The organism is Flavobacterium kayseriense, assembly GCF_014305095.1.
GTDB lineage: Bacteria > Bacteroidota > Bacteroidia > Flavobacteriales > Flavobacteriaceae > Flavobacterium > Flavobacterium kayseriense.
This window is the reverse complement of the sequence record NZ_JACRUI010000006.1, coordinates 1-57671: the sequence shown is the minus strand read 5'-3', so window position 1 is coordinate 57671 and position 57671 is coordinate 1. Positions and strand designations below refer to the sequence as shown.

Here is a 57671-nt window from a genome sequence, read left to right as displayed (position 1 = left end):
AAAATAGTAATAGCTCTTTTGTAAGTGCTAGCGGGAAAATTGAAGCTGCAAACAGCGCCGATTTGAGTACCAGAATGATGGGATATGTAACAAAATTGCATGTTACAGTTGGTCAAAAAGTAGCTGCTGGACAAACACTGGTAAGCATCAATAATACGGACTTACTGGCTAAGAAAGCGCAAGTTGATGCTGGTATTCTTCAGGCTACGGCTGGCTATAACAATGCTAAAAAAGATTACGATCGTTTTGTAAATTTATTCAAGCAACAAAGTGCTTCGCAAAAAGAATTAGATGATATGACTGCACGCTATGAAATGGCAAAAGCAAGTCTTGAAGGAGCTAAACAAATGAAAAATGAAGTAATGGCTCAGTTTAATTATTCGAATATTACAGCTCCAATATCGGGAGTAGTAACCAATACTTTTGTGAAGGCTGGCGATATGGCCAATCCAGGGATGCCATTACTAAGTATTGAAGGAGCTTCAAAATTACAGGTCTCGGCCATGGTATCAGAAAGTGATATTACAGCAATTAAAAAAGGAATGCCGGTAACAGTTTTAGTAAAATCATCAAACGAGAAATTAGCAGGTACGGTTAGTGAGGTAAGTATTTCAGCTAAAAATACAGGAGGACAGTACTTGGTTAAAATTGATTTAAACAAAACTAATAGCGCTGTTTTATCTGGCATGTTTGTCAATGTACAGTTTCCTATTGAACACAAAACTACCACTACCACTAGTACAAATGCAGTTTTGATTCCGGAGAGTGCTTTAGTGCATCAAGGACAACTAACAGGAATTTACACTATTGGTACTAATAATGTAGCTATTCTTAGATGGTTGAGAACAGGAAAAACATTTGGAGATCAAATAGAAGTACTTTCTGGACTATCAGCTAATGAAAGCTATATCGTATCAGCAGATGGAAAATTATTTAATGGGGCAAAAGTAAGCGTGCAACAATAGCAATTAGAGTGTTTAGTAAAAAATAATTCTTAATACTGCGTGAGGGATAGTAGTGAAAATCCTTTATGTTTTTTCTTTAAAAACATAAAGATTGAAACGGATAGCCCGACCCTAAATACTGAGTTTTCCGAAGTATTTGAGGGTCACGCCCAAACAAAAAATATTATGCAAGAAGGAATTTCAGGTAAAATAGCCAACTTTTTCATTAATTCGAAACTAACGATCTTATTGATGGTAGGTTTAATGATTATAGGTGTCTACAGTTCGTTTCTTATTCCGAGGGAAGAAGAACCACAAATTAATGTACCAATGGCCGACATTCTTGTGGGTTATCCTGGTGCAAGTCCTAAAGAAGTAGAAAGTCGGGTGGCAAAACCACTGGAAAAAATCATTTCGAATATAAAAGGTGTTGAGCATGTACATACGATGGCGATGAACGGTCAGGCGATGTTAATTGTTCAGTTTTACGTGGGTCAGGATGTTGAGCGATCGTATGTTAAATTATACGATGAGCTTGCCAAACATGAAGATATGTTTCCTAAAGGGGTTTATAAACCTATGGTAAAAACACGCTCGATTGATGATGTACCTATGTTGGGTATTACGCTTTGGAGTGATAAAGTAGATGCATATCAATTACGCCAACTTGCTGAAGAAGTAACTTCGGAGATCGAAAAAGTAAAAGATGTAGCTATTACTAAAGAGATTGGTGGAAGCAATCGCGAACTAAAAGTAATTCTGGACAAAGATAAAATGGCCGAGAATGGCGTCGATGCTTTGGGTATTATGCAAATGATTCAAGCCAATAACGGCAGTTCACAATCGGGCGCATTTGTCGAAAATGATCAAGAATATTTGTTGACTACAGGACAATTTTTATCTAGTGCTGAAGATGTAGAAAATCTAGTTGTAGGTGTAAACAAAAACATTCCTGTTTATTTAAGGCAAGTTGCGAGAGTGCAAGATGGTTCAGAAACGGCTAAAAGCTACGTTTCTTTCGGTTTTGGTAAAGCCAATGAAAGCTTTAAAAGTGCACAATCAGAGTATCCAGCTGTAACGATATCAGTAGGGAAAGTGAAAGGTGCCGATGCAATGAAAATCTCAGAGAAAATCTTGGACAAAGTTAACTTACTGAAGAAAGATTTGATACCAGATGATGTTCATGTTGAAGTAACAAGAAATTATGGAGAAACAGCATCTGACAAGGTAGGCGAATTATTGCTTCATTTAGGTATTGCTATTATAGCTGTGACTGTTTTGGTCATGTTAGCGATGGGTTGGCGCGGTGGATTAGTCGTGTTTTTCTCAGTTCCATTGACATTTGCTTTAACACTTTTTAGCTATTATTTATTAGACTATACCCTAAATAGAATCACCCTTTTTGCCTTAGTATTTGTAGTGGGAATTGTAGTAGATGATAGTATTATTATTGCAGAAAACATGCACCGCCATTTTAAAATGAAGCGACTTCCTTTTAAACAAGCAGCAATTTACGCTATTAATGAGGTTGGTAATCCTACAATCTTAGCAACATTTACCGTTATTGCAGCTATCCTACCAATGGCTTTTGTATCTGGGATGATGGGACCTTACATGAGCCCTATGCCTATCGGAGCTTCGATTGCCATGATCTTATCACTTTTTGTAGCATTAACGGTAACACCTTACTTAGGATACCATTTATTACAAGAGAAAGAAGATCAGGAACATAAAGAAGCCGAAGGTTTAGAAACGAGCCGTATCTACAAGATTTACAATAAATTAGAGCGACCGTTTTTAGAAAGTAGTTCGAAGAGAAGAATACTTCTTGCCGTAACAATCGTATTGCTAATTGGTTCTGTATTCATGTTTTTTACCAAATCAGTAGTCGTAAAAATGCTACCATTTGATAATAAAAATGAGTTTCAAGTTGTTATTGATCTTCCAGAAGGAACTACGCTTGAACGTACAGCAGCGGTAACAAAAGAAATCGCGCAATATATTGCCACAAGACCCGAAGTTGTAAACTATCAAAATTATATAGGAACTTCTGCTCCTATTACTTTTAACGGGCTCGTACGTCATTATGATATGCGAGGCGGAAGTAATATGGCTGACATTCAAGTAAACTTACTGCACAAAGAAGAACGAGACATACAAAGTCACGTAATAGCAAAAGAAATGCGCGCCGATGTACAAAAAATTGCTAAAAAATACGGTGCTAACGTAAAACTAATTGAAGTTCCGCCTGGACCTCCCGTTTTATCTACTCTTGTAGCCGAAATATACGGACCTGATTACAATGAACAAATAAAAGTAGCTAAGCAAGTTAAAACAATTTTAGAGCAAACAGCCGATGTTGTAGACATAGATTGGATGGTTGAAGACAATCAAATAGAATACAAACTAGAGGTAGATAAAGAGAAAGCGATGCTTAATGGCATAGCGCTACAACAAATAGTAGGTAATTTAACTTATTTGTTAAAAGAGTATCCAATCTCTAATTTGTATGATGAAAATTCAAATGATAATGTAGCTATTGTTTTATCACTAGATGACAAAGACAAAACGAGTTTGCAAGACATACAAAACTTAAAAATTAAAGGAAGTCAAGGAAACATGATTCCTGTGAGTGATTTAGTTAAAGTAAAAACTGATACCCTACAAAAAACGATTTACAGAAAAGATCAAAAACGTGTAGTTTACGTTACAGCTGATATGGCTGGTGCGTTAGAGAGCCCGGTATACGCTATCTTAGGAATGAGTGATAAACTCGCTGCAATGAATGTTCCAAAAGGGTACAAAGTAGAGGAGTTGTATATGGAACAACCTACTGATGAGAGCAATTTTACTGTAAAATGGGATGGTGAGTGGCAGATTACGCTAGATGTTTTCCGCGATTTAGGGATTGCATTTATGGTTGCTATTGTAATAATATATATGCTGATTGTAGGTTGGTTCCAGAACTTTAAAACTCCTATTGTAATGATGCTTGCTATTCCGTTATCGTTGATCGGGATCGTTTTTGGTCACTGGTTACTTGATGCATATTTTACTGCAACATCATTTATTGGAATGATTGCTTTAGCGGGTGTTATGGTTAGAAATTCTGTATTATTAATTGACTTTATCGAAATTCGATTACAAGACGGTATTCCACTAAAACAGGCAATAATTGAGGCTGGAGCAGTAAGAACCTCTCCCATATTACTAACAACTGGAGCCGTTGTTATTGGGGCATCAATTATTTTGTTTGACCCTTTATTTCAAGGACTTGCCATTTCTTTAGTATTTGGAGCGATAGTTTCTACTATTTTAACGCTTCTTGTGGTGCCTTTAATTTATTATATTACAGAGAGAAAAAAGTGGGAAAAATAGAAAGTACCTTACAGTCTATGGTGGTGAGTGTTGCAACTTTCCACCTTAGTTTACTACCTAAAACAAAAAAGAAATGAAACTACTAATTTTAACAAGCATAGCAGCATTTGACAGTGATGTAAAACAAATGCTAAAACAAGCAGAAGTACGAACCTTTACTTACAAAGCAGTAACTGGTTTTACAGACTTATCAGAAGAAGCGATTGAAAGTAATTGGTTTGGAACTGAGATGAACGAAAACGAATCGATTCTTTACTACGCCTTTGTAAAAAAAGAAAAAGTGGAGTTGTTCTTTGATCTAGTTGAAACTTTTAATAGCAATCAAAAAACGGTCTCTAATGTACATATTGCTGTTTTAAACATAGAAAAATCAAATTAACAAAAATTATAAAATGAAAAATAAAGCGTTTAGAACTATCGTAGGATTATTTATATTAATTAGCGTATCATTAGCGGTGTACGTAGATCAAAATTGGCTTTGGTTTACCGTATTTATCGGACTAAATTTAATCCAATCGGCCTTTACAAAGTGGTGTTTATTAGAAACAATTTTGGCTAAACTAGGACTAAAAGACTAGCAATAAATAGGATTTTATAGATCCAAAAATCCACTTCAGTACAACTGTTTTTTAAACAAAAAACACAATCAAGTCTGAAGTGGATTTTGTTTTATTTGTAAAATTTGCTGGCCATTTTTTAAATATAACTAATCGATTATCTTACACCACATTTTGCATAAGAAACATTTAAATAAAAAGTATTACTTATATTACCTCCCTACTAACTTCTCAGTATATTTGTAAAGCAAAGTACAGTTTTATAGCATCAACCAAAATTATCGATTTAAAACATGAAAAAAATAATTGCTTGTTTCTCCTTACTACTACTTACCGTTTCGTGCGTGAGTACAAAGTCATCAATAAAAAACATTGATAATAACGTTCCTACACCAACAGTAACAAACAACAACACTTTTTTACTTACCGAGTATAGTAAAGATAAAAGGTACGGTTATGATCCTGATTATCCTATTAACGTATTTTACCTAAACACCCGCAACGAAACCCTAAACCAAGAACGTTTTTTGAATGCTTTAGCTGGTCCTAATGGCGAGAAAATCACCTTTAAAAAAGTAGAAAGCTGTTGTCCCTTTCCCACAAAAACGAGTAATATGGGTGCCGGTTTTCTCGATATTTATGAAGTAATTTGGACAGGACAGAAAAAGCCAATACGTCTGTATATGAATATTTACGAAAGAGGCGCTTTACTAGTACCGATAGGTTTCACTATAAAAAAATAGTTTCTAGAACTACTATTACCCTAGCCCTGATAGTAACGGTATCCTTCTTGTTTTTTTAAACAGGAAGATACAAGTGAATAGCAGGAATTAGCTCCAAAAACCTAGAACACGATCTATAAAAAAAGTTAAATTGTAAAGCCTAAATGGCAAATCATGATTACCTTTGCCTTTCCAAAATAAAACATTATGAACATACAACATATTCCACAAATTAAACATACTGATAGCGGAAATTTCTTCTTACTCGCTGGGCCTTGCGCTATTGAGGGTGAAGAAATGGCAATGAGAATCGCTGAGAAATTGGTTGGTATTACTGATACTTTAAAAATACCATTTGTCTTTAAAGGTTCCTTTAAAAAAGCAAATCGCTCTAGAATTGACAGCTTCTCAGGTATAGGAGACGAAAAAGCACTTAAAATTTTAAGAAAAATATCAGAGACTTTTAAAGTGCCTACGGTCACAGATATTCATACTAATGAGGATGCTGCAATGGCTGCTCAATACGTTGATGTATTGCAAATTCCAGCTTTTTTAGTTCGTCAGACAGATTTAGTGGTAGCTGCTGCCAACACAGGAAAAGTAGTGAACCTCAAAAAAGGTCAATTTATGAGCCCTGAAAGTATGAAACATGCTGTGCAGAAAGTATTAGATTGTAACAATGAGAAAGTAATGATCACTGATCGCGGAACCATGTTTGGATACCAAGACATGATTGTTGATTACAGAGGAATCCCAACTATGCAACAATATGCTACGACAGTTCTAGATGTGACGCACTCGCTACAGCAACCTAATCAAACGGCTGGAGTAACTGGAGGACGACCTGATATGATTGAAACAGTTGCAAAGGCAGGAATTGCCGTTGGTGTAGATGGCATTTTTATCGAAACTCATTTTGATCCAGCAAACGCAAAAAGTGATGGTGCTAATATGCTTCATTTAGACTACTTTGAAGGATTGATGACAAAATTAGTAGCAATTAGACAAACAATAAATAAATTTTAATTAATTAGTACACATTTAGTGAAAAATATAATTTTATACGCAGCAATCTTAGGTCTATTTTGTACCAATGTAACACAGGCACAAGAAGAGGTTACTAAACAAGAAAAATACACTGCACACAATAAAGGGAAATTTTTTGTTTCGTGGGGAGGAAATCGTGAAAGCTACAGCAAATCTGACATTACTTTTAAAGGGAAAGATTATAATTTCACAATAGCCAATTCTAACGCTCAAGACAAACCAAAGGGATGGCATGTTGATTATGTGAATCCTGCTAGAATGACGATTCCACAGACTAACTTTAGAATGGGATACTTTATCAATGATCATTACAGCATTGCAGTTGGTGTAGATCACATGAAATATGTTTTGCAACAAAATCAAGTGGCAAATGTTACGGGAACAATCAATTTACCTTTAACTGAAGATGGATCAATATATAATGGAACCTATAACAATACTCCAGTAGATTTTTCGCAAGGAGCTAATGGTGGTATAGCCTTTTTGAAATACGAACATACTGATGGATTGAACTATGTCAACACAGAAATTTCTAGACATGATGATATATCCTCCCTATTTAAAATTACTAATACTGATAAAATTCAAGTTAACTTAACGGAAGGTGTTGGTCTTGGTTTACTTTATCCAAAAACGAATACCACTTTACTTGGCAAGGATAGGCATGATGATTTTCACGTTTCTGGTTTTGGTACTTCTATAAAAGCGGGACTGAATGTTACCTTTTTTAAACATTTTTACGTACAAGGTGAAATAAAAGGTGGTTACATAAATATGCAAGACATACGTACTACACAAAGTTCAGATGATACTGCAGCACAAGATTTTTTCTTTTTGCAAAGAATTATAGCTTTTGGAGGAATATTTAAAATATAAAACACCTTTTCTTCTATAATATTAAGCTGTTGTTTTACAACAGCTTTTTTTATACCATTTTAAAAGCTAAAATATTATTACTTATTGACTTCTAATCATTAATTAATGGCTAAATTTGGATTTGTGATTCATCGTTAATTAAATCGTAATTAACAAAGTAAGATAGTAAGCCTTATTTTTAACTCTAATTAGTTCGTGATGCACATGACTCATAAAAAAACTGAAACCGACACAGAAAACATTTATAACTTTGAAAACTTTTTTGAAATTTCGGCTGACTTTATATGTATTGCAGGATTTGATGGATACTTCAAAAGAATAAATCCCGCTGTTTCTGAAGTTCTAGGCTTTAGTGAAGAGGAATTATATTCACGGCCTATAAGCAGTTTTGTTTACGAACCTGATTTAAAGAATACACTCGAAACAAGAGAGCAAATTTACAAAAACAAACCTTTGCTGAACTTTGAAAATCGGTATCTAACAAAATCAGGAGAAATTATTTGGTTGTCTTGGACCTCCATGCCTTTTGAGTCTGAAAAGCTAGTTTACGCGATAGCTAAAAACATTACTTTTAATAAAAGAATAGAAATAGAAAGAAACGCATTACTATCTAATTTAACTCAAATTAACAAAGAACTTGTTGTTTTGTCGCATAAGACATCACACGATTTAAAATCTCCTATAAATAATATGTTATCTGTTTTTGATCTCATTGATATTTCTAAAATCATAGATCCAGAGACATTAGAACTCGTTCATTTATTAAAACTGACCAGCGAAAATTTAAAAAACACCTTAAATAGCTCTATTGATCAATTAGTTAATAATGAAAATATAAATACCCAAATTGAGACCATTAGTTTACAGCAATCACTTAATGAAGTGATGGCCTCAATTAATTCTTTAATACAAGATTCAAAAGCCATAATAAATGTCGACTTTTCTGCATATGATACGATAGCTTTTAATAAGTCTTATATGAAAAGTATCTTTTTGAATTTATTATCTAATGCTATTAAATATGCAAAACCATATCAAAATCCAATGATTACAATCTCATCTAAGATTGAAAACGGGATTAATCAACTTATTTTTGCCGATCAAGGCTCAGGTTTTGATATGGATAGGGTTAAAGATAAAATTTTTGGCCTTTATGAGAAGTTTCATGACAACCAAGATAGTAATGGAATAGGTTTATATTTAGTTTATAATCATGTCACTAACTTAGGTGGGCGAATCGCAGTAGAAAGTAAATTAAATGAAGGTGCTACCTTTACAATTTCTTTCAAGTACTGAAAAAAAATGAAAAGATAGCACCTTTGTAAATGACACTAAATTTAGTTTACAATTCCGTTTTTATCAATTAGATAAATCAAAGAAGCCATTGTTGCTGCGCCCAACTCTAATTCTCTTTTATTTACAAATTCAAAAGTATCATTTGCAGCATGATGGTAATCAAAGTAGCGCTGAGAATCCGGTTGCAAACCTGCTTTAACTAAAGGATTTGATTTTATAGGGCCTATATCTGTACCACTATGTCCTTTTACAAAACTATGCACATAATAAGGTTCGAATAGATATTTCCAGCTTGAAATTCTATCAAAATTTGCATCATTACACTCTAACGAAAATCCACGTGGACTGAATCCTCCAGAGTCACTCTCCAAAGCAAAAACATGTTTCTCCTTGTTCGCTTCTGCTAATTCGGCATATTTAAGACCACCTCTATTTCCATTTTCCTCATTCATGAACAAAACTACTCTTAAGGTATTTTTAGGTTTATATCCTATGTTTTTAAATATATTAACCACCTCCATACTTTGCACTACTCCTGCTCCATCGTCCTGCGATCCATCTGCTAAATCCCAAGAATCTAAATGACCTCCTACGACCATAATGTTTTCTGGATTTTCCGTTCCTGTCATTTCTCCGATAACATTATAGGATAACACATCTTCAAATTGCTGGCATGATTGCTTGAAATAAAACTTCAATGTTGGATTTTCTTTCAACGATTTAGAAAGTAATTCGGCTCCATTAGTACTAATAGCAGCAGTCGGAATATATTCTGATTTAGGTAAATCTCCATATCCCATTGCTCCGGTATGCGGAAAATCATCTAATCTCATATTCATAGAACGCACGATTGTTCCCACTGCACCAAATTTAGCTGCTTCCTTTGCTCCAGCTGAACGCTGATCAACACAACCACTATACGACTTAAATGTTGCTATATTCTCCGGATCCATTGGTCTGTTATAAAACACGATCTTCCCCTTTATTTTGTCTCCCAAAGCGGCTAATTCATCTAATCCATGCACTTCGATAACCTCAGCCGTTAATCCGCTTTTAGCTGTAGCTATAGATCCGCCTAATGCACAAATTGGTACGCTAGTTTTTGTTTTGTTATTAATAATATAAGCTGTTTCCTTTTCACCACGAACCCATTTTGGTACCATTACCTCTTGCAGATATACTTTATCAAAACCTAGAGTTTCTAATTGTCCTTTAGTATAGAGTACTGCTTTGTCTGCATTAGTAGAACCTGATAATCGCGAACCAATTTTGTTAGACAAATGGTCTAACCAATTGTAACATTTACCATTTGTTAATGCCGATTTGTATATGCCCTTGATAGTTTGTTCCTCACTTGTTTGTGCAGAAAGTGAAATTCCGCTTAGAAACAGGGCTAATATTGCTGCTTTTTTCATTTTATTGTTGGTTAATTTTGGTTTATGCTGCAATTTCGTAATTATTATAGAATTACAACTAGGAAACCAATTTAAATTATCTATGAATTTACAAGTAAAAGTATTTCTTCAATTAAAATTCTATAGGAGAGTTTTAAATTTTTATTTGTATAAAATTAGCAGTAGTTGATATACTTGCTACACGGAATTAGGTACAAAAAAAAGAGACTACCTATTACTAGGTAATCTCTCCTTATGTCATTGCTATATAAGCATCTACTTATAATAAGTTTTACTTCGCTAAAACATCTAATTTTATTGAAAGTTCAGTCCTACTGTTAGACCAAATGCCACTGGTTTTACTTCAGCATTTTTTTGGGTGCTATACAAACCATTTGCTTCTCTATTCGTCACAGAAGTTTGATTGTAGCCTATGTACGATTCCTTTGAATTTTGATCAAGAATAGAACCGTAACCTGTATCCAAAAACATAGCAGTATATAAAGCATTTTTAGGACTAATTTGAAAGGTAAATCCAAGTTCAAAAGTGCTCATTAAAATACCTTTTGTTTGATACTCTCCCGAGGCAGTATAGTTAGTTTGACTTCCAAACCCGTACTGCGGTAAATTAGTAATTGTCAAGTTAACATCCGGATAATAACCCACTCCGTTTATGGAATTTGCAGAAGATTCGATCTTATAATTGATTGGTAAAAAATATTTAACACCTGCTCTAAAATTAAAATCTACTCCTTTATTAATATTCGTTTTGTACTGCAAAAAAAGTGGGATTTGTACCGCTGAAACGGTTTGTTCCTCTTTATAATTTACTGAAGTCACATTGTAAACGAATGCAGAACCCGTTTGATCAACTTCAAAATTAGTTAGTGTTGATGAAGGCGAGCTTAAAAAAACACTTTGCTTATACAATGCAAATTCTGCCCCTGCACCAATCCCTATATGTTTAGTAAGGGGATAAATATAGCCTACTTTTAAAGCTCCACCCAAATCATGACTTGCTCTTACACCTGACACATCAGATTGAAGATTAGCAATTCCTGACTGTGCACCTACATAAAACTGCGCATTCATTCCCGTAGATAAAAGAACGACTGCTATACCTAAGATATATTTAACATCAAATTTCATATGTATTATTGTTTTTACTATTAGAATAATCGATCCTCACTCCTGTTGAATGAGGATCTCCTACTCTTAATAATTTTATTAATTTTTAACTAAAAGGTTTTTCGTATAATATTTACCATTGCTTAAAGTCATTTTTACAATATAAATTCCTTCCACGCTAGGTGAAACAAGATCTACTGTATTTGTGCTAGTAACCTTATCAGTTAAAACAGTTCCAAGCATACTTATCACAGTAATGCGTGCGTTTTGAAGCGCAGCTGTAGCTATATTAGTTGTAAGCTGATATGTAGAATTTGTTCTCACTGGGTTTGGAGCAATTTTAATGAATTCTTGTTCAATTGAAGAAGAAAATATTAAAGGACATGATACTACCAATGAACCATCTGTTTTAGTTCCAACTGCATAATAAGTACCATTTAATGTACCGTTTTCAGTAAAGTATTGGTTAGTTTGGCTTGGTACCAAAACTCCATTTTTATACCAGCTGTACGCTTTGAAACTATTCGAACTATTGTCAAAGAAAATTACATTATCAAAATGCTTTCTAATTAAATTAGGTCGGCTATTCTCAACAGTTACAGTTGCAGTTGCAGTACCTACATTTCCACTTGCATCAGTCACTTTTAAAGTAACTGTGTTTACTCCAACATTACTACAGTTGAAAGTAGTTTTGTCAAGCTCTATAAGTGCAATACTACAGTTATCAGTAGAACCATTGTTCACAGCTGCTGGAAGTATTATAGCATTTGCAGATGCATCAAGCTGAATAGTTATATTCTTAGTAATCACTATTGGAGCTGTCTTGTCTTGAACAGTAACTGTTTGCAAAACTTCTATTGCAGCACTGCCAGAATTGTCAACTACATTCCACTTTATAGTTGTAACTCCAAGAGGATAAGTAGCATTTAAGGCTAAACCATCACTTCTTAGACCTACCGGAGAACCTACAGCGCAATCATCGGTTGCAGTTGCAGCCACAATTGCTACTGTTGCACCACAAGAATTTGTAGCACTGTTAACAATGATGTTAGCTGAAGCAATGATTACAGGTTTTTGATTTGCAACCACATTAACTGTTCTAGTAACAAACGATTCATTGTTCAGAGCATCTTTTACAGTATACGTTAACGTGTACTGACCAATCACATTTGTGTTAACAGTTCCTGATTTCACCACTGCTAAAGTAATGGTGTTATTTAAATTATCAGTTGCTGTGAAACCTGCCTCTGTGAACGTACAACCTTGTGCAACTGATGTTACAGCGCTACCTAGTAAAGTAATTACCGGTTTTACTCTTTCAACAACTACTGTGTAGTTTTTGAATAAGCCACTTTCTGACATAACATTGTATGAAACTGGTCCAGAATAATTTAGGGTTGTTACCCCACTATTTTGAAGATATGTCCCTATACGAGTTACAGCATTTTGAGAAACTTGAAATACAGGAACTAATGCACTTAAATTAGCATTATTGTTTACCATTACTTTAACCGCACCTTGCGCCTCATCAATAGATGCTGCTCCGATTTGGTTTGAAACAGTATAGCTTAAAAGTTTAGCCTCTGTATTTCTTGCATTAACAGAAACTATGTAATTAGTTTTAGATAGTTTATTTTCTGAAACTACCGTCACTAAAACATTGTTAGTGTAATCAAATTCATTTGCACCTGATGTTTGTTTTACATCATCTATAAAAAGCTCTGCTCCCGGAGAAACAGTAAATGAAGCTTTTAGTTTAGAAGTATTTACACCAAAAGGAGCAGTAGCAGAAGCATTTGCACCTACTATTACAGTGTTTACTTCTTGAGTTAATCCAGGGTTAGATGCTACTTTAAAATCATAAGCTAGTAAACTAGACTTATCACTCAAACCAGTAATGACTTTTATTGTATAAGTTTCTACTAGACCAAGATTAAATCCAACACCTGATACTGTAAACGTTACTGGATTTGTAAAATTATTAGCCGTTAGTCCACTTACTTGAACGTTTCCATTAACAGTAGCAACAGCATTCATACCAGCAGTAAACACAGGTACAGCTGTAGCTACATTGATACCATCTTTTAACAAAACAGTATATGTTTTTGTAGCATCGTCATAAGAAGATGAAAGTTGATCTTTCAATTCAAAACTTTGTAAAAGTACTGCAGTATTCCAAAACTTACCTGCACCTAATCCGTTTGTATCAGCATTGATGACCACCGCTGTATTATCATTCGCTGTAGTGTCAAAAACAAATTGTTTATCTCCTTCTGCAAATGAATAATAAGCAAGTAAACCTGCTTCAGTTCCTACATATTTAGTTGTTGCATTAGCAACAAGCTCCGCCTGAGTTTTAACTCCAGACCAAATACGAACCTCATCAATACTACCGTCTAATCCACGTGTAGCTGTTGGATTCCCTCCTATATATGCAGGGCTAGTAGCGTTAGTATTTGCCATTCCCGCCGTTCCTGTAAAAGTATAAGGGGCAACAATACCATCTATATATATCGTATAAATGTTAGCCGCACTTACAGTAAATGCAATATGATGCCACTTATTTAATAGAACTGAATTTAAACCTGTATTTAGAATATAAGAACCGGTAGCCGTAGTAATTGACAATACCAAGCTATTTTCTTTGTAGGTCGAATTATTGTTAGTATGAACGAATAAATTCACAATTGATTTATCGATAATTCTACCAAAAACGGTTGGGTTATTTCTATTTACCCAAGCTTCAAAAGTATAGTTATTTCTAAGATCTAAAGCTGTACTAGCATCAATCCTAACATAATCATCTAATCCATCAAAAGTACCTACTACATTAGTTGTTGCATTTGGTACATGTGTAAATGAAATCGCTTTAGAATCGTTAGTAGTGTCTAAATCACCAGCTAATTTAGTATATACTTCAAGAGTATAATTTCCAACTGCGCTCAAATCTGCTTTTGTAGCAAATGTTATTGCAGCAGAAGCACCTGCAGCTAATGAAGCCGTATAGGTTTGAACTACTTCAGCACCACCATTTACTTTATAAGCAACTGGGAAATTGGAGATAGCAACGTTAGAGAAGTTACGAATAACAGCACTTACTGTCACAGGCTTCATACCTAATTTCGTTGGAGCTGTAATACTTTCAATACTTGCATCAGCAGCAGTAAAAGGAAGTACGTTAATAGTATATTCTTCAACCTCAAAATCTTCTCTTGATGTTGTAATACCATCAAATGTAGGTCCTAAAATCACATTGAAAAATTCACTTGGTGAACGGAACATGTGATATACACGCATTAATTTTTCACCAGCAACTGTTCCTGCAGGAATCGTTAATGGACCAGTTAAAGTGTTTCTCTGTCTAAAATAGTGCGTACTTGGCGTTGGAACAATTGCAGGACTCACCGAAGTAGAAATTGTATTTACCCAATATGTACCCGCTGCAAACTCGTCTGTCAAGTCACCATCACCATTTAGATCAATAAGAATCATTGTAAAAACACCAGGAGTAGTTGTTACATCTCTACCAATTGCTCTCTCTGGTTTATTAATTGTTACTTGTGGTTGATAAGAGTATCCTGCATAAACAGGGATCTTAATATTTTTGAAATCAGAGTATCCACTGATACCTGAATTATTTACCATAGTATCCCATTTAAATGAAGTTATTGCATAACCACTTGTATTGGTATTATTTGGTAATTCAAATTTATTGTAAACCACTTTTTCTAAATCATTATTAGTGATAATGTCGTCTACTTCATCAATTCCTGCTTTGATGGTAAATACTCCATTTACCGCAGACATATCTGTAGTTGTTGGAAATGTATATGTAACAGCAGTACTTGGTGCCATAGAAGGTACAATACCAGTTATTTTGGTTCCACCATTTACTTGATAATAAACAGGCACGTTTGTACGTGTAACTGGACCAGCATTATTTACACGGATCGAAATAGCAGTAGTTGCTGTTTTTTTTCCAATAAAGTCTGGGGATAAGATTGAAGTAATTTCTGTATCTGCTGATACAACCGGCTTAGCAACACATGTGATGTTTGCAACCCATCCCTTGTCAGTAACTTCAGTATCTGAAGTAAACCTGAAGAAAAGCTCTCCACCAGTTGCAGTAGAAGTGAATGAAGGAGGGAGTGTATTACCATCAAAAACACCTAGCAAAGGAGCTGATGTCGATGTCCCATTATAAATGTACAAGAAATCATAACCCGCCTCAACAGCAAATTCTGTAAAATCTACTTTAATACTGTTTCCAGTTACAACAGGTCTAAAAGTCATAGTTTGAACAAGGTTATTTGCATAATTACCGTATCTACTTCCACTATCTGTGAATACGTCTGAACAGGTAACTTTTGTAGAACCACTTACCATTAAAACATCGGTACCGTTATTTGCAACAGTTCTCGTCAATGAATTATTAGAAAGATTTGAATCATCTGCTAAAGACACTTTTCCGACAACAGTGTAAAGCCCTCCTACAGAATAATTTGCACGCTGAGTAAAATTATACGTAAGTTCACTTAATGGAGCGATTGGTCCAGGAACAATCTCAGTAACTTCCGTTTGATTATTAATCTGATATGAAATTGGAATATTACTAACAGCAACAGGTGAAAAATTATAAATTTTAGCTGAAACTTGTTCAGTAGCAGTTACACCAACGTTGGCTGTAAATGCAGTTAAAGCAAGGTCATTTGTTTTAACTTCAAATAATTCGACGTTATCAACAAAAATTGTATTGTAAACAGGAGTTGAAGTAGCGTCATTATCCATTACTCCCTCAAATGATAAATTAAATTTAGTACCTGCAAAAGCAGCTAAATTATAGGTCAAAGTTCTAGCGGTAGAAGTCGTAGTACCAGAATAGACTGATAGTCCCTCTGTACTAGTTTGAACAACTCCATTAACTAAAACTCTGAAAAAGTTTTTATTAGTTGTAACACTATTTTGCATAATGACATCAAACTTCATGCGCATAGCACTACCAGCTAAACTACTAGCATCTATTTCACAAAAAGTCAGCCTTTTGATAAATTGTGAGTTAGTAGTAAATGCAGTTGTAGCGGTACTAGTTGCCCAAAGAGGAGAACCTGCAACACTAGAACCAGACATTTTTACAGCGTCTAATCTCGCTAAACTTTGAGATTCAAATCCGATTGAACCTGCTGCACTCGCTTTTGACAACGTGTAGTTTACAGGCTTTCTATCATTAAAGTCTTCTTTAAATGGAAGATTAAGTGCCGTTAAAACTGGTTTGCTAATTGGTTCTACATTAATTGCTCTCGCTCTTTCAGAGACAATACCTGATGCTATATCTACAGCACGAACTGTAAACCAATTGTTATTTCCTACCGTTAGATCAGTAAAAGTATAAGTAGGATCAGTTACAGTAGCAACTATATCAAACTCGAATCCGTTTAATCTCAAAACTTCGTACTTTGCTCCTGTTATCGGAGTCCAGTCCATTTTATAAGCAGCAACACCGCAAGAGGCTGGTGTGATTACTAGATTTTTAGGCTCAGACATGATTGCAAAAGTTTCTTTAGAAGTTTCTACTCTACTACCTGCACTAATTCTAATTTTAGCATTGGGTACAATTTCGTTAGGAACTTTCCAAGCAAAATTTCTTGCTGCTGCAGGAACATTAGCTGCTATAACAGTGTACGAGTTACCACCATCATTAGAAAATTCTATATTAAAAGTTTTTTCAACTCCTTCATAGTCCCAACGAATGTATTCCGTTGCATCAGGACTAAATTTCTCACCACCAATTGGGTATGTTAAAACTAGTTCTGGAGCTACATAATCGTAAACTACTGCAAACTCTTGCGAATTTAACGGTACAGATGTACCCGTCACGATGATTTTATAGGTTCCAGCAGCAGGACTGTCTAGTGTTATTTGTTCAATATTATTCAAATTATCTACACCTCTAGTTGCATTTGCACTAGGAACCGAAGGATTAAGAATCCAAGGTAATGTAGTAGTACCATTTCGAATAATTTTCACATCCAAATCATTAACTTGAATATTAGATGAACCTGGAGTAGCTCCAATATCAGAATAAGCAAGCATTACTTTTAATGAAACAAGACCCGCTGGAACTACAATTTCTTTTTCAAAAGAAACACCATTTGCAACAGAGGCAGTGTAAAACATTTTATTATCTAAGACTTTTACCGCTCTTAGACCATTTAAGTTTCCGAATCCATATTTATAATCTGGTCCAGGATTTCCAACATCTTTTGCTGTATTAGAAACTAAAGCTTTCATTAGCGAAGCCAATGGCTTTTCTCCATAAATGTTTTTATATCTTTCATACAACAACGCAACTGTACCAGAAGTACCTGGAGTAGCCATTGAAGTACCACTCATGACTTGATAGGAGTTATTATAATCAAGTGAATAAACACTCGAACCAACTGCAGAAATTTGAGGAACAAGACGTCCGTCTAATGTTGGTCCAAAACTACTGTAAGAACTAATTAAATCGTCCGGGTTGTTAGCAGCTACGTGCAATGCATTTTTAGAAGCTTTAGTAGAGGTATAAAAACCTCCTGCAGCAGCAGCTTGTGCATTACCATTAGAGTAAATATTTAAAAGTGAAGGATATTTAGCTGTTACATCATCATCACCTCTGTCACTAGTACTATATCTCACTATGTTGTATCCCGCAGAAAGCAAAACACCATATGAATTTGATGTTAAATCAACATCATCATTAAGAAAAGCAAGTTCTCTTTCGACATATACTGGTAATCCGTTAGATTGTGTATTAAAATTCCAACCATACATTTGAACGTTTGGTGCCATTCCTTTTGCACGAGGATCTAAAATTCCAGCACCACCCACTGTACCAGAAACGTGTTCCCCGTGAGATGATGGTGATTCATATTCTCTGTTTATAACTCTTCCTGTATGGTCGATGTGCTTTTCAAGGTTTCCATCCCAAATACCAACTTTAACGCCTTTTCCCGTTAAGTTATATCCTAATCCTGGAATCAATGAATTTAAAACATTGGCTTTATGAGAAGATACACCTGGTTGGTTATCACTCTCAACTGGTGGCCCTATAAGTTCAATATTTTGAACCCAGTTTAATTTTGCTATTTTAATCACATTTTCAGGAGCGACTTGCAAATAAACTTGATTAAAAGATTCTAAAATTTTAAATGTTTTAACTCCTAAAGAAGTAAGATCCTTAGAAACTAAATCTTTATCTACTCCCTTAAAATAACTAACCGTCACTTTAACGGAATGAAAATCCATTGCATACTCAGGAATAGTTCCACTTGTAATATTTGGATCGATTTTAAATTTAGCATCAATTGGTACTATTGCTCTAATATTTTTAGAAGCTGTACTTTGATTATAATACTTAGAATCAATGGCAACGTAATATGCGTTGTTTGACAAATAACTAATCAAGGTAATTCCTTGATTTTTAAGTTCGTTTTGCTCCTCTAAAGAGGGCATTTTCGTAAATTGTAACAAAGTGTACTCCTTAGATTTACTTTGTTTACTAGCCTCTTTTTTAAGAACATCAAACTGTTGCTTAAAATTTGCCGTTGTGGTAATTCTATTTCCATTTAGTGAAATAGAAAAATCTTTTTCATTATTGCTCTGAGACCAAGCTATACAAGCAAAGAGGGCAAAAATGAATGAAAGTAATTTTTTCTTCATTGGTTAAAAATTAGGTTTTATTTAGTTAATTCTGCGAAATTATAACAACAATTCTACATATTTATTAAAAATAATTACAAAATAGTCTTTTTTATTAAATAAATTTTATTTATTAAAAAGTGTGAATTTTACTAATTGAATAGTGTTAAAAAAGAAAAACCAGTCTGCTCTAGCACAAACTGGTTTCTGATTATTCCTTAATAAAGTTAAAAGTAGACACTAACTACCCCTTGATAATACTGCACCTTACTGTAATTGTAAATAATAAATCCTTGTTATAAACGCAATTAATTTGTACTACTTAAAAGGAGTTTATATATCTGAATCGCTATTTCCATTTCTTCGTTTGTGGGAATAACTAAAATCTTAGTTGATGAACCAGCCGTATTAATTTCCCTTATTTCTTTTGACCGAGTCTCGTTTTTAGATTCGTCTAAATGAATACCAAAATAGTCCATATCGGAACAAACCAATTTTCGGATGTAGGATGAGTTTTCTCCAACTCCAGCAGTAAAAATAATAGCATCAACACCATTCATAACTGCCGTATAGGAACCAATATATTTTTTGATACGGTACGCATTCATAGCTAAGGCTAATTGACAATCTTTATTACCATTTTCAGCTTCTGCCTCAATATCCCTTAGATCACTGTAGCCAGTTAAGCCTAACATACCACTTTTTTTAAGCAAAATAGTTTCTACCTCCTTAACACTATATCCTAATGAATTACAGAGATAAAAAATTAGAGAATGATCAATATCACCACTTCTAGTTCCCATTATCAAGCCATTTGAAGGAGAAAAGCCCATAGAATGGTCTATACTCTTTCCGTTCTTTATTGCAGTGATACTGCATCCATTTCCTAAATGGATACTTATCAATTTAGAACTACTTTCTAAATACTTGATGGCTTGTTGAGAAACGTATTTGTGACTTGTACCATGAAATCCGTAAAGGCGAATTTTATCTTTCTGATAAAAAGAATTGGGAATAGCAAATTTATTAGCGATCTCTGGTATACTTTGATGAAAAGCAGTGTCAAAAACAGCTACTTGCTGCGCTTTATTAAAAATTTCTTCCGCAATTAGAATTCCCTCTAAATTTGCTGGATTATGCAATGGGGCTAGCATAATAAGTTCTTTTATTTTTTCTTTTACTTCTTGAGTAATAATTGTTGAATCCGAAAAAAGAGTACCTCCATGAACAACACGATGTCCAACCGCATGTATTTCATCTGTATTTTGAATGACACCTATATTTTCATTCAATAATAAACTTGCAATTTTAAGCAAGCCTGCCTTATGATTACTTACTAGCAAATCCTCCTCTATTTTTACGGTTGTAGTACTGTAGGTTAATTTTGATATCTCCATACCTATTCGATCAATCATTCCTGTGCAAATTACATCTTGCGAAGGCATATCAATTAATTGGTATTTTATAGAGGAACTTCCTGAGTTGATAATTACTATTTTCATAACGATAGACTACGTTTACTTCTTGATTTTATGGTTTTAGCTAAGACTTATTAGTTCATTAAAAAAATGATTTATAATCCTTGCGCTTGAATTGCTGTAATGACCACCGTATTGATAATATCATCTACCGTACAGCCGCGACTTAAATCGTTTACCGGTTTATTTAACCCTTGAAGCATAGGGCCAATTGCCAGCGCTCCTGTCTCTCTTTGAACTGCTTTATAGGTATTATTACCCGTATTTAAATCCGGAAATATAAGTACACTTGCTTGACCTGCTACCTCTGAATTAGGCATTTTGCTTTGACCGATCGTCATATCAACAGCTGCATCATATTGGATAGGGCCTTCAATTTTTAGATCAGGACGCTTTTCTCTAACAATTTGGGTAGCTTTTCTAACTTTATCCACTTCATCACCTTTTCCTGAAGCTCCAGAGGAATAAGATAGCATGGCAATCTTAGGTTCTATACCAAAAGCCAAGCTCGAATCAGCAGAAGATATAGCAATCTCTGCCAATTGTTCTGCAGTAGGGTTTGGATTAATCGCACAATCCCCAAAAACAGAAACCCTATCTTCTAAACACATAAAAAACACAGACGATACAATACAAGTATCAGGCTTTGTTTTAATAAATTGTAAGGCTGGTAAAATGGTATGTTGTGTAGTATGAGCCGCTCCTGATACCATTCCGTCCGCATCTCCTTTGTAAACCATCATGGTCCCGTAATACGAAACGTCTTCCATTAAATCTCGAGCCATTGTGATACTTACATTCTTATTTTTGCGAAGCTCATAATACGTATTTGCATAATCGTCATACTTTTCAGATTCTATAGGGTTAATGATTTTTACTTTCGAAAAATCAAAAACTAGCCCTAACTCGCCTACTCTATTTTCTATTTGCTTTCTATTTCCAATGATCGAAATATCTACAACATCCATAGCTTGTAATCGAGAAGCAGCAGTTAAGATTCGATCATCATTACCTTCAGGTAAAACAATATGTTTCCTGTGTTTTCTAGCTCTTTTAACTAAATTATATTGAAACATTTTGGGGGTCATACCTTCCGCCTCAAACGCACTTAGTTTAGCGGACAAATCATCAACATCGACAAATTTTTCAAAAGTACTTATGGATGTCTCTATTTTTTGAGTATTATCCGCATAAATCTTGGACTTTATATTTCCAATACTATTAGTAATTCTATACGTTCCTGCTTCAACAGAAATGATTGGAACAATACTCGTCAATCCTTCTATCAATTTTAAAATACTATCCTCAGGAATTATATTTCCCGTTAATACTATCCCAGCAATGGAAGGGTAATTTGCCGATTCGTTTGCTTGTAAAGCTCCTAAAATAATATCAGCACGGTCACCAGGGGTGATCACTAACGCCTTTTCTTTTAGATGTAACAAATAATTCCTTAACTGCATCGCTCCCACGCTAAAATTACCGACTTCGTTGTTTAAGAATGCGCCTCCAAAAAGTACTACACCATTTAATTCATCAACGATTTCTTTTACAGTTGGGTGATTTAAACTTGAGATTATTGGAATCGCATTTACCAAAACTTCTGTAGGTAGACTCGCCTTTAAACCATCTGTTACTAATTTTATATTTTCTAGCTGTACTTTGTTTGCAATAACTGATAAGACTTCGACATCTCTCACCTTAAAGGAGTCGTATGCTAAATACAAGCTATCAATAAGTTCTTCTAGTGTTTTGTCAACACCAGAACCTACAATAATGGTAGGTATTCCAAGATTTTTAGCAATCAGCACATTCATATCGAGTTCAATGACTGTACCTTCCCCACTAAAGCTTGTTCCTTCAACTAACACAAAATCAAATTGCTCTTCTAATTTTTTATATTTTTCAATGATGAGATCGATTACTTCACCAATCTTACCTTTATTCTTTTTTTTGATTAATTTACTTTTGGTAATTGCATATGCATCTTCAATCGCAATATCTAAACCAAAGTGAGAAATAACTGTTTCTATATGATTATCGACCCTATCATCTTCAAAGTCCTCAATAATTGGTCTAAAATAACCCACTTTAGCGGTTTTACCGATCAAAATACTCATTAGCCCCAACGTAATGATTGACTTACCACTATTATGTTCGCTAGTTGCTATGTAAACTGCTTTATTCATTTCTTCTCTAATTTTAACATTTCGCACCAACGCTTTATTCGGCCATGTGCTTCATTTATTGATAAAACTTAATTTTCTTTACAATACTATCCCTTAAAATCTGTACCTCTGATTTTTTTAAAACCACTTTCTCTTTTTAAAGTAAAGTACCATCGCTATAACTATCAAAAACATGATTGCTACAATAATGTAATACCCATTTTGATATTGTAGTTCTGGCATGTGCTCGAAATTCATCCCGTAAATTCCTGCAATAAAAGTTAATGGAATAAAAATAGCCGATACTATAGTTAGTGTTTTCATAATCTCATTCATTTTATGGGATTGAGATGAAAAAAAGAAATTTGAAGCGCTTTCTAGCATACCCATATCACTCTCTATTTGCTCTAATAGTTCTACACATTTTTGATGCAATCTAGAGAAGTAGACATAGGATTCTGTTGCAATTACATTGCACAATTCATCCTCTCTCAACGTTTTAATACTATATAAGGAGTCTCGAAGAGGAATGATAGATCTTTTCAAAAAATTAAAATTATCACGATGCTTCTCGATTCTAATTAAAATGGCAGGATCAGTACTTTCTTTTGATAAAACAATTAATTCCTCGACCTTATCTTCTTCATTTTCTATGGTGACAAAAAAATTTTCGATAATAGCGTCTAATAAAAAATAGAGTAAAAAATCAGCTTTTTTAGTTCTAATTATCCCAGTATGTGTCCGGATTCGTTCTCTAATATGTGTAAAAAAGTCACTTCTTTTTTCTTGAAACGAAATCAAAACGCCATTCTTAATCAGGAAACTTATCTGTTCTACACTAATGTTGTCTGAGTTCTCTGTAGGTAATATAGATTTAATATTAAAAAAAAGACTATCTGCAGATTCCTCGAGCTTTGTTCTTCTTGTGGTATTCAAAATATCTGAAAGAATAAAAGTATCAATTTTAAAAAAAGCTCCAATAGCTTCTATAACTGGGATTTCATTGAGGCCGTGAAGATTTAACCAGTTTGTTTTGCTTTCATCGATACACCTTTTAAAATCAGCTGGTTCTATTTGCTGGTATTCGGTAAAATCTAAATCATCGTATACAAACAATTGCATTTCCGACTCTAATCGTTTATGCGAACCTGTGTATTCTAATAGGTTTGGTTGTGTTTTACGACCTTTTTTATATTTGATTTTTCTCATGTGAATCATATCTAGAGTAATATTACAAAAAAGTTTTTGCAAAAAATCCCTTGATAGCATATAAAAATCAATAAATTCTTATAGGTTTCAAACTAATTATCACAGCTAAAGTCCCAATTTACAATGACCTTCTAATTTACAATAAGATAAAAATCATATTTATTAAAAAAAATACGTAAAAACCGTAACAATTGGAGCTGTTTGAATACGCAGCTTTTATTCAATAATTTTCAAGAAAGTATTGATAATTGTAAATATAATAATTAAATTTACGGCAAAATGAGGCATTATGTCCTAATAATACAATATTAACCCTAACCGTTTAACCAATATGGTAAAATTTAAATTTACTTTAATTGCTGCGATTGTACTCTTAAGTTACAATCAAGAAACACAGGCTCAAAGAAAAAAGAAAAAAGAGCCCGCTACTACAGTAGTAGCACCAAAAAAAGAGGAGAAAAAAGGTCCTAAACCCTACGGAAAAGTAATTGATACGTCTGCAGTAACGCAAAAAGGATTAATTACTGTTCATAAAATGGACAATAAGCACCTTTTTGAGATTCCAGCCGCTCTGCTTGACACAGATATTATGACTATTACTCGTTTTGCCAAAACACCTGCAGGTGGTGGAATATTTGGAGGAGAAGAGGTAAATAGACAAGTAATTAAATTTGAGAAAGGTATTAACAATACCATTTTAATGCGTTCTGTGACTTATGTTATCATGTCTCCTGATGAAGGAAAACCAATGGCACAAGCAGTTAAGAACTCTTCTACTGATCCAATTATTGCTAGTTATGATATCTTAGCTATCAAAAAAGAAGACGGTGGAAAAAAAGAAACAGCTTATGTGATTGATATGACGCCAACTTTTGAAGCTGATGTTCAGACATTCTCTTTAGATCCTAGAAAAAAACAGTCTTTAAGCATCCAAGCTTTCCAAAAAGAACGTTCTTTTATTCAAAAAGTGAGCAGTTATCCAATTAATACTGAAATTAAAACAGTAAAAACGTATGCTACGACTCCTAATGTAGTATCGTTAAGCAATGCTCCTAGAATTGGAGTTAATTTACCAGCTGCTTTAGATTCAGGTGTACTTACAGTTGAATTAAATACGTCGATGATTGCATTACCAAAGGTACCTATGCGTAAGCGTTCTTTTGATCCTCGTGTTGGATTTTTTGCAAACCAATATGATGTATTTGAAGAAGAATCTCAAAAATCAGAGAAAGAAGTTTTTGCTGTAAGATGGAGATTAGAGCCAAAAAATGCTGAAGATGCTGCAAAGCAAAAAAGAGGCGAGTTAATCGAACCTGAAAAACCAATCGTTTACTATATTGATCCTGCTACTCCTGAGAAATGGAGAAAATTTATTAAAGCTGGAATCGATGATTGGCAAGTTGCTTTTGAAGCTGCTGGTTGGAAAAATGCTATTCGTGGTGAATATTGGCCAGAAAATGATCCAACAATGAGCTTAGAAGATGCGCGTTTTTCTGTTTTAAGATATTTCGCTGCCGACATTCAAAACGCTTACGGACCAAACGTGCATGACCCTAGAACAGGAGAAATACTTGAAAGTCATATTGGTTGGTATCATAATATTATGAGCTTGCTAAGAAACTGGTATTTAATTCAAACTGCAGCAGTAGATCCTGCAGCTAGAAAAAAACAATTTGACGATCAACTTATGGGAGAACTAATTCGTTTTGTTTCTTCTCATGAAGTTGGACATACTTTAGGACTTCGTCATAACATGGGAGCTAGTTCAGCTACACCAGTTGAAAAATTAAGAGACAAAGAATACCAAGCAATAAACGGACACACATCATCTATCATGGATTATGCTCGTTTTAATTATGTTGCACAGCCAGAAGATGGTGTAACTACCTTTTTCCCAAGAATCGGTGATTATGACAAATGGGCTATCAAATGGGGTTATTCATATTTTCCAGAAGCTAAAACGGAGAAAGAGGAAAAAGCTATCTTGAACGAAATGACAAAAGAGGCTTACAAGAATCGTCGCCTTTGGTTTGGAACTGAATCTAGTCCTTACGATCCAAGATACCAAACAGAAGATATTGGAGATAATGCAATGAAGGCATCGGCTTACGGAATCAAAAACCTACAAAGAATACTTCCTAATTTGATCGAATGGAGTTCTGAAAAAGGAGAAAGCTATTCTGAACTAGATGATATGTACAGCGCTTTAACTGGACAATTTAGAAGATACATGGGACATGTTACGAAAAACATTGGAGGTATTTATGATACACCTAAAACGTACGACATGGCAGGAGATCAATTCGAAATTGTACCTAAAGCTATACAAAAAGAAGCGGTTACGTTTTTAAACACGCAACTTTTCAATACTCCTAAATGGTTGATGGATCAAAAAATATATGCTAAAATTAATCCAGATAATGGAGTTGAAGCTATAAAAGAAATGCAAAAATCAACATTGAACAGTGTTTTAGCTGGAGACCGAATGGTACGCTTAATGGAGGCATCTTCTCAAGGAAAACAATACTACTCTGTTGACGATTTAATGACAGATTTGCGTAATGGTATTTTTTCTGAGTTAAAAACAAATGCTCCTATTGACATTTACAGACGTAACATGCAAAAATTGTATGTTAGTAAATTATCTGAAATGTTAACACCTGGAAACACTTCAGTACGTTCTAATCCTGTTGGATCGTCGTCTAGACCTAGAACGAGACAATTAGATTTGAATGAAACTGATTTACCTTCTATAACTAGAGGTCAGTTAATCAGTCTAAAAAGCGCTTTAAAAGCTTCAGCTTTAAAGTCAACAGACAAATTGTCTAAATTGCACTTACAAGATTTAGCTTTCCGTATCGAACAAGCTTTAGATCCTAAATAAACTATTTTTTTAGTAGATTATATTGAATCCGTCTCACATCATGTTGAGACGGATTTTTTTTGTTTCTTATCTATGCAAAAGTATCCTACAGCACATGTAAAAGCGCACTACAACTATAAATAGTACTTCAGTATTCGCTTAATTTAAAATATGAAATACATAGCACTCAGCGATATATTTCCACTATTACAAGAGCTCAATAGACAGCTGCCAGCTTACATATTGCATTCATTACCATATTATATAAAGTTTAAATATAATAGAGCCTTGGCTGCAAACTATATGCTGTACTATAATCATAAAAAAAAACCGAACTCAATTGAGTTCGGTTTTTCCATTAAATAAAGAATCTGAAAAAAGTAGTTTAGTCTTTTTGAGATTTAACCGCCAGGGTATAAATTACCAATCCAAAACCAATTTTGTTTATAGCATCGGCAATGTTGTATGCAACATCAATGTTACCAGCTGGCACGATACCATTGTACCATCCTGTTGTTCCCATCATGTAACCTAATGGATAGATAGCCCATCCAACAAGCACGAACCAACATAAGATTTTGTGTGCTTTTAATACTTCTCCTCCAGCTGCTGCAGCTAGTTTAGAAGCTGAACCTAGCCAAATCTCGTACACAATTGCAAAATATGCTGCACCAGAAACAAACCCCCAGAAAGCAGCCATGTCAGTGTACACTACTTCTCCAAAATAACCTGTTACTAACATGATTACGGAATAAATAATCATCTTCCATAATAAGGACTGTTTAGCACCTGCTACCTTTAAAATTAAATAAAACTCAACGCACATCAGCGGCACGGTCAGTACCCAGTCTACATAACGGAAGAATGTTGGCGATTCTCCAAAAGAAGCCCAATAATCTCTCATGTAGAAATAGTGAACTGCTGCAATAAATGTAATTAAACCTGAAACCAGCACCGAAGTACGCCACTTTTTATCAAATTGACTTAATGATAAAAAGAAAAATGCTGATGCGGCCATCATAGCCATACAGCCTACAAAAAAGGTGAAACCTACGTAGTCTGTTGGAGACAACTTAGCAATCGAACCTGCAATTAACATAAAATTTGTCATAATAAATAATTAAGGGTTATATATATTTGTTTAAGTAAATGTAGATATAATTAAACAAAATAAAAAACTTTTGCTTCATTATTTTTTTTGTACTTTTATTAAAAATTAATTGAAACATGCCAAAATATACACATTTCGCAATAGTAGCGAGCTTTTTCTGTTTATGGCTTAATTCATTTTTTACAGAAAAAACTGAAATAATTATTGCATTTATTTTTATCTTAACTATCGGAATATTGCATGGAGCTAATGATCTAATATTAATAGAGACGACAAAAAGCGACAAAAAGGACAGCTCCTATATAAGAAATTTGATTAATTACATCATAATAGTTTTATCTGGACTAGCTCTGTTTTATTTGCTACCCATTCTAGCTTTAGCCCTATTTATAATTGTGAGCGCTTTTCATTTTGGAGACCAACAAGGATTATACTTTAACTTTAAAGCTCCAAAAATAATACTGGCAGCTTATCCCTTCCTATATGGCTTATTGATTTTATTTTTACTTTTCTTCTTCAATTCTGTTGAAGTTGAAAGCATAGTAAGCGCTATCATACGGATACCAACACTTTACTTATATATTACTGAAATACTGTTAACTACACTTATTTTATTTAGCAGTATTAGTATTTATTTCTTTTGGAATTTCACACCCTTCCGTAAAAAAATAGTATCTGAGTTATTCTATCTTATTGTTTTTGCTATCTTATTTAAAACATCTAGTCTAATCTGGGGTTTTGCGATCTATTTTATCATATGGCACAGTGTGCCTTCCATCTTAGATCAGATGAAATTTATTTACGGGACAGTCAACTTCAAACATTTTCAAACTTATTGTAAAAATGGATTTGCGTACTGGTTAGCCTCGCTAATAGGGATTGCAGTACTTTATTTACTGTTTAAAGATAAAGAGATTTTTAACGCCTTATTCTTTTCGTTTTTAGCAGCAATCACTTTCCCTCATGTATTCGTGATACTAAAAATGATGCATAAAAAGCATAAAAAAGCAACACAATGTTAGCGGCACTTAACTTTAACATATTTTGTTTAGTGTGCATCAAATAATTTTAAACAAAAACAATCTGGACGACCCACTTACAATTAGATAATAATGTTACTCAAACATCAAAAGCACCTATATCAAAATGAGCGACTTTTGTTCTTATGATCGATTCAGAAGAAATTTAGAATAAGTAAATAAAGGCTATAATTATATTAATCTTAGACTACTTACTAAATTTTCTAGTAGTGGCATTTGCTTTAGTCAGAATTGGAGAAGAATAATTAAAACAAAGGTTCTTAATCCGTACGTCGTACATGGAGCTTATGCCCCCGACCCTAAAAGTGATTAACACATGCTTTTCATTAAACTTTGTATCCATTTCATATAACACCTTAAAAACTACCTTATAATAGCATAATCAGATTGTAAATCGGTTTCCTAATTCAATAGTGACTTACAAACTAAACTTGCAATAGGTTAACAACGCATCTACCACGTTTTTATAAAAAGATCCCTTTAATACTGAAAACAAATTGGTGCAATCTTCTCATCATAGTAATCCTATTTCACGATGAGATAAGCTAAATAATCCGTAGTAAAAATAGACCCTGGCCTTTTTGGATAGGGAATTAGATCAAGAATCTTTTCAAAACAATTGATTGTATTGACTTAAAACGAATCTATTTAATGTTTAACGGGCACTTGAATAAGAAACACTATTTTTGAATTTATCCAAAACAAAAAAGCCGCTCCTTTGCAGGAGCGGCTTTTTAAAATATATGTAGTAAAAATTATTTTACTTCTTCGTAGTCTACATCTTGAACATCATCTCCTTGCGCAGCAGCTTGTGGCTCTCCAGCAGTTTGACCTTGTTCTCCTTGTGCGTACATTGCTTCAGTAGCAGTTTTCCAAGCAGCGTTGATGTTATCAAGTGCCGTTTGAATAGCAGTAAGATCTTGAGATTGGTGTGCCATTCTCAATTCAGTCAATGCATATTCTACAGCAACTTTATGATCATCAGCTAATTTATCTCCTAGGTCTTTCAATTGCGTTTCAGTTTGGAAAATCATTCCATCTGCTTCGTTCAATTTTTCAGCTCTAGATCTTGCAACTTTGTCAGACTCAGCGTTAGCTTCAGCGTCTTGTTTCATTCTTTCGATTTCTTCAGATGTTAATCCAGAAGAAGCTTCGATACGGATATCGTGCGATTTTCCAGTTCCTTTATCAGTAGCTGAAACTTTGATGATACCATTTGCATCAATATCAAAAGAAACCTCGATTTGAGGAACTCCTCTTGGTGCTGGTGGAATACCGTCTAAGTTAAAACGTCCGATAGTTTTGTTATCAGCAGCCATTGCTCTAGCTCCTTGAAGAACGTGAAGTTCAACAGTAGGTTGAGAATCTGCAGCTGTAGAGAAAACTTGAGATTTTTTAGTTGGGATAGTCGTGTTAGCCTCGATAAGGATAGTCATGATTCCACCCATAGTTTCAATACCTAAAGATAAAGGTGTAACGTCTAATAACAATACATCTTTTACATCTCCAGAAAGAACTCCACCTTGAATAGCTGCTCCAATTGCAACAACCTCATCAGGGTTAACTCCTTTAGACGCTTTTTTACCAAAGAATTTTTCAACTTCTTCAGCAATTCTTGGCATACGTGTAGATCCACCAACTAAGATAACTTCGTCAATATCAGAAACAGATAAACCTGCATCTTTCAACGCTCTAGCAACTGGTGCCATAGAACGTTTTACTAATGAATCAGTTAATTGCTCAAATTTAGCTCTAGATAATTTTTTTACTAAGTGCTTAGGTCCTGAAGCTGTAGCTGTAACGTAAGGCAAGTTGATTTCAGTCTCTGTAGAAGACGATAATTCAATCTTAGCTTTCTCAGCAGCTTCTTTTAAACGTTGTAATGACATTGGGTCAAGACGTAAATCGATATCTTCTTCAGCTTTAAATTCGTCAGCTAACCAGTCAATAATTTCGTGGTCAAAGTCATCTCCACCTAAGTGAGTATCTCCGTTTGTAGACAATACTTCGAAAACTCCGTCTCCTAATTCAAGAACAGAGATATCAAATGTACCTCCACCTAAATCGTAAACAGCAATTTTTTGATCCGTTCCTTTTTTATCTAATCCGTAAGCAAGTGCCGCAGCAGTTGGCTCATTGATGATACGCATTACTTTAAGACCTGCAATTTCACCAGCTTCTTTAGTCGCTTGACGTTGTGCATCATTAAAATAAGCAGGAACAGTAATAACTGCTTCAGTAACTGTTTGACCTAAATAGTCTTCAGCAGTTTTTTTCATTTTTTGAAGTGTCATTGCTGACAATTCTTGAGCAGAATATAAACGACCATCAATATCCACACGTGGTGTATTGTTGTCTCCTTTTACAATCTTGTAAGAAACTCTTTTTGCTTCAGCCGAAACTTCACCAAAACCTTGTCCCATAAAACGTTTGATAGAAGCAATAGTCTTAGTTGGATTAGTTACTGCTTGTCTTTTAGCAGGATCTCCTACTTTAATTTCTCCACCTTCAACAAAAGCGATGATAGATGGTGTAGTTCTTTTTCCTTCTGCATTAGGAATTACAACTGCTTCATTACCTTCCATTACAGAAACACAAGAGTTTGTAGTACCTAAATCAATTCCGATTATTTTACCCATTTTTAATATATTTAATTTATTGTATATTCGTTTTTACTACTTGCTGACTGTAAAGCAATCTTTGTGCCAACACAAAAGCCTTAAGTCAATTGTCAGTTTTAATAACTTTGACGCAAAATAATCTGCCAACATGACATTTTAACCCTGCTGTCATTGCAAAAGTCAACTCATTTTATTGACAGTGGTACATTTCCTTAGGAGCTTATTCCTGCTATTCGCTGTATTCCCAATAAATAAAAACTACGGCTTAAAAAAGCCTTGTTTTTCTAAATTGGGAGATGCCGCTACTATCAGGGCTATGTCACAAATAGTTGTTCAAACGAATAACATTGTAACTATAGCATTACAATTTAAATCCAACACATCGGCTAAAGCAAAAAAAGTTCCTTAAATTTGAAAGTTCAACTTTTACGGTCTCGCTCCTATTTCAAAAAAGACACTTACTATTATGAATACACCTATTATACTTCCTTCTACACTAACTTTTTTAACTGATTTAGCGCAAAACAACGATCGAGAGTGGTTTGCCGAAAACAAAAGTCGCTACACCACCGCACACGAAAACATGATTGCATTTGTGGAGGAGTTACTACATACTATGAATACTCACGACGCCATAAGCACGCCTTCGGGTAAAAAAAGTTTGTATCGCATCTATAATGATGTACGATTTAGTGCTAACAAAGCACCTTATAAACCTAGGTTTGCTTTTGCTATGCAACGCGCAACCGCACAAAGACGTGGTGGTTATTATGTACACATTCAACCTGGAAATAACTTTTTGGCTTGCGGTTTTTTTAGTCCTAATCCAGCTGATTTAAAAAGAATCCGTCAAGACATCGAAAAAAATCCCGAAACTTGGAGAAAACTTTTGGGTAGTAAAAAAATAAAACAAAATTTCGGGACACTAGCTGGTAGCCAAGTACCTACATTTCCGAAAGGATTCTCAAAAGAACACGAAGCCATCGACTTAATCAGACACAAACAATTTATATTGAGACATACTTTTACTGATCAAGAAATACTACAAGAAGATTTTATGCAAACTATCGATTTGCTATTTCAAGAGGTACGCCCCTTTTTCGATTATTTGAGCATTGTTCTAACAACAGATTTAAATGGTGCTGGCCTAGACTAAGACTTTTAATTTAACAGTATCTTTTTTCATTCGACTCTACGCTGTTTTAAGTTTTCCCTCCCGATTTATTAACAAAGCACTAGCCGTTCAAATACATCTATAAATCTTCGCTAAATTACCTTACAATCCAATCAAAAATTAAATGGGCTTCCTCTTTTCCACTTGTTAACTTTGTTTTAACTTTTTAGTTTTCGATTCATAAATCACTATACTACAATAAATTACAATTTAAATATTTCTTTTTAATGGTACTACCAAGACCCTTACCTTTTTATATTTTGTAATGGCACAGTTGTTGGATTTGCCGTAATTGTATATACAAAGACATTACAATTTTTAATAAAAACATTTTAAATACAAACGATATGAAAACTTTAAAACTTATAGCCGCTGGAATAATTTTACTTGGAACAACTAAATCAAATGCACAATTATCAATCAATGTTAATTTAGGAACTCCTATACAACGTGTTGCGCCAGTCGTGGTAACTGATTATTACTATATGCCAGACATTCAAACGTACTTTGATGTACGTAGTAATCAATATATTTACCAAGAACGTGGAAACTGGAGACGCACAGCCTACTTACCAAAACAGTACCGCAATTACAATACGCGTACTGGATATAGAGTAGCAATGAATGATTACCACGGAAACCAACCGTACCGCAACTTTGAACAGGATAGAACGAGATATTATGTGGGATACAAAGGGCAACCTAAAAAAGTAATTGTGCAACAACCGTCTCGAGTGGTTTACAAAAAAGTAGAACACAAAAAATCTAAAGACAAAAGATACGCATCTCATGATCGTTATAACAATGATCGAAACAGAAGATAAAAGTATCTCAATGAACAAAAGGAGCGCAGTAAAAGTGCTCCTTTTTTTTGTTTTTCCTATCTTTATTATAGTGCCATTTTCATTTACTTGATTAACTTTAGCCTTTCAAGAATAATTCAAAAATACACTTAATGTTTACTCTAGAACAAATTAAAATAGCGCACGAGAAAGTGCAAACAGCAGCTGATTTCCCCATTTACATACAAGAACTAATTAACCTAGGAGTCAAAGGATACGATACAATAGTCTCAGATGGTCATGTAAGGTATTATGGTGATGATAATTACGCGACCGCAACGGATAAAACCTATGATCTAATTCCAATTTCTCCCATTGCTAATAAGGAACGTTTCATCGAATATCTATTTATGTATCAAGATGGCCAAACTGATTATTATACCTTTTGTACCGATGCCGCAAAAAGCGGAATAGCCAATTGGCGTATCGATATAATCGCAATGACTTGTACCTACAATGACAGTGCTAATAATCCAATTATTATTGAAAAAATAGCTTTGTAAACTTCCTTGCCTGCCTTTTATCTACATTACATAGTAGCGATATCAATTAACAAATATCCTTTAAAATTAAATTGCAATACAAAAATCGTACTGCTCAATTCCCTAATTTTACCTCAATTAAAAATTAAAATAAAACAACAATGACAGCTTTTAGCAAACAATTATCTTTTCGTTGGTCTGACTTAGATCCAAACTTTCACGTTAGACACAGTGCATATTACGACTTTGGAGCGCAGCATCGTATAGAAATACTAGAAAGTCTTGGTCTTACCATGAAAGCTTTTCAAATTCATCATTTTGGTCCTATTCTTTTCAGAGAAGAGTGCGTTTTTAGAAAAGAACTAAAATTATCAGATGTTATAACAATGCACACTACTATTTCTAAAATGACGGCGGATGCTTCTAGATGGTCTATCGTTCATGAATTCAAAAATACCGATGAGCAAGTTTGCGCTACTATTACCGTAGATGGCGCTTGGATGGACACACAATTAAGAAAATTAATTAATCCAGTACCGCAATTAGCGATCGATGCGATGAACAAGATACCAAGGTCTGATAGTTTTGTTGCTCTATAAACAGCGCTTTTTAATTTATTCAATACCTTACTTATAATTGATGAAAGCTAGCCAACATCATAATTTTCTATTGTCCAATCAAGTTGATAAAAAAACATTCGTCAAGAGTATCCTTTCTGAGAATGCTCCTGCTTCGTTATCGTTTTTAAATAATTTAAAAGGCGTATTGTTTTCTGATTTAGCTATTCACGATTTTATTCAAAAGGAATACAAATATGACGTAGTAGAGAATAAATTAAATAGTGAACGAAAGCTGAACACTTTCTCATCAGGAGAGCAAAAAAAAGTTTTTTTAAAGTATTGCTTACAGCAAAACGCCGATTACATTGTTTTTGACAATCCCTTGGATCACTTAGACAAACATTCTCGCCTGTCTTTTCTGGCAGAATTAAAAAAATTGGCAACAAGTATTATTATCATTCATATTGTGAATCGTGTAAATGACTTGTTGCCTTTTATCCAAAACAGCAAGCAGGTTAGCCCTATCTCATTTGAATTGCATCCTATCTTAATAGAAACCTCTGACAATGAAGCGATTTTAAAAAACAGAATTCCTCCCTCTTTGGAGAACACCTCCTATACTGATCCTGTTTTAATCGAAATGAAAAAAGTTTCTGTCTCCTATCACGATCGAAAAATTGTTACTGATATCGATTGGATCATAAAAAAGGGAGAATTCTGGCAGCTCATAGGTCCTAACGGCTCTGGAAAAAGTACCCTTTTATCATTACTAACTGGAGAAAATGCGAAAGGATATGGGCAAGACCTCTACCTTTTTGGTCGTAAAAAAGGCAGTGGAGAAAGCATCTGGGAAATTAAAAAGCACATTGGCTACTTTTCTAATACCATGACGAGCGATTATCAAGGTAGTCAAACTCTGGAACAAATGATTCTGTCTGGCTTTTTCGATTCGGTTGGGCTTTATACCCAACCTACTTTAGAACAAAAAAAAATTGTTAAACAATGGATGGATTTAGTTAGTTTAAACCTTCAAAAAGACTATCCTTTTAAGCAGTTGCCTTTAGGTCAACAACGACTTGCTCTAATTGTACGAGCCATACTAAAACACCCTCTCTTACTGATTTTAGACGAACCATTAGAAGGACTAGATGATGAGAACGCACGATTAATAACCCGTTTAGTAAACATCTTGACTGCAGAGACTTCAATAGCTATCATTTATGTTTCTCACCGCATCGAAACTAGTTTAAACCCTCAAGCCATTTTTGAGTTACTACCTTCCCAAGAAGGTTCGAGAGGAACAATCAAGCTTAGCTAAAAGTATCTACTTTGCATTCTATACAATTATGCCAATTTACTTGCTAAATACTACAGCAATTACTAAAATCACTTTTAAGATATTGCCCAACAAAGACCCTAAACTTCTTTTTCTTTATTAAAATTACAAACAGATACTAATTTCAAGTTTACAATCGACTATCAGTTTGTCACAGTAGGTACTAACAAATTATACAGCAACAATTGCAATACATTTACTATTGTACTTTCAGAAATACGCTGCTTTTAGCGATCCTTTGTTATTTAGCTTTGCACTATTCCCTCTTTTTAATCTAATTAATCGTTAATTTATAAGGTTTAGACTAAATTTTGTAAGCTAAAGTGAATATAAATTTTGATATTTGTATGCAATAAAAATCTTTTACTGTATCATAAGAGTTTTTTATATTTTGTGAATCTTTAAAATTATCATTTGAAAAAATACTTGCAAAAAAGTTTACGAATATTTACATGGCTAATAGCAATCGTTTTTACGATCGTATTTGCAGCACTTATCATCATCCAAGTACCTGCTTTTCAAAACTTTGCTAAAGACAAAATCGTAACTTATCTCAACGAAAAGGTTAAAACTAAAGTCGTTGTTAATAAACTAAAAATTGAGTTCCCTCAAAAAATAGTACTTGAAGGCGTTTATTTTGAAGACCAAAATAAAGACACCTTGTTGGCTGGAAAAAAAATAGCCGTAGACATTAGTCTGTTGCAGTTATTAGACAATAGCGTGATCATAAATACTATCGACTTAGATGGTATAACTGCGAATGTCAGCAGAGACAAAGCGGGAATCTTTAATTTTGACTATCTAATCAAAGCTTTTGAAACTTCTAAAAAAGAACCTCAAGCACCTAGCGATCCGTTAGTAATTAGTTTAGGTAAGATCAACTTAGACACCATTAACATTCGCTATAATGATGCCTTTGGGAAAAGCGATATTGCACTAAAGTTACAACATCTAGACACTCGAATAGATAATTTTGATTTAGACAAAATGGATTTTGCTGTACCTAAAGTTAAGGTACAAGGGTTAAAATTAAAATACAGTCAAGGACTAGTTCAAAATAGTATTCCACCTGCTAAAACAGCTGATTCTTCTCCAAATCTAAAATTAAGTTTGGGAGAGTTAGACCTATCAAAAATTAGTATTGCTTATAAGGATGACCAAAGCCAATTAGATACTGAACTTGATTTCAAAAAACTATTTGCAAAATTTGATAGAACCGATTTGAGCAATCAGGTAATTTTGATTGATAAAATCGAGTTAACAAATGCAGAGGGAAAATTAGCCATTGGTAAAATTAAAAAAGTTGCTGAAGCAAGTACAGTGTCGACTAGAGGAAGAAATGATTGGGATGTAAAAATCAAAAAGTTAAGCCTAAATCGCGTTGGTTTTGCTTTTGACGACAATAACTCGGTAGCGGTTCGAAAAGGAATTGATTATAAGCACCTTGCATTATCTGGTTTAAGCACTCAAATAAACACCATTCACTACAGCAACATTAGTACCTCAGCAATAGTGGAATCTCTTACAGTTAAAGAAAAAAGTGGATTGGCAATTGAATCTTTCAAAGCTGAATTATTTTACGGTCGTAAAAACGCATTCTTCAAAAATTTATATTTAAAAACACCTCAAACTTTAGTACAAAACCAGATCGAAATAGGATACCCATCTATCGAGAGTTTTAGTACTAATTTGGGAGACATAAGTATTAATGCCAACTTGCAAAAAAGCACGATTGGATTCAAAGACATTTTGGTATTTGTTCCTACATTGGCAAATACAAACCCTTTTAAAGACAATCCCAATGCGATCCTTGCTATCGATACGAAAGTAGGTGGAAAACTGAAAAATATTTCCATTCCTAAACTTCAAATTAGTGGAATAGGATCTACTACAGTTGATGCTAGCGGAAAAATTACGGGCTTACCAGATGTTGATAAGGCTAATTTTGACCTAGTGATTAATCAGTTTGAAACGACCGCAAAAGATCTTACTGCTTTTGTCCCAAAAGGAACCGTTCCTAAAACCATTCAGCTTCCTGCTGCTTTCAATTTAAAAGGAAGTTTTAAAGGAAGCATTCAAGATTTTTATACTGATTTGGTTTTGGGTAGTAGTTATGGGGGTGCCAAACTAAAAGGACAATTTAACCAAGCTGTCAAGAATAAAGAAAAATACAACGCTACGGCTGAACTACAAAATTTTGATCTAGGGAAACTAATCAAGAATGCAGCAGTGGGGAAAATAAGTTTAAATACAACTATTACGGGAAGCGGCTTAGATCCAAAATCGGCCAATGCCTCACTCAATGGTACTATCAAACAGCTGTATTACAACAAATATAATTACCAAAATCTTGCTTTAAAAGGAAAAATAAACAACGGCTCATTTGATGCTGCAGCGAACAGCACCGATCCAAACTTGAGTTTTGACCTAGTTGCAAACGGAGGATTTAATGATAAATACCCAAAAGGTAAGATCAAACTAAACCTTGATATTGCAGATTTAGAAAAGTTAAATCTTCATGCAGGGCCACTTAAAATTAGAGGCGATGTCATTGCTGATATAGAGTCTGCTGATGTTGATTACCTCAATGGCTCTTTTAACATTCTAAATTTAACTGTAGCTGATGAAAAAGAAGAATTTGTAACAGATTCCATTAGCCTAATCGCCGTTGCTACCGCTGATAAAAACAGCTTGGTTGTAAAGTCTCCTTTTTTGAGTGCTAATGTGGATGGTAAATACAAGCTTTCAAAAATAGGCGCTGCTATCGCTAACTCTGTTGCTCATTATTACGGATCTGCTACATTGGCCAAACAAAGCAAGACAGAAAACCAGTCTCTAGCTTTCGAATTAAAAGTTACGGATAGTCCACTCCTACTAAAATTAGTTCCAGCGATAAAAAGTTTAGAGCCAATCGCTGTAACAGGACGTTACAACACCATAAATGACTCCATTGTTTTGAATGGTTCTATTCCTAAATTAGTTTATGGAACGAATACAATAACAAATGCTATTCTTAGTATCGACAAACAAGACGATGCCTTGGTATACAATATCATGATCGATGATATTCAAAATGAACAATTTCAGCTTCCATACACTGCATTAAACGGTGCTGTAGAAAAAAACCTTCTAGATTACAACCTCCTTTTAAAAGACATTCAGGACAAAGACCGCTACACAATATCTGGAATGCTTAAGGTAGACGATAACGCGACAGTGATACAGTTAGACCCTAATAAATTGATGCTTAATTATGAGTCTTGGACTATTGATCCTAAAAACAGTATTCGTGTAGGTAAGCAAGGAATAAACGCTTCTAATTTTGAGTTAAGCAATACAGGAAGCAGTATAAAAATACAGTCAGAAAATAATAAAGAGAATGCTCCACTTGCTATTGATTTTAAAGATTTTAAAATTGAAACCATTAGTAGTATGGTCGAGAAAAGCGATCTTCAAATTAATGGGAACATCAATGGTTCTGCTTTGGTAAAAAACCTTAGTCAAAGTCCGATATTCACTGCTGATCTAGATGTTGCTAATTTTGCATTCAAGAAAGATACTTTGGGAGATATCAAAATCCAAATTGATAATGCTTTGGCAAACACTTTGAACGCCGCGGTTGCAATAACAGGACAAGGGAATCAAGTAGACTTAACGGGCGCATATAAGATAGACAGTGGCAACTTAAATTTTGATTTACTCATTGGTAAACTAAATCTAAAAAGCATTCAAGGTTTTACCCTTGGAAATTTAAAAGAAAGCACGGGTCACTTTGATGGTAGTTTTAAAGTAACTGGAAATAGTAGTGAACCAAAATTAAATGGTGATTTACAGTTTAATGAAATTGGTTTTAAGGTAAGCACGCTTAATGCCACCTTTAAATCAATGAATGACAAAATTAGTTTTGTTAATGATGAGATACGTTTAAATCAATTCACGATCAAAGATGAAAAAGACAATGATCTTGTAATTGATGGTAGTATAAGCAGTAAAGACTTAACCAATCCAGGATTTAATTTGACAGTAGTTGCAGATAATTTCCAAGCCTTGAACTCTAAGGAAAAAGACAATGACTTATTTTATGGTGAAATGTACTTAGACAATCGACTATCTATAAAAGGAAATTTAAACAGTCCTATTGTCGAGGGGAATATCAAAGTAAATAAAGACACTAAGTTCACGATTGTTATGCCCCAATCAGACCCTTCCATTGCTGACCGTGAAGGTATAGTTGAGTTTATAGATCAAGATAATCCAACACTTATTACTAAAGTTGCTGTTGATGAAAACTTAAGTCAGACAGAAATCACAGGGATAAATGCCTCTGTAAATATCGAAGTAGATAAAGAAGCCTCTCTAAGTATTGTTATCGATAAAGCGAATGGTGACTTTCTAGAACTAAAAGGGGAAGCCCAATTAAATGGTGGTATTGATCCTTCGGGAAAAACGACACTCACAGGACGTTACGAACTGACAGAAGGCGCTTATGAAATGAATTTCAATTTTATCAAACGTAAATTTGAGATCAAAGATGGTAGCTACATACTCTGGACCGGGGAACCAACAGCTGCAGATATTAATATTACGGCAGTTTATAAAAATGAAGCTGCTCCACTTGATTTAGTTAATGATCAATTAGGAGGTGCTGCAGATGCTGTTCGAAATACTTACAAGCAAAAAATTCCGTTTGAAACCGAGTTGAAAATGAATGGCGATTTGATGAAACCAAGTATAAGTTTTGATATTGTTTTACCTGATGGTAACAATAGTGTCTCTGCCGAAGTCATCAATACAACGCAATCAAAATTAACACAATTACGTCAGCAACCGGATGAGTTAAACAAGCAAGTTTTTGCTTTGTTGTTACTAAACCGCTTTATTGGAGAAAACCCTTTTTCAAGTGAAGCTGGAGGCAGTTCTGTAGCTTCGATAGCGAGAGAAAGCGCCAGTAAAATATTATCACAACAACTTAACAATCTTGCTGGTGATTTAATTAATGGAGTCGAACTTAATTTTGATTTAAATACCTCCCAAGATTTCACAACGGGTCAAGAAGAAAATAAAACCGACTTGAGTGTAGGCGTATCCAAAAGATTATTTAACGATCGCTTAAAGGTAACTGTAGGTAGCAGTTTTGGTCTCGAAGGACCACAACAAACAAATGAAACTACAAACAATATTGCGGGAGATGTTTCCGTTGAATACCAATTATCGCAAGATGGCCGTTATAAATTAAAAGCATACCGTTTAAACAAATACCAAGTTGCCTTACAAGGACAAGTGATAGAAACTGGAGTTGCCTTCATTTTGACGTTGGATTATAATAAATTCAGAGAGTTATTTCAGAGCAGCAAAGACAAGAAAGACGAAGTGAAAACCAAAAAGAAATAAGGCTATTGCACTATAATTATGAAAAATAAAACCCCTATTCCCTATTTTTTACTACTAATTATATTGGTATACGGCTGTGGTGGAACACAAAAATTAGCCGAAGGTGAATTACTTTATACAGGAGCAAAAGTAAAAGTACTTGATGAAGGTAATACTACATCTAAAAGTGAACGTAAGGAAATAAAAGCGGCACTCGAAGACTTAGTACGTCCTAAACCAAACAGTTCCTTTTTAGGATTAAAACCTAAGTTATTCTTCTACAATTTAGCTGGAACTCCAACAAAAGAAAAAGGATTTCGTTATTGGTTAAAGAATAAAGTGGGTGAACCACCCGTTTTGTACAGTAAAGTTGATCTTGAGTACACCACAAAAGTATTAGAAAACTATTCCGAAAATAATGGTTATTTTAATACTAAAGCTACGGCTGACTCTACTAGAAGCGGTAAAAAAGCCTCTGCAACCTATACTGTGACGCCTAGAGAGCAGTATAAAATACAGTCTGTACAATTTCCTCAAGATAGCTCTCTACTAGCTAGCACCATCAGGAAATCAACAAGACGCAGCCTTTTAAAAGAAGGCAATGGCTATAGCCTTAATGCAATTAAGGAAGAAAGAGACCGTATTGATGCGCGACTAAAAGAAAAAGGTTTTTTCTACTTTAATTCCGATTATATAAAAGTACAAGTAGATAGTACCGTTGCGGATCACAAAGTTGATTTAATTGTTAAAATAAAGGAGGAGACTCCTGCCCTAGCTGAGCAGCAATATAAAATAAATAAAGTAATTGTCTACCCAAATTACGCTATTAATTCAGACAAGTTATCTACTACAACAGATAGCATTGTTCAGTACAAAGATTTCACAATAATAGATCCCGAAAACTTATTTAAGCCCCGTGTTTTTGATCGCTCATTGTATTTTAAAAAAGGTGATCTATACAACCGTACCGATCACAATTTATCTCTGAACAGGTTAGTAAATTTAGGGACTTTTAAATTTGTAAAAAACCAATTTAAGGTAGCTGATACAACTGGAAACTTTTTAGATGCTTATTATTATCTAACCCCTTTACCTAAAAAATCGATCAGTCTCGAGTTATTGGCTAAAACCAATTCTGCTAATTATACCGGTACCGAATTAAATATTAATTGGGGAAATCGTAATTTATTAAAAGGTGCGGAGCAACTTACTATTTCTGCTTTTGGAGGAGTAGAAGTACAAGTGTCAGGGCAAAACAATGGTTTTAATGTTTACCGTTTTGGAACGGAAGCCAACTTGATTTGGCCCCGAATTGTTGCTCCTTTCAAATTCCAATCAGCAAGTGGTTTTGTTCCCAAAACTAAAGCGACGCTAGGTTACGAATTTCAAAACCGAACCAAACTCTATGCCTTACAAACCTTAAAAGGTTCGTTTGGTTACCTCTGGAAAGAAAACGAACGCAAGGAACACTTACTTAACTTAACCGAAATCACGTACGTAAGTCCGCAAAATGTTACTGCTTTGTATCAAGAACAAATTGACGCAAATGCTTCCTTAGGAAAAGTAATCGAAAAGCAATTAATTTTTGGTCCTACGTACTCCTACACCTTCACGAACACGATGCAAAAGCGCCTAAAAAATACCTTCTATTTTAAAGGTGGTGTCGATCTATCAGGGAATGTAACGGGATTGCTTACGGGAGCAAATTTAAAATCAGGAAATTCAAAAGAAATATTTGATGTACCCTTCAGCCAATTTATAAAAATCGAAACTGAATTGCGTCACTATTATAAACTAGGCAAGGATTCGCAATTAGCCAGCAGAGTTATTGTGGGCGGAGGGTTTGCCTATGGTAACTCTGACGAGATGCCCTTTATCAAACAATTTTTTAATGGAGGTACTAATAGCATTAGAGCTTTTAGAGCTCGATCTATTGGACCAGGAAGCTTTGATGGTTCAACAACTAACACAGGCGGGTTCCTAGCGGATCAATCTGGAGATTTTAAAATAGAGTTCAATACAGAGTACCGCGCTAAAATATATGGCCTTGTCAAAGGAGCTGTGTTTATCGATGCAGGTAACATATGGTTATTGAAGGAAAACCCAGAGAAGCCTGGTGCTAAATTATCTAAGGATTTCATGAAAGAGTTAGCTGTGGGCGTGGGTGCAGGACTGCGATTCGATTTTTCATTTCTTGTCTTGCGTACTGATCTTGCCTTCCCTATTCGCAAACCGTTTTTAGCAGATGGTAACCGTTGGGTACTCGATAAAGTCAATTTTGGTAGTGGTTCATGGCGTAATGACAACCTTGTATTTAACTTAGCGATAGGCTATCCATTTTAATTTTAGCCCTTTACTATTTAAATCGCAATTGTTTACTTTTTCGAATTAATTGCAGATTACGGAAAATAAAATAATAAAGTCTATCAAATACACGGTTTTAGGCCTTTTTTGTGCCAATTTATTGCTTTATTCAATTATCTTTGAACCAAAATAAATGTACTATGGAAGAATGTATTTCGGTTTTTGACATGCTTAAAATAGGAGTTGGACCATCAAGTTCGCATACCCTTGGGCCTTGGCGTGCGGGAGAACGATTCCTTGCTGAGTTGCTCAAAAAAAACCTGCTTTCGACTATCGATCAAGTAAAAATCGACCTATATGGCTCGCTTTCCTTAACAGGAACAGGCCACGCTACTGATCTAGCCGTAATGCTAGGACTTAGTGGGCAAGATCCAGAGTATATTCCCGTTGAGAATATCGACGGTATCATCAAAACAATCAAAGAAAATAAGCAAATAAAACTTGGGAACGAATTCTTAATTCCGTTTGATCCCGCTAGTGCGATTGTCTTTAATAAAGAATTTCTTCCGTTTCATTCTAACGGAATGACTTTTACTGCTTACTCTAAATCTATTGCAAAATTTACGGCTACCTACTACTCTATTGGTGGTGGTTTCGTGGTAAAAGAAGAGCGCATCAATGCCAAGAAAAAGATTGCTATTAAATGTGCTTTTCCGTATCAAATTGATAAGGCGACAGAGCTGCTTGACTTTTGCCTAAGCGAAAACAAAAAAATATCAGAGATCGTATACGAAAACGAAAAATCCATGCGTACGGAGGATGTGATCCATAGCGAACTAATGCGCATTTGGAATACCATGCTCGAGTGCATGTACATCGGCTGTCATACCTCAGGAATCCTTCCTGGTGGGCTTAATGTACGACGTAGAGCCTTCGATATGCATCAAAACCTGATTGGATTATCAAACTATAGTAGTCCTCAAACTTGGCTCGAAGAAATTCGAACTACCGAGGTAAAATTTCGCCAAATCCTTAAATGGGTTTCTTGTTTTGCCTTAGCGGTAAACGAAGTCAATGCCGCATTAGGACGTGTAGTTACAGCACCCACTAACGGTAGCGCAGGAGTGATTCCGGCAGTTTTAATGTACTATTTAGTCATTGAAAACCATCAAGCAGGCGAAAAAGAAATTAAGCAATTCTTATTAGTAGCCGGAGAAATAGGAAGCATCTTCAAGAAAGGGTCGACTATCTCAGCAGCAATGGGGGGTTGCCAGGCCGAAATTGGCGTTTCTTCATCGATGGCAGCAGCAGCCCTGTGCGAACTTATGGGTGGTACACCAGAACAAGTTTTAATGGCTGCCGAAATCGCCATGGAGCATCACCTAGGACTCACCTGCGATCCTATTGGAGGACTGGTGCAAATTCCTTGTATCGAGCGCAACACTATGGGCGCGATTAAAGCGATCAATGCTGCTGAACTCGCTCTTGAAACCGATCCCAAAAATGCAAAAGTACCATTAGATAAGGTAGTAAACACCATGTGGGAAACAGCCAAAGACATGAACAACAAATACAAAGAAACCTCAGAAGGTGGACTTGCAATCGCTGTTAATATGGCCGATTGTTAAGCGGTCTTTATACCTTCTATTCTCAAAATAAATTTAAATTTCAAGTTTTATTATTTGGGCGTGTCGCTACTTCCATTTCATTGCAGTAGCGTCAGGCTCTCGGCACTCGCTTCCCGGAAAAAACGGGAGAGCTCAGACAAAGCCTCCATCCTTCACGCAAAACCCTTTTGCAGTAGCAAAATAAAATTCGAAAAGGGCAATTATCTTAAGCAACAACAGCTTTTAAAATTAACCTCAAACCTATTTTTTTTTAAAAATAAGCATCAACCTACTTTTACAGCAACAGCGTTTTTGTTTATTTGGGCGTGCCTCTACTTCCATTTCATTGCAGTAGCGTCAGGCTCTTGGTACTCGCTTCCCATAAAAAAACGGGAGAAGGCAAACAAAGTCTAATGAATACATCATAGAAAGTCCAGCAATACAAGCAAGCGAAACTCGTCATTACCTGCAATAATTGGGCTGAGATCGTGAAAAACCAAAATATTGTACATAAATTTGTACAAATTATAGTAATTATGGTAGTCACAACTATTTCAGATTTCAGAAAAGATATTAAATCTTATTTTGATAGAGTGTCAATCAACTTTGAAACTCTACTTATAAATCTCGGAAAAGATTCGGGAATTATTGTTATTTCACTGGAAGAATATAATTCATTATTGGCAACAAATTATGAATTATCGAATAGAACTAACGAAAGTAGATTATATGCTGCAATTGAAAAATTTAGGAGTGGAAAAGCATTTTCTAAAGACTTAATTGAGGACTAAAATGAAATATGTATTTGTGGACGAGTCTTGGGAAGATTATTTATAGTGGCAAAAAATAGACAAAAAAAAAGTAAAAAAAATAAATGAACTCCTCAAAGATATTTCAAGAAATCCTTTTGAAAGAATAGGAAAACCAGAGGCTTTAAAGCACAAATATGCTGGATTTTGGTCAATAAGAATTAATGTTGAACATCGATTAATTTATCGGTTATAGATCATGAAATCCAAATTTTGAAATGTAGACATCATTACGATTAATTGTACTACAAGCAACAGCGGTTTGTGGCTATTTAAGATTTAGTGTAGTTCTCGTTTTATATCGTCTTTTCGTCTATCCGAAAAAACTTATCTTCGAAGTCCGCAACAGACAAGTAGTAGAACATTATCAGTTGGTTCACTATATCCCAAAAAAAAATGAGCCCAATCTAAATCGGACTCATTAGTTTATATCAAATTACGCTATAAGATTCAGTATCAAATTTTACTGCAATTTGTATTTATTGTGGTTGCACCACTTTATTTCCGTCAAGGATTACAGCAGTTTGCGCAAGCGCTCTACCATTAAACGAAGCTCCCGTTTGAAAAGTAATGCCCGTCATTGATAAAATAACACCTTCAAAATGCGAAGTAGTTCCAAAAGTAGCTTTACCAGCCACCTGCCAGAAAATATTAGACGCTTTCGCTCCGCCTTGTAAAGTTACTCTTGTAGCAGCACTCATCGTCAAATCACCCGATATTTGAAAAATCCATACATCATCTGGCGATCCTGAAATAGTAATATTAGAAGGTATCGTAACTGTCGTTCCCCATTTATATAAACCAGGCGTTAGTGTTTGCCCCCCAATGTTTCCGGCTCCTAGGTTCAAAAAGTTAGGCGATGGACGCCCTGCTGCATCAGTGTAGGCTGTAAGCATGCTTTGCACCGCTGTTGTAAGGTTTACAGACGTTGGCGTAACCATGTCTGCTGCATACACCTTTCCAGTCACCTGTGATGCCGTAGCATAACCCGTAAAATCAGTCAAGGACAATCCTGTAATATAAGAAGTTGCTGCTGGACTTAACCCTAAATTACCTGTAATTGCAGAAGTAGGTACATTGTTAATCGCTGTTTTAGCAAGAATCACATAGTTCCCAGCGGCACCAAGACTCACCGCTGCTAAGCCTGCTGTTGCGTTTGCGGTCGTTGTAAATTCCCATTGTTTATTTGCGGCAAGCGCTACATTGTCGGCACTTCTTGCTCCCGTGGTTATAGTGGCTGTGTATAACGTGTTTGCTGCCAGCACTGCTGCGGGAGTAAAGGTAGCTGTCGTTCCTGAATAGGATACTGCTCCTGAAACGGCTATACCTGCTTGTTTAAGTGTAAAAGTTGAAGTATTGATGGATGAGGCATCCATCTCTTTACTAAAATTTACTGTAATAACTTTGTTTCTTGCCACAGTTGTCGCGCTAACACTGGGGCTAGTTGTAGCTACTGATGGTGGTGCAGCTGCTTCTGTAGTGTTGTCACTAGAACAGCTCGTAAAAAAAATAACCATTGCAATTGCAGGGGCTACTAATAGGTTTTTAATTTTCATTTATGTTTGTTTTTGTGATGTTTAATTATTATCACATTACAAATTTAGGTTTGCTTTATCCCTTATCTCTTATGCTGCAAGTTTATTAAGTTATGTAATTCACACCTTGTGACTACTAATCCGTAAAATCGTCTGGAAACCAAAGACATTTACTCATGATTCCTGATTTTGTTTATTTGAGCGTGTCGGTACTTCCATTTCATTGCAGTAGCGTCAGGCTCTCGGCGCTCGCTTCCCGTAAAAAACGGGAGAGCTCAGACAAAGCCTCCATCCTTCACGCAAAACCCTTTTGCAGTAGCGTAAAATGGTTTCGAATCACAAAAAATCTCAATCTACCCTCCTTTTTGCTGCATTAAGTGAAATTGCTTCTATCTTCTTGTAAAAAATTACTTTTACTATTCAGGATTAGTAATAGCTGATTCTGTGCTTCGGCGAAAAATTATAAAATAGTTTTTTGGCAGTTGCATCCTGCGTTGCTGTTACGAACAAAAATGCTGTTCCTAAACCAATGCACTTTTGCAATAGCAAACCATTTCCTGCTCATCAAAAAAAAGCGATATACTTTCTGTTTTTTTGTAAATAAATTAGTATTTTAGTGGCTCTATATTTCTATTATGCAGATCATTGTAAAAAAGATATGGCATCGCGATGCAGACCGAATCGGACTTTTTTTTAAGTACGACACAGCTCGTATTACTACCGCAAGAAAACTAGGTGGTAAATACAGTCAATCGCTGCGTTGCTGGTATTTTGATTATAGTAAAGCAAGTTATAAGATCATTAGTGAAAACTTTACTGATTTAGTGATTGAAAACCCCAAAACGAATTCGACGCAACAGCTGGCCGGCTCTATTATAAGCCGTGACCTTCCAGCCATAGCTTTAAGCGATTTTCAGTTAGATGTTGCTCCCGTGCTGCATAACCCTGAACATATAACGACAAATAAGCCGTTAGTTTCTCCCTTGCGTCTAGAATTGTTACCTAACTTAGGTAAATATTGGGTTTTTAAGATGCCGTACCATCAGTCTATATGCAAACAATTACTCGCTACAAAAGGAGTGTATTGGAATGCAAATTACAAGGTATATATGGTTTTGCGTCAAGCAGAGGTTCAGGCAAAAGTTGAAAATATCATAGCTGTACCTTCTTTTTTTCCGGAAAATGATTTTTACAAAAGCGAATCGAGTTTTCAAGGTGAGACTATCGTGGTCAAAGTACACCCTGAGGACTCAAAATGGATTGAGGTTTACATGCCTGCGTACCTTGTTTTACGGGAAAAAATAAAACGATTTTCGATGGTACGATTTAGCACCATCAAGAACTGCTACTTACTTCCGGCAACCCCTAGTGTTTATGAAGCGATACTTATGCAATTTGAACCGAATAATGTTCTGGTGAGTAACCAACTGCCCAAGGGATATTTGCTCAAACAAAATTTACCCAACCGCAAACAATTGGATTTGCGCAAAACTAAGGAACAACTTTTTAATCAAGTGCCAGAGGCAGCGCACGAATATGTTTCGTTACTTATAGACACTATCTTAGCGCTTAATTACAGTAGCTCAACGATGCGCACGTATACGAGTTCGTTTTTAAAATTTTTACGTGATCATCAGTTCCGAGATCCGCACACGATTACTCAAAAAGAAATTATAAAATACCTTGCTTCCCTTATGGAACGTGGACTTTCGGCAGCATCAGGACATAGTATGGTGAATGCTTTACTATTTTATTATCAGCAAATAGAACATCAAAAAGGCTTTGAACTTAAACTCCCGCGACCAAAATTCGAGAAGAAGCTTCCGGTAGTACTAACCATGGAAGAGTGTTTGGAGATTTTTAGGGCGGTCGATAATCCTAAACATAAGTTGCTGTTACTGATAGGTTATGGTGCAGGCCTTCGAGTGAGTGAGATTGTTACCTTAGAATGGAGAGATATTTTATTCTCAGAACACAAAATACATATTAAAAATGCAAAGGGCAAAAAAGACCGAATGGTTATGTTGCCCTACTCGATCGTTAACTCGTTAGAGATATACAAGAAGCTGTACCAACCCAACAAATACGTTTTTGAAGGGCAATTTGCTGGCGAGCCCTACAGCACAGGAAGTGCGAGATCTGTAATGAGACAAGCCTTAAAAAAATCAGGTCTAGAAAAGAAAGCCACGGTTCACACGTTGCGTCACAGCTTTGCAACACACTTACTGGAGAGTGGCACTGATATAAGATATATTCAGAAGTTTTTAGGACATGCTAGTATCAAAACCACTACGATCTATACTCATGTATCTAAAATAGCTTCAGACAAAATCGCCAGCCCGTTAGATCGCTTAGTTGATGAAAATAATAAGAAAAAACTTAGCGGACGATAAAAAACATCAAAAAAGATGTATATATTTGACGTTATATACAAGTTAGGCGTCATTGTAGCAGAACCGCAAAACCGACTGACAAATCGACAAATAATAGAAATAAAAATCCTAAATTTGCGAAACTAACAAATTTACAAAATAATGGCGAAGAAAGAAATATTGACAGATTTGTGGGTTTATGAATTGCTTAAAGAAGCGAATATTGACTTACATCCACAAGGAAGCAACATTAAAGACATTGACAACGCTTTAAAATCCGCATCAAAAGCTGGAACTGGAAAAGTTGGTTTTCCTGAATACAGCGGAATTGTTAAAGACTTCGTTTTAGTTATTGAAAATAAAGCAGATGTTTCACTTCACATAAAGAGAAACGATAAAGATGTAATTTGTAGCGAAACTACAAGTATAAAAAATTATGCGGTAAATGGTGCATTATTTTATGGTAAACATTTAGCGAAAAACACAAACTATAAAAAATTTATTGTTTTTGGAGTTTCTGGAAACGAAAAAAGACATAAAATAACACCAATTTTTATTGACGAAAGAGGCGGTTATAAAGAACTTGACGATGTTGAAACTTTTACACTTTTCAACGAAAAAAACATTGACGAGTACTACACTAAAAATATTTTAAAAGAACAAACACCTGAAGAGAAAACAACAGAGGAAATCTTAAAAGACGCTAAAAATCTTCACGAAGATTTAAGAAATTACGGTAGTATTCAAGATAAAGACAAACCGTTAATTGTTTCTGGTATTTTGTTGGCTTTGCGTGAAATGGAACATAAAGGTTTTAGTATTGAAAGTTTAATTGGAGACGAAACCAATACCGATGGCGAAAAAATTTATGAAGCTATTGAAAAGAATTTAAAAAGGTCAAATGTTGCACCTCAAGTAAAAAAAGAAAAATTATTAAGTCAGTTTTTAGTAATCAAAGACACAAAGGCAATTAATGAAATAAGCGAAGGATTAAAAAAAACACCTTTAAAACACTTCACAGAGTTTCTTTATGAGAATATTTACAAAAACATAAAATACCTTCAATCTGCTGAAGATTATTTAGGTAGGTTTTATGGAGAGTTTATGTCCTATTCTGGTGGTGACGGACAATCATTAGGAATTGTTTTAACTCCAAAACACATAACAGAATTATTTTGTGATTTAGTAGATTTAAAACCATCCGATTCTGTTTTAGACCCTTGTTGCGGAACTGCTGGATTTTTAATTGCAGCAATGCACGATATGTTGCAAAAAACTGATAATCCCGAGACACAAAGAAATATTAGAAAAAACCAACTTCACGGCTTAGAATTACAACCTTATATGTTTACCATTGCAACAACAAATATGATATTGCGTGGCGATGGTAAAAGTAATTTGGAGCAAGAAGATTTTTTAAAATACAATCCATCTCAATTACAAGAAAAAAGTTGTACCGTTGGGATGATGAATCCACCCTACTCTATGGGTAGCAAAACTAGTCCGAGTTTATACGAGTTAAACTTTACTGAACATCTATTAAATTCTGTTGTTCAAGACGGTAAAGTTGTAGTTATTGTTCCGCAATCTACTATGGTAGGCAAAACAAAGGAAGAACAAGCCACAAAAGAAAATATTTTAAAACATCATACTTTGGAAGGAGTTGTAACTCTTAACAAAAATTCATTTTATGGTGTGGGTACAAATCCTTGTATTGCAATTTTTACAGCAGGTGTACCTCATTACAAAGAAAAAAATGTAAAGTTTATTAATTTTGAGAATGATGGTTTTGAAGTACAAAAACATAGAGGTTTGGTAGAAACCATTCAAGCAAAAGATAAAAAGCAACATCTTTTAGATGTATGGTTTGACCGCATTGATGCTGAAACAAAATTTTGTGTAAAAACAACCATTGAACCTGATGATGAATGGTTACATTCTTTTTATTATTTTAATGATGAAATTCCTGATGATAAAGATTTTGAAAAAACTATAGCAGACTATTTAACTTTCGAGTTTAATATGATATTGACAGGAAAAGAACATTTATTTGACTAAAAATAAAACACAGAATATGAAACTAAGTGACGTTGAATGGAATGTTTTTTATCTCAAGGATATTTTTACTGAAATCCAAAGAGGGAAAAGAATTAAAAAAAGTGACCACATAGAAGGTAATCAACCTTATATCTCTTCCTCTGCAACTACAAATGGTGTTGACGGTTTCATAGGAAATGTAGAAAAAGTACGTGTTTTTGAAAACTGTTTGACTATTGCAAATAGTGGTAGTGTTGGAGCAACCTTTTATCAACCATTTTCATTTATTGCGAGTGACCACGTAACAAAACTTGAAAATAAAAAATTTTCCAAGAACGTTTATTTGTTTACATCAACCATTGCAAAGAGATTAAGTGAAAAGTATGGGTTTAATAGGGAAATTAATGATAAGAGGATACAAAGAGAAAAAATTCTTTTACCGATAGACTCAAAGAATTTACCAAATTTTGATTTTATGAACAAATATGTTCAATATATTGAAACTTGTAAAAACAATAATCTAAAACTCTATTTAGAAAAAAGACTTCAACAAGTTAAAAATTTCAAACCTGTTGAACAACTTAATGAAAAAGAATGGGGAGAATTTTTTATTGAAGATATTTTTAAAATCAAAGCTGGTAAAAGATTAACAAAAGCAGATATGATAAAAGGCGAAACGCCTTTTATTGGTGCTTCTGATTCAAATAATGGTATTACAAATTTTGTTTCTAATACAAATTCTTCATTAGATTCAAATGTTTTAGGCGTAAACTACAACGGTAGCGTTGTTGAAAATTTTTATCATCCTTATAAAGCAATTTTTTCAGACGATGTTAAAAGATTAAGTCTAAAAGAAATTGAAGGAAACGAGTTTTTGTATTTGTTTATAAAGACAATGATTTTGAAACAAAAAACAAAATTTCAATATGCTTATAAGTTTAACGAAGGTAGAATGTTACGTCAAAAAATACTTTTTCCAATTGACAAGAAAGGGAAAATTGATTATGACTATATGGAAAATTATATAAAGAAAATTGAATACGAAAAACTGAGAAAATACATCGAAAGAAAAACAACGAACGCCTAACAGCAGTTTGGCAATATGGCGGGTTTTGGGCTTAATTTGAAGTTGGTTTTGTACTTGCAAAGTCAGTGCTTAACCGAAAGTTTAGGCTTCCTTAATCCGCCACATCGCCAAGCTGCAAAACGTTAACATAAATACTACACAGCTTTGTAGTCAAGAAGTATTTTAGTTATTTCACGTTTTACAATTTGATGCTTATCATTTACTTGGAACGATTTTGGTTCGGTATAAAGTCCTTCTGTTATAAACGGAACTCCAAGAACTTTTGAACTATCTTTTTCAAAACCTAATTCTTCAACAATCCAAATAGAACCTTTAGAACAAGCAACAGTATGAAATTCGTCAGAAGTCATTTGTAAAGTTGCTCCAATCGGTAACGAATAATCTTTGATGATTACATTAGTTTCCTTTAAGTACTTTAGACCATCACCACCATTCAAAGGGCTTTTGTAATCAAACTCAGATAATTCAACTGTGTGACAATCTATAATTTCACTTCTATAAGCGACTACGTGTTTTACATTTCCTTTAATTGTAGTTAGTCTTATTGGGTATCTATGCGTATGTAGTTGCACTTGATAAGGCTTCAGTTTTTCGTCAGCAATAAAAACTCTTGTTAATTTTCCAAATTCAGTTCCGTCAATAACTAGAGAAAATAAACCCTTATGATGAACATCATTCATTGATAATTTTAAACTTTCTTGATTTGTGTTTTTTAGCAAATTAAATATTCTATTAATAAAATCTTCTTTTTTCACGATAATTTAGTTTTATAACAAGTACTTATGTTAACAGCCAGTATATTTCAGCTTTTACATTAGTACTTTAGGTTGTTAATTTTTTATTTTTTGTTGTGATAGTCTTAAATTTATACAATCGGTTTACTTGCAAGCCGAAATTATACTGGCGAACCGTTGTCATACAGTTTAGTACGAAACACAAAACCCTACCGTGTGAAGATAGGGTTTTGAAAGAAAAAGGGAGGAACCCAATGTTTGTGCTTAGTAAGTAATGTTTGTTTGTTTAAGCTTGGGTAACAAGGGTTGTTGCAAAAGAGCTTAAACGTAATTGGAGGTTCTAATTACCACCGAAAACAGAATTACATTATCAAGTATAATCATCCTCCCTTAATTTAAAAGATAGAAACCGAAATACAAAACCAAATAATTATGATTGATTTATCAACATTAAATTCTTTATTACGCAGAATTGACAATATTACTCACATTAATAAAACTGATAAAGCGTATTATGATGCTACCGAATTAGCAATGGAGCTTTCTGAAATATTACCTGATAATAGAAACATCAAACGAGACATTAAAATATTAAAAAAGTATAATTTAAGAGGTATCGAAAGAAATAAAAAATCAGTAATAGATGAATTTAAAGAAAATTCGATGCACGATATTATAGGAATCATTTCAGATTTTGAAAATAATCCCCCCAACGTCCTTTAAGTAAAATAAATTCTATTTCTGACTCTGTATTACATTCGTATCTGTTGGCTATAACCATTATGCTTTTAGTTTTAGGCTCGTTTATGTGACATATTAAACTAAATATATTTTCAAAATTTTGAATTTTAAGATAGTTTTTCCCAGTTAAAGGATGATGATATTCTAAAAGACCATCATCATTGTTTTTTAAAATAAACTTATATTTATCTACTAAAATATTTTGGAATAAAAACATATTATTTAAGTTTGAATCAGCAGAATGGAAAGTATAACCGCCCAAAAAACCGATATGACAACAGCTATTTTGAGCTAGTGGGGTTTTAGTGGAATTGCCGTTTCGCAACGAAACTCTATATAACAGAAAGTATATCTCTCCGTTTTCCCCACCATCTCAAAGTAGCGTAAACGTTAGGCACAATGTTACCCAGAACATAAATATGACAGTAGACGATATAACAACATTTATAAAAGGTAATTCCGAAAAAGATATTTATGATAAATATCTTCTCGGTCAAGATGTATGGTATTTTCAAAATCACATTGTTGATGAAGATCCACTACTCTATTATGATAAATTCAAAAAATTTATTTCTTCAAAATTGAATATACATTTTCATAACATTTCGATTATTGGAAGTGCGAAAACAAAATTTAGTTTTTCTCCAAGTAAACAATTTAAAGAATTTAATGAAGATTCAGATTTTGATATAGTGTTAGTGTCAAATGAGCTTTATACTTATTTTTGGTCAGCATTTTATGAAATTTCACAAAATCAAAAAATAAACAATTATTCAAATATGACATCTAATATCTTTAGGAAATTTATTAGTGTAAAAGATGATGACCCACATTTTGAAAATGAAGATTTAAAAAACTGGCAAAGAAAATTATCCGAATTTAAAACTCAGTTACAATTAGAATATAAAATTTACTGCGATATAAATTATAGGATTTATGCTAATTGGGAGTCAGTAGAATCGTATCATATTAATGGAATAAAAAAATTAAAACAAAATCTAGATGAAGCTAATTGAACAAATTGACATACAACCACAAAGTACAAAATGGTTATTCGACCTTCATTCCAAAGGTTTAATTGCGGTAGACAATACATTTCAAAGAAATTATGTTTGGCTTGAAAAAAACCAAATAAAATTAATAGAAACTATTTTAATTGGCTCACCTATACCTGAAATTTATTTATGGAATACCGGTACAAATTCAGAAACTGGAGACACAAAATATTCAATTGTAGATGGACAGCAAAGAACAGGTGCTGTTTTTCAATTTATTCAAAACAACTACAAACTAAAAGAAGGTTCCTTAGATTCGGAAATTGATATATTTCCTGAAATTAAAAATTGTTTCTTTTCAGACCTTAAAGACAACCATAAACAAGCAATTTGGTCATATATTTTCTCTATTAGAATTGTTAGAACGCAGGTAGAAAGAGAAAAAATCGTTCAAATGTTTTTACGTTTAAATAGTGGTAATATAACTTTGAATCCCCAAGAATTGAGAAATGCAGAGTTTGAAGGAGAATTTATGCTACTCGCTTCTGAATTATCAGAACTTACTTTTTGGGAGGATAATAATTTATTCGGATTAGCAGACAGAAGAAGAATGAGAGATATTACGTTTATAAGTAATCTTCTAACATTTATGAAACTTGGTATTGACGAGGAAATTACGTCAAAAAACATCAATAGAGTTTACGAATTATTTAACGAAGAATATCCAAATAAAGAAAAAGATAAAGAATTATTTATAAAAATCACAAGTGAGATAAATAAAATAATTGATGGTAATGCTTTTAGAAAATCATTTTTAAATGGTAAAGTACATCTTTACTCATTATTTACATTCATTTACAGTGTAATTATTTCAAACAAGGGATTATCTGATTTTCAAATTGAAAAATACAGAAGTTTCATTGATAACTATGATTCAGAATTATTTTTAAGTGAGCATTTTGAAAAACATATGCCAATTATAAACGAATATAAATCAAAATCTAAAGAAGGAACTAATCAAAAATCAAATAGAATTTTACGATTTGAAGCAATAACAAGAATATTGAACTAAGAAAACACTGTGCCTAACCGCTGTTTTGAAATAGCTGGAATTTTGTGGAATTGTCGTTTCGCTTCACATTTTCGTTAAGCCGAAAATTGAGCGGTTACGAACTTCCAGCCATCTCAAAGCAGCATAACGTTGCTGTAAATAATGGCGTAGCAGTAGAGAATTAGGTGGAAGACAAAAATTTTTCTTCGATCAACAGAATTGAATTTGTAGCAGAATTTTTATTGACGAAATCGTTAAGCGAAAAATGCTCTGCTCCTATCAACAGAATTTAAATTGACAAAATCGGTAAACGGAAAATGATTTCCTTCGATCAACAGAATTGAATTTGTAGTGGAATTGTTTTTCACGAAATTGTTAAGCAGAAAATGATTTTCTTCGATCAAAATAATTAAATTCGTGGTAGAATTTTTAATGACGAAATCGGTTAGTGAAAAATTTTCGGCTTCGATCAACAGAATTGACTTTGTAGCCAAATATTGTGCAGAAAATAGAATGACGAAAATAACTAAAAAATTACATACAGCAACAACTGTTTTGAGCTAGCTGGAGTTTAGTGGAATTATCGTTTCGCATCAAGTTTTCGTTTAGCCGAAAAATTAGCGGTTACGATCTTCCAGCCATCTCAAAGCAGCAAACCGTTAACAGTAATACCTAGGTACGTGTGTGCATTTCACATGCTCCATGTATTGACTTAGAAAATATTATTTGATTTTCATTTGAACCATCGCTTAGAAATCTAAAAACTTCACATCCGTACCCAAATGTTTCGGATATACTCCCTTTTGCATAACTTGGATTTATAGGATGTTTATTAATTTTAACTTGAAACTTACAATTACAACAACACTCTCCTTGATAACCTTTATCGCAAGTACTACTGTTAACATCGGTTTTGAACTCATTGCCTAACTCGGCTGGATTTAATGATTTTTTATTTTCTGTATTCATTTGTCTTAAATTTAAAAATTAGTACTTGTTTGTCTCGGCAACAAGTCAAAGCCTTTCTACGTTAGTGGCAAGCTTACCTCTGACAAATCCTGAAATAGGTTGACTAAAAATTAAACACTTTTAGTAAACTATGAAACCCACAAAAAAAGAACAGTGT

Annotated in this window: 36 protein-coding genes and 1 pseudogene (1 of these 37 running past the window's edge); 26 read left to right on the top strand and 11 right to left on the bottom strand. The window is 34.2% G+C overall.

The features are described from left to right. The 8 genes from H8R22_RS14850 to H8R22_RS14815 all read left to right on the top strand — a co-directional run. Positions 1–965, top strand: the 3' portion of a protein-coding gene (locus tag H8R22_RS14850; RefSeq protein WP_187011188.1) for an efflux RND transporter periplasmic adaptor subunit. The gene continues 124 nt to the left of window position 1, outside the view; 965 of the gene's 1089 nt are visible here — the last part of the coding sequence; its start codon lies off the left edge, out of view; the stop codon is at positions 963–965. 165 nt (positions 966–1130) lie between these two features. Next, positions 1131–4322, top strand: a complete 3192-nt coding sequence (locus tag H8R22_RS14845) for an efflux RND transporter permease subunit (protein WP_187011187.1) — start codon at positions 1131–1133, stop codon at positions 4320–4322. Between the two features lie 73 nt (positions 4323–4395). Next, positions 4396–4701 carry a hypothetical protein gene (locus tag H8R22_RS14840; RefSeq protein WP_187011186.1) on the top strand — a complete coding sequence of 102 codons (306 nt, stop codon included), beginning with the start codon at positions 4396–4398 and terminating at the stop codon, positions 4699–4701. Positions 4702–4714: 13 nt separating this feature from the next. Beyond that, positions 4715–4900, top strand: a complete 186-nt coding sequence (locus H8R22_RS14835; RefSeq protein ID WP_187011185.1) for a YgaP family membrane protein — start codon at positions 4715–4717, stop codon at positions 4898–4900. A gap of 272 nt (positions 4901–5172) precedes the next feature. Then, positions 5173–5622 (top strand): 2-dehydro-3-deoxyphosphooctonate aldolase, encoded by a 450-nt coding sequence (locus H8R22_RS14830; RefSeq protein WP_187011184.1) that lies wholly within the window; start codon positions 5173–5175, stop codon positions 5620–5622. A gap of 186 nt (positions 5623–5808) precedes the next feature. Beyond that, positions 5809–6627, top strand: coding sequence for a 3-deoxy-8-phosphooctulonate synthase (kdsA, locus tag H8R22_RS14825; protein WP_187011183.1), 819 nt, complete (start codon positions 5809–5811; stop codon positions 6625–6627). 18 nt (positions 6628–6645) lie between these two features. Continuing rightward, positions 6646–7524, top strand: coding sequence for a hypothetical protein (locus H8R22_RS14820; protein WP_187011182.1), 879 nt, complete (start codon positions 6646–6648; stop codon positions 7522–7524). 204 nt (positions 7525–7728) lie between these two features. Beyond that, positions 7729–8820, top strand: a complete 1092-nt coding sequence (locus H8R22_RS14815; RefSeq protein WP_187011181.1) for a PAS domain-containing sensor histidine kinase — start codon at positions 7729–7731, stop codon at positions 8818–8820. Between the two features lie 41 nt (positions 8821–8861). Here H8R22_RS14815 and H8R22_RS14810 read toward each other — a convergent pair whose 3' ends face one another. The 6 genes from H8R22_RS14810 to corA all read right to left on the bottom strand — a co-directional run bounded on the left by H8R22_RS14810 (position 8862) and on the right by corA (position 23874). Then, positions 8862–10235, bottom strand: coding sequence for a M20/M25/M40 family metallo-hydrolase (locus tag H8R22_RS14810; RefSeq protein ID WP_187011180.1), 1374 nt, complete (start codon positions 10233–10235; stop codon positions 8862–8864). A gap of 294 nt (positions 10236–10529) precedes the next feature. Then, positions 10530–11363, bottom strand: a complete 834-nt coding sequence (locus H8R22_RS14805) for a hypothetical protein (RefSeq protein ID WP_187011179.1) — start codon at positions 11361–11363, stop codon at positions 10530–10532. Between the two features lie 78 nt (positions 11364–11441). Then, positions 11442–19040, bottom strand: coding sequence for a S8 family serine peptidase (locus H8R22_RS14800; RefSeq protein ID WP_187011178.1), 7599 nt, complete (start codon positions 19038–19040; stop codon positions 11442–11444). Positions 19041–19327: 287 nt separating this feature from the next. Further along, on the bottom strand, positions 19328–20521 hold the full coding sequence (locus tag H8R22_RS14795; RefSeq protein WP_187011177.1) for an acetate/propionate family kinase: 1194 nt from the start codon (positions 20519–20521) through the stop codon (positions 19328–19330). Positions 20522–20592: 71 nt separating this feature from the next. Next, positions 20593–22686 (bottom strand): phosphate acetyltransferase, encoded by a 2094-nt coding sequence (gene pta, locus H8R22_RS14790; RefSeq protein ID WP_187011176.1) that lies wholly within the window; start codon positions 22684–22686, stop codon positions 20593–20595. 117 nt (positions 22687–22803) lie between these two features. Beyond that, complete coding sequence (gene corA / locus H8R22_RS14785; protein WP_187011175.1) at positions 22804–23874, bottom strand: magnesium/cobalt transporter CorA; 1071 nt, start codon at positions 23872–23874, stop codon at positions 22804–22806. Between the two features lie 331 nt (positions 23875–24205). Between corA and H8R22_RS14780 the strand changes: the two genes are divergently transcribed. After that, entirely contained in the window at positions 24206–26758 is a 2553-nt protein-coding gene (locus tag H8R22_RS14780) for a zinc-dependent metalloprotease (protein ID WP_187011174.1), read from the top strand. A 364-nt stretch (positions 26759–27122) separates the two neighbouring features. Here H8R22_RS14780 and H8R22_RS14775 read toward each other — a convergent pair whose 3' ends face one another. Next, positions 27123–27848 carry a bacteriorhodopsin-like gene (locus H8R22_RS14775; RefSeq protein ID WP_187011173.1) on the bottom strand — a complete coding sequence of 242 codons (726 nt, stop codon included), beginning with the start codon at positions 27846–27848 and terminating at the stop codon, positions 27123–27125. 116 nt (positions 27849–27964) lie between these two features. Here H8R22_RS14775 and H8R22_RS14770 point away from each other — a divergent pair, with 116 nt between their 5' ends. Next, entirely contained in the window at positions 27965–28870 is a 906-nt protein-coding gene (locus H8R22_RS14770) for a Brp/Blh family beta-carotene 15,15'-dioxygenase (protein ID WP_187011172.1), read from the top strand. A gap of 773 nt (positions 28871–29643) precedes the next feature. Here the strand turns inward: H8R22_RS14770 and dnaK are convergent. Next, complete coding sequence (gene dnaK, locus H8R22_RS14765) at positions 29644–31527, bottom strand: molecular chaperone DnaK (protein WP_187011171.1); 1884 nt, start codon at positions 31525–31527, stop codon at positions 29644–29646. Between the two features lie 448 nt (positions 31528–31975). Between dnaK and H8R22_RS14760 the strand changes: the two genes are divergently transcribed. The 10 genes and pseudogenes from H8R22_RS14760 (at position 31976) to H8R22_RS14715 (ending at position 46233) form a co-directional block, all read left to right on the top strand. Continuing rightward, positions 31976–32665 carry a DUF2461 domain-containing protein gene (locus H8R22_RS14760; RefSeq protein ID WP_187011170.1) on the top strand — a complete coding sequence of 230 codons (690 nt, stop codon included), beginning with the start codon at positions 31976–31978 and terminating at the stop codon, positions 32663–32665. 365 nt (positions 32666–33030) lie between these two features. Then, the gene (locus H8R22_RS14755) at positions 33031–33507 is read left to right on the top strand and encodes a type 1 periplasmic-binding domain-containing protein (RefSeq protein WP_187011169.1); all 477 of its coding nucleotides are present in this window, start codon (positions 33031–33033) and stop codon (positions 33505–33507) included. 131 nt (positions 33508–33638) lie between these two features. Beyond that, the gene (locus tag H8R22_RS14750) at positions 33639–34028 is read left to right on the top strand and encodes a DUF1398 domain-containing protein (protein WP_187011168.1); all 390 of its coding nucleotides are present in this window, start codon (positions 33639–33641) and stop codon (positions 34026–34028) included. Positions 34029–34168: 140 nt separating this feature from the next. Continuing rightward, complete coding sequence (locus H8R22_RS14745; protein WP_187011167.1) at positions 34169–34606, top strand: acyl-CoA thioesterase; 438 nt, start codon at positions 34169–34171, stop codon at positions 34604–34606. 40 nt (positions 34607–34646) lie between these two features. Beyond that, positions 34647–35885 carry an ATP-binding cassette domain-containing protein gene (locus H8R22_RS14740; protein WP_187011166.1) on the top strand — a complete coding sequence of 413 codons (1239 nt, stop codon included), beginning with the start codon at positions 34647–34649 and terminating at the stop codon, positions 35883–35885. Between the two features lie 432 nt (positions 35886–36317). Then, on the top strand, positions 36318–41294 hold the full coding sequence (locus H8R22_RS14735) for a translocation/assembly module TamB domain-containing protein (protein ID WP_187011165.1): 4977 nt from the start codon (positions 36318–36320) through the stop codon (positions 41292–41294). A gap of 18 nt (positions 41295–41312) precedes the next feature. Beyond that, positions 41313–43616 carry a translocation and assembly module lipoprotein TamL gene (gene tamL, locus H8R22_RS14730; protein WP_187011164.1) on the top strand — a complete coding sequence of 768 codons (2304 nt, stop codon included), beginning with the start codon at positions 41313–41315 and terminating at the stop codon, positions 43614–43616. Between the two features lie 161 nt (positions 43617–43777). Then, on the top strand, positions 43778–45205 hold the full coding sequence (locus H8R22_RS14725) for an L-serine ammonia-lyase (RefSeq protein ID WP_187011163.1): 1428 nt from the start codon (positions 43778–43780) through the stop codon (positions 45203–45205). A gap of 515 nt (positions 45206–45720) precedes the next feature. Continuing rightward, positions 45721–45975, top strand: coding sequence for a type II toxin-antitoxin system Phd/YefM family antitoxin (locus tag H8R22_RS14720; RefSeq protein WP_187011162.1), 255 nt, complete (start codon positions 45721–45723; stop codon positions 45973–45975). A gap of 55 nt (positions 45976–46030) precedes the next feature. Further along, a pseudogene (locus H8R22_RS14715) lies at positions 46031–46233 on the top strand (Txe/YoeB family addiction module toxin). Positions 46234–46472: 239 nt separating this feature from the next. On the opposite strand, the gene H8R22_RS14710 reads toward H8R22_RS14715, so the two are convergent. Then, on the bottom strand, positions 46473–47549 hold the full coding sequence (locus tag H8R22_RS14710; RefSeq protein ID WP_187011161.1) for an ice-binding family protein: 1077 nt from the start codon (positions 47547–47549) through the stop codon (positions 46473–46475). A gap of 614 nt (positions 47550–48163) precedes the next feature. Between H8R22_RS14710 and H8R22_RS15720 the strand changes: the two genes are divergently transcribed. From H8R22_RS15720 to H8R22_RS14695, 3 genes are all read left to right on the top strand, one after another. Then, the gene (locus tag H8R22_RS15720) at positions 48164–49921 is read left to right on the top strand and encodes a tyrosine-type recombinase/integrase (RefSeq protein WP_187011160.1); all 1758 of its coding nucleotides are present in this window, start codon (positions 48164–48166) and stop codon (positions 49919–49921) included. Between the two features lie 141 nt (positions 49922–50062). Continuing rightward, on the top strand, positions 50063–51958 hold the full coding sequence (locus tag H8R22_RS14700; protein ID WP_187011159.1) for an HsdM family class I SAM-dependent methyltransferase: 1896 nt from the start codon (positions 50063–50065) through the stop codon (positions 51956–51958). 16 nt (positions 51959–51974) lie between these two features. Beyond that, the gene (locus H8R22_RS14695) at positions 51975–53024 is read left to right on the top strand and encodes a restriction endonuclease subunit S (protein ID WP_187011158.1); all 1050 of its coding nucleotides are present in this window, start codon (positions 51975–51977) and stop codon (positions 53022–53024) included. Between the two features lie 134 nt (positions 53025–53158). Here H8R22_RS14695 and H8R22_RS14690 read toward each other — a convergent pair whose 3' ends face one another. Further along, entirely contained in the window at positions 53159–53779 is a 621-nt protein-coding gene (locus H8R22_RS14690; RefSeq protein ID WP_187011157.1) for a hypothetical protein, read from the bottom strand. Between the two features lie 411 nt (positions 53780–54190). Here H8R22_RS14690 and H8R22_RS14685 point away from each other — a divergent pair, with 411 nt between their 5' ends. The 3 genes from H8R22_RS14685 to H8R22_RS14675 all read left to right on the top strand — a co-directional run bounded on the left by H8R22_RS14685 (position 54191) and on the right by H8R22_RS14675 (position 56566). Continuing rightward, a complete protein-coding gene (locus H8R22_RS14685) occupies positions 54191–54481 on the top strand; it encodes a hypothetical protein (protein WP_187011156.1) in 291 nt (96 codons plus the stop codon). A 437-nt stretch (positions 54482–54918) separates the two neighbouring features. Next, positions 54919–55515 carry a hypothetical protein gene (locus H8R22_RS14680; protein WP_187011155.1) on the top strand — a complete coding sequence of 199 codons (597 nt, stop codon included), beginning with the start codon at positions 54919–54921 and terminating at the stop codon, positions 55513–55515. Beyond that, positions 55502–56566, top strand: coding sequence for a DUF262 domain-containing protein (locus H8R22_RS14675; RefSeq protein WP_187011154.1), 1065 nt, complete (start codon positions 55502–55504; stop codon positions 56564–56566). The genes H8R22_RS14680 and H8R22_RS14675 overlap by 14 nt, the downstream gene beginning before the upstream one ends. 651 nt (positions 56567–57217) lie before the next feature. Here the strand turns inward: H8R22_RS14675 and H8R22_RS14670 are convergent. Beyond that, on the bottom strand, positions 57218–57514 hold the full coding sequence (locus H8R22_RS14670) for a hypothetical protein (protein ID WP_187011153.1): 297 nt from the start codon (positions 57512–57514) through the stop codon (positions 57218–57220). Between the last annotated feature and the right edge of the window lie 157 nt (positions 57515–57671).

What these genes read in the sequence shown, in the direction of transcription:
- H8R22_RS14780 (WP_187011174.1), top strand. Translation starts at nt 24,206, where the DNA reads ATGGTAAAATTTAAATTTACTTTAATTGCTGCGATTGTACTCTTAAGT.
- H8R22_RS14745 (WP_187011167.1), top strand. Translation starts at nt 34,169, where the DNA reads ATGACAGCTTTTAGCAAACAATTATCTTTTCGTTGGTCTGACTTAGAT.
- H8R22_RS14830 (WP_187011184.1), top strand. Translation starts at nt 5,173, where the DNA reads ATGAAAAAAATAATTGCTTGTTTCTCCTTACTACTACTTACCGTTTCG.
- H8R22_RS14770 (WP_187011172.1), top strand. Translation starts at nt 27,965, where the DNA reads ATGCCAAAATATACACATTTCGCAATAGTAGCGAGCTTTTTCTGTTTA.
- H8R22_RS14725 (WP_187011163.1), top strand. Translation starts at nt 43,778, where the DNA reads ATGGAAGAATGTATTTCGGTTTTTGACATGCTTAAAATAGGAGTTGGA.
- H8R22_RS14750 (WP_187011168.1), top strand. Translation starts at nt 33,639, where the DNA reads ATGTTTACTCTAGAACAAATTAAAATAGCGCACGAGAAAGTGCAAACA.
- dnaK (WP_187011171.1), bottom strand. Translation starts at nt 31,527, where the DNA reads ATGGGTAAAATAATCGGAATTGATTTAGGTACTACAAACTCTTGTGTT.
- H8R22_RS14845 (WP_187011187.1), top strand. Translation starts at nt 1,131, where the DNA reads ATGCAAGAAGGAATTTCAGGTAAAATAGCCAACTTTTTCATTAATTCG.
- pta (WP_187011176.1), bottom strand. Translation starts at nt 22,686, where the DNA reads ATGAATAAAGCAGTTTACATAGCAACTAGCGAACATAATAGTGGTAAG.
- H8R22_RS14775 (WP_187011173.1), bottom strand. Translation starts at nt 27,848, where the DNA reads ATGACAAATTTTATGTTAATTGCAGGTTCGATTGCTAAGTTGTCTCCA.
- H8R22_RS14740 (WP_187011166.1), top strand. Translation starts at nt 34,647, where the DNA reads ATGAAAGCTAGCCAACATCATAATTTTCTATTGTCCAATCAAGTTGAT.
- H8R22_RS14720 (WP_187011162.1), top strand. Translation starts at nt 45,721, where the DNA reads ATGGTAGTCACAACTATTTCAGATTTCAGAAAAGATATTAAATCTTAT.
- H8R22_RS14695 (WP_187011158.1), top strand. Translation starts at nt 51,975, where the DNA reads ATGAAACTAAGTGACGTTGAATGGAATGTTTTTTATCTCAAGGATATT.
- H8R22_RS14675 (WP_187011154.1), top strand. Translation starts at nt 55,502, where the DNA reads ATGAAGCTAATTGAACAAATTGACATACAACCACAAAGTACAAAATGG.
- H8R22_RS14835 (WP_187011185.1), top strand. Translation starts at nt 4,715, where the DNA reads ATGAAAAATAAAGCGTTTAGAACTATCGTAGGATTATTTATATTAATT.
- H8R22_RS14815 (WP_187011181.1), top strand. Translation starts at nt 7,729, where the DNA reads ATGACTCATAAAAAAACTGAAACCGACACAGAAAACATTTATAACTTT.
- H8R22_RS14805 (WP_187011179.1), bottom strand. Translation starts at nt 11,363, where the DNA reads ATGAAATTTGATGTTAAATATATCTTAGGTATAGCAGTCGTTCTTTTA.
- H8R22_RS14685 (WP_187011156.1), top strand. Translation starts at nt 54,191, where the DNA reads ATGATTGATTTATCAACATTAAATTCTTTATTACGCAGAATTGACAAT.
- H8R22_RS14840 (WP_187011186.1), top strand. Translation starts at nt 4,396, where the DNA reads ATGAAACTACTAATTTTAACAAGCATAGCAGCATTTGACAGTGATGTA.
- H8R22_RS14755 (WP_187011169.1), top strand. Translation starts at nt 33,031, where the DNA reads ATGAAAACTTTAAAACTTATAGCCGCTGGAATAATTTTACTTGGAACA.
- H8R22_RS14760 (WP_187011170.1), top strand. Translation starts at nt 31,976, where the DNA reads ATGAATACACCTATTATACTTCCTTCTACACTAACTTTTTTAACTGAT.
- H8R22_RS14700 (WP_187011159.1), top strand. Translation starts at nt 50,063, where the DNA reads ATGGCGAAGAAAGAAATATTGACAGATTTGTGGGTTTATGAATTGCTT.
- corA (WP_187011175.1), bottom strand. Translation starts at nt 23,874, where the DNA reads ATGAGAAAAATCAAATATAAAAAAGGTCGTAAAACACAACCAAACCTA.
- H8R22_RS14795 (WP_187011177.1), bottom strand. Translation starts at nt 20,521, where the DNA reads ATGAAAATAGTAATTATCAACTCAGGAAGTTCCTCTATAAAATACCAA.
- tamL (WP_187011164.1), top strand. Translation starts at nt 41,313, where the DNA reads ATGAAAAATAAAACCCCTATTCCCTATTTTTTACTACTAATTATATTG.
- H8R22_RS14810 (WP_187011180.1), bottom strand. Translation starts at nt 10,235, where the DNA reads ATGAAAAAAGCAGCAATATTAGCCCTGTTTCTAAGCGGAATTTCACTT.
- kdsA (WP_187011183.1), top strand. Translation starts at nt 5,809, where the DNA reads ATGAACATACAACATATTCCACAAATTAAACATACTGATAGCGGAAAT.
- H8R22_RS14680 (WP_187011155.1), top strand. Translation starts at nt 54,919, where the DNA reads ATGACAGTAGACGATATAACAACATTTATAAAAGGTAATTCCGAAAAA.
- H8R22_RS14710 (WP_187011161.1), bottom strand. Translation starts at nt 47,549, where the DNA reads ATGAAAATTAAAAACCTATTAGTAGCCCCTGCAATTGCAATGGTTATT.
- H8R22_RS14670 (WP_187011153.1), bottom strand. Translation starts at nt 57,514, where the DNA reads ATGAATACAGAAAATAAAAAATCATTAAATCCAGCCGAGTTAGGCAAT.
- H8R22_RS14800 (WP_187011178.1), bottom strand. Translation starts at nt 19,040, where the DNA reads ATGAAGAAAAAATTACTTTCATTCATTTTTGCCCTCTTTGCTTGTATA.
- H8R22_RS15720 (WP_187011160.1), top strand. Translation starts at nt 48,164, where the DNA reads ATGCAGATCATTGTAAAAAAGATATGGCATCGCGATGCAGACCGAATC.